At 56.3% G+C, this 55,897-nt stretch carries 54 protein-coding genes and 5 pseudogenes (2 of these 59 running past the window's edge); 31 read left to right on the top strand and 28 right to left on the bottom strand.

Annotation, left to right across the window (positions count from 1 at the left end):
* The 3 genes from LH86_RS15580 to LH86_RS15570 all read right to left on the bottom strand — a co-directional run.
* Window positions 1-907, bottom strand: the 5' portion of a protein-coding gene (locus LH86_RS15580) for a hypothetical protein (protein WP_039303097.1). 482 nt of this gene lie to the left of the window's left edge; only the first 907 of its 1,389 coding nucleotides appear in the window; its start codon is at window positions 905-907; the stop codon falls past the left edge of the window.
* Between the two features lie 105 nt (window positions 908-1,012).
* On the bottom strand, window positions 1,013-1,324 hold the full coding sequence (gene yqfB / locus LH86_RS15575; protein WP_039303094.1) for a N(4)-acetylcytidine aminohydrolase: 312 nt from the start codon (window positions 1,322-1,324) through the stop codon (window positions 1,013-1,015).
* Between the two features lie 39 nt (window positions 1,325-1,363).
* The gene (locus LH86_RS15570) at window positions 1,364-2,566 is read right to left on the bottom strand and encodes an NAD(P)/FAD-dependent oxidoreductase (RefSeq protein ID WP_039303090.1); all 1,203 of its coding nucleotides are present in this window, start codon (window positions 2,564-2,566) and stop codon (window positions 1,364-1,366) included.
* A 172-nt stretch (window positions 2,567-2,738) separates the two neighbouring features.
* On the opposite strand from LH86_RS15570, the gene LH86_RS15565 reads away from it, so the two are divergent.
* The 3 genes and pseudogenes from LH86_RS15565 to LH86_RS15555 all read left to right on the top strand — a co-directional run bounded on the left by LH86_RS15565 (window position 2,739) and on the right by LH86_RS15555 (window position 5,634).
* The gene (locus LH86_RS15565) at window positions 2,739-3,245 is read left to right on the top strand and encodes an RrF2 family transcriptional regulator (protein ID WP_039303088.1); all 507 of its coding nucleotides are present in this window, start codon (window positions 2,739-2,741) and stop codon (window positions 3,243-3,245) included.
* A 264-nt stretch (window positions 3,246-3,509) separates the two neighbouring features.
* A pseudogene (locus LH86_RS15560) lies at window positions 3,510-4,469 on the top strand (PLP-dependent cysteine synthase family protein); the annotation flags it as partial.
* A 22-nt stretch (window positions 4,470-4,491) separates the two neighbouring features.
* Entirely contained in the window at window positions 4,492-5,634 is a 1,143-nt protein-coding gene (locus LH86_RS15555) for a trans-sulfuration enzyme family protein (protein ID WP_039303082.1), read from the top strand.
* A 318-nt stretch (window positions 5,635-5,952) separates the two neighbouring features.
* Here LH86_RS15555 and LH86_RS15550 read toward each other — a convergent pair whose 3' ends face one another.
* On the bottom strand, window positions 5,953-6,609 hold the full coding sequence (locus LH86_RS15550) for a GntR family transcriptional regulator (RefSeq protein WP_039303079.1): 657 nt from the start codon (window positions 6,607-6,609) through the stop codon (window positions 5,953-5,955).
* A 184-nt stretch (window positions 6,610-6,793) separates the two neighbouring features.
* Here LH86_RS15550 and LH86_RS15545 point away from each other — a divergent pair, with 184 nt between their 5' ends.
* Genes LH86_RS15545 through LH86_RS15515 form a run of 7 tightly spaced genes read left to right on the top strand, consistent with a single transcriptional unit; the run spans window position 6,794 to window position 14,227 of the window.
* Complete coding sequence (locus LH86_RS15545; protein WP_039293428.1) at window positions 6,794-8,287, top strand: ABC transporter substrate-binding protein; 1,494 nt, start codon at window positions 6,794-6,796, stop codon at window positions 8,285-8,287.
* A complete protein-coding gene (locus tag LH86_RS15540; protein ID WP_039303076.1) occupies window positions 8,284-9,144 on the top strand; it encodes an ABC transporter permease in 861 nt (286 codons plus the stop codon). The genes LH86_RS15545 and LH86_RS15540 overlap by 4 nt, the downstream gene beginning before the upstream one ends.
* Window positions 9,144-10,058 carry an ABC transporter permease gene (locus LH86_RS15535; RefSeq protein WP_039303074.1) on the top strand — a complete coding sequence of 305 codons (915 nt, stop codon included), beginning with the start codon at window positions 9,144-9,146 and terminating at the stop codon, window positions 10,056-10,058. The genes LH86_RS15540 and LH86_RS15535 overlap by 1 nt, the downstream gene beginning before the upstream one ends.
* Entirely contained in the window at window positions 10,055-11,389 is a 1,335-nt protein-coding gene (locus tag LH86_RS15530; protein WP_039303071.1) for a M20 family metallopeptidase, read from the top strand. The genes LH86_RS15535 and LH86_RS15530 overlap by 4 nt, the downstream gene beginning before the upstream one ends.
* A 36-nt stretch (window positions 11,390-11,425) precedes the next feature.
* Entirely contained in the window at window positions 11,426-12,424 is a 999-nt protein-coding gene (locus tag LH86_RS15525; RefSeq protein ID WP_039303068.1) for a 1-aminocyclopropane-1-carboxylate deaminase/D-cysteine desulfhydrase, read from the top strand.
* A gap of 2 nt (window positions 12,425-12,426) precedes the next feature.
* A complete protein-coding gene (locus LH86_RS15520) occupies window positions 12,427-13,422 on the top strand; it encodes an ornithine cyclodeaminase family protein (RefSeq protein WP_039303064.1) in 996 nt (331 codons plus the stop codon).
* Entirely contained in the window at window positions 13,412-14,227 is an 816-nt protein-coding gene (locus LH86_RS15515) for a sulfurtransferase (protein ID WP_039303061.1), read from the top strand. Before LH86_RS15520 ends, LH86_RS15515 begins: the two co-directional genes overlap by 11 nt.
* Here the strand turns inward: LH86_RS15515 and LH86_RS15510 are convergent, their stop codons facing one another.
* A complete protein-coding gene (locus LH86_RS15510) occupies window positions 14,228-15,856 on the bottom strand; it encodes a dipeptide ABC transporter ATP-binding protein (protein WP_039303059.1) in 1,629 nt (542 codons plus the stop codon). It abuts the gene before it with no gap.
* Between the two features lie 151 nt (window positions 15,857-16,007).
* Here LH86_RS15510 and LH86_RS23040 point away from each other — a divergent pair.
* Window positions 16,008-16,454: pseudogene (locus LH86_RS23040) on the top strand (nickel/cobalt transporter); the annotation flags it as partial.
* 117 nt (window positions 16,455-16,571) lie between these two features.
* Window positions 16,572-16,991: pseudogene (locus tag LH86_RS23035) on the top strand (nickel/cobalt transporter); the annotation flags it as partial.
* An 11-nt stretch (window positions 16,992-17,002) separates the two neighbouring features.
* Here the strand turns inward: LH86_RS23035 and LH86_RS22170 are convergent.
* The 3 genes from LH86_RS22170 to lysM all read right to left on the bottom strand — a co-directional run bounded on the left by LH86_RS22170 (window position 17,003) and on the right by lysM (window position 18,565).
* Window positions 17,003-17,176, bottom strand: a complete 174-nt coding sequence (locus LH86_RS22170) for a GhoT/OrtT family toxin (protein WP_008461495.1) — start codon at window positions 17,174-17,176, stop codon at window positions 17,003-17,005.
* 82 nt (window positions 17,177-17,258) lie between these two features.
* Entirely contained in the window at window positions 17,259-17,987 is a 729-nt protein-coding gene (locus LH86_RS15500) for a YnfC family lipoprotein (RefSeq protein WP_039303056.1), read from the bottom strand.
* A 131-nt stretch (window positions 17,988-18,118) separates the two neighbouring features.
* Window positions 18,119-18,565, bottom strand: a complete 447-nt coding sequence (gene lysM, locus LH86_RS15495) for a peptidoglycan-binding protein LysM (RefSeq protein ID WP_008461492.1) — start codon at window positions 18,563-18,565, stop codon at window positions 18,119-18,121.
* A gap of 229 nt (window positions 18,566-18,794) precedes the next feature.
* On the opposite strand from lysM, the gene LH86_RS15490 reads away from it, so the two are divergent.
* On the top strand, window positions 18,795-19,160 hold the full coding sequence (locus tag LH86_RS15490) for a hypothetical protein (RefSeq protein WP_052045595.1): 366 nt from the start codon (window positions 18,795-18,797) through the stop codon (window positions 19,158-19,160).
* A 361-nt stretch (window positions 19,161-19,521) separates the two neighbouring features.
* Here LH86_RS15490 and LH86_RS22165 read toward each other — a convergent pair.
* Window positions 19,522-19,641 (bottom strand): annotated as a pseudogene (locus tag LH86_RS22165) (lysis system i-spanin subunit Rz); the annotation flags it as partial.
* A gap of 54 nt (window positions 19,642-19,695) precedes the next feature.
* Here LH86_RS22165 and LH86_RS15480 point away from each other — a divergent pair.
* Window positions 19,696-19,971: pseudogene (locus LH86_RS15480) on the top strand (site-specific integrase); the annotation flags it as partial.
* 28 nt (window positions 19,972-19,999) lie between these two features.
* Here LH86_RS15480 and patD read toward each other — a convergent pair.
* Window positions 20,000-21,424, bottom strand: a complete 1,425-nt coding sequence (patD, locus tag LH86_RS15475) for an aminobutyraldehyde dehydrogenase (RefSeq protein ID WP_039303054.1) — start codon at window positions 21,422-21,424, stop codon at window positions 20,000-20,002.
* Window positions 21,425-21,704: 280 nt separating this feature from the next.
* Between patD and LH86_RS15470 the strand changes: the two genes are divergently transcribed.
* Window positions 21,705-22,133 carry a TOBE domain-containing protein gene (locus LH86_RS15470; RefSeq protein ID WP_008461486.1) on the top strand — a complete coding sequence of 143 codons (429 nt, stop codon included), beginning with the start codon at window positions 21,705-21,707 and terminating at the stop codon, window positions 22,131-22,133.
* Between the two features lie 45 nt (window positions 22,134-22,178).
* On the opposite strand, the gene LH86_RS15465 is transcribed toward LH86_RS15470, so the two are convergent.
* Window positions 22,179-22,970, bottom strand: coding sequence for a polysaccharide lyase family 7 protein (locus LH86_RS15465; RefSeq protein WP_039303052.1), 792 nt, complete (start codon window positions 22,968-22,970; stop codon window positions 22,179-22,181).
* Between the two features lie 144 nt (window positions 22,971-23,114).
* Between LH86_RS15465 and LH86_RS15460 the strand changes: the two genes are divergently transcribed.
* The gene (locus LH86_RS15460; RefSeq protein WP_039303050.1) at window positions 23,115-23,987 is read left to right on the top strand and encodes an MBL fold metallo-hydrolase; all 873 of its coding nucleotides are present in this window, start codon (window positions 23,115-23,117) and stop codon (window positions 23,985-23,987) included.
* A 27-nt stretch (window positions 23,988-24,014) separates the two neighbouring features.
* On the opposite strand, the gene LH86_RS15455 is transcribed toward LH86_RS15460, so the two are convergent.
* The 12 genes from LH86_RS15455 to LH86_RS15400 form a co-directional block, all read right to left on the bottom strand.
* Window positions 24,015-24,545, bottom strand: a complete 531-nt coding sequence (locus LH86_RS15455; RefSeq protein WP_039303047.1) for a GNAT family N-acetyltransferase — start codon at window positions 24,543-24,545, stop codon at window positions 24,015-24,017.
* Window positions 24,532-25,959 carry a PLP-dependent aminotransferase family protein gene (locus tag LH86_RS15450; RefSeq protein ID WP_039303045.1) on the bottom strand — a complete coding sequence of 476 codons (1,428 nt, stop codon included), beginning with the start codon at window positions 25,957-25,959 and terminating at the stop codon, window positions 24,532-24,534. The genes LH86_RS15455 and LH86_RS15450 overlap by 14 nt, the downstream gene beginning before the upstream one ends.
* Before the next feature lie 131 nt (window positions 25,960-26,090).
* On the bottom strand, window positions 26,091-27,398 hold the full coding sequence (locus LH86_RS15445; RefSeq protein ID WP_166874469.1) for an ABC transporter substrate-binding protein: 1,308 nt from the start codon (window positions 27,396-27,398) through the stop codon (window positions 26,091-26,093).
* A gap of 7 nt (window positions 27,399-27,405) precedes the next feature.
* Window positions 27,406-28,479 (bottom strand): ABC transporter ATP-binding protein, encoded by a 1,074-nt coding sequence (locus LH86_RS15440; protein ID WP_039303042.1) that lies wholly within the window; start codon window positions 28,477-28,479, stop codon window positions 27,406-27,408.
* A gap of 5 nt (window positions 28,480-28,484) precedes the next feature.
* Window positions 28,485-29,309 carry a phosphodiesterase gene (locus LH86_RS15435; protein ID WP_039303040.1) on the bottom strand — a complete coding sequence of 275 codons (825 nt, stop codon included), beginning with the start codon at window positions 29,307-29,309 and terminating at the stop codon, window positions 28,485-28,487.
* An 11-nt stretch (window positions 29,310-29,320) separates the two neighbouring features.
* Window positions 29,321-30,208, bottom strand: coding sequence for a carbohydrate ABC transporter permease (locus LH86_RS15430; protein ID WP_039303037.1), 888 nt, complete (start codon window positions 30,206-30,208; stop codon window positions 29,321-29,323).
* Window positions 30,198-31,073 carry a carbohydrate ABC transporter permease gene (locus tag LH86_RS15425; protein ID WP_008461472.1) on the bottom strand — a complete coding sequence of 292 codons (876 nt, stop codon included), beginning with the start codon at window positions 31,071-31,073 and terminating at the stop codon, window positions 30,198-30,200. The genes LH86_RS15430 and LH86_RS15425 overlap by 11 nt, the downstream gene beginning before the upstream one ends.
* Window positions 31,074-31,255: 182 nt before the next feature.
* Complete coding sequence (locus LH86_RS15420; protein ID WP_052045593.1) at window positions 31,256-31,558, bottom strand: hypothetical protein; 303 nt, start codon at window positions 31,556-31,558, stop codon at window positions 31,256-31,258.
* Window positions 31,559-31,662: 104 nt separating this feature from the next.
* On the bottom strand, window positions 31,663-32,478 hold the full coding sequence (locus LH86_RS15415; RefSeq protein ID WP_039303034.1) for an ABC transporter permease: 816 nt from the start codon (window positions 32,476-32,478) through the stop codon (window positions 31,663-31,665).
* Window positions 32,475-33,308: an ABC transporter permease gene (locus LH86_RS15410; RefSeq protein WP_039303031.1), complete on the bottom strand. Its 834-nt coding sequence runs from the start codon at window positions 33,306-33,308 to the stop codon at window positions 32,475-32,477. Before LH86_RS15410 ends, LH86_RS15415 begins: the two co-directional genes overlap by 4 nt.
* A gap of 56 nt (window positions 33,309-33,364) precedes the next feature.
* Window positions 33,365-34,504: an extracellular solute-binding protein gene (locus LH86_RS15405; RefSeq protein WP_039303030.1), complete on the bottom strand. Its 1,140-nt coding sequence runs from the start codon at window positions 34,502-34,504 to the stop codon at window positions 33,365-33,367.
* Window positions 34,505-34,531: 27 nt separating this feature from the next.
* Window positions 34,532-35,557 (bottom strand): ABC transporter ATP-binding protein, encoded by a 1,026-nt coding sequence (locus LH86_RS15400; protein ID WP_039303026.1) that lies wholly within the window; start codon window positions 35,555-35,557, stop codon window positions 34,532-34,534.
* A gap of 162 nt (window positions 35,558-35,719) precedes the next feature.
* Here LH86_RS15400 and LH86_RS15395 point away from each other — a divergent pair, with 162 nt between their 5' ends.
* From LH86_RS15395 to LH86_RS15385, 3 genes are read left to right on the top strand one after another with little or no spacing between them, the layout of a single operon-like run.
* Complete coding sequence (locus LH86_RS15395) at window positions 35,720-36,490, top strand: MBL fold metallo-hydrolase (RefSeq protein WP_039303023.1); 771 nt, start codon at window positions 35,720-35,722, stop codon at window positions 36,488-36,490.
* Between the two features lie 8 nt (window positions 36,491-36,498).
* On the top strand, window positions 36,499-37,506 hold the full coding sequence (locus LH86_RS15390; RefSeq protein ID WP_197061714.1) for a LacI family DNA-binding transcriptional regulator: 1,008 nt from the start codon (window positions 36,499-36,501) through the stop codon (window positions 37,504-37,506).
* Between the two features lie 9 nt (window positions 37,507-37,515).
* Window positions 37,516-38,277, top strand: a complete 762-nt coding sequence (locus LH86_RS15385) for an inositol monophosphatase family protein (RefSeq protein ID WP_039303018.1) — start codon at window positions 37,516-37,518, stop codon at window positions 38,275-38,277.
* 39 nt (window positions 38,278-38,316) lie between these two features.
* Here LH86_RS15385 and LH86_RS15380 read toward each other — a convergent pair whose 3' ends face one another.
* Window positions 38,317-39,099, bottom strand: a complete 783-nt coding sequence (locus LH86_RS15380) for a chitosanase (RefSeq protein ID WP_039303016.1) — start codon at window positions 39,097-39,099, stop codon at window positions 38,317-38,319.
* Between the two features lie 156 nt (window positions 39,100-39,255).
* Between LH86_RS15380 and LH86_RS15375 the strand changes: the two genes are divergently transcribed.
* The 4 genes from LH86_RS15375 to LH86_RS15365 all read left to right on the top strand — a co-directional run bounded on the left by LH86_RS15375 (window position 39,256) and on the right by LH86_RS15365 (window position 42,240).
* Complete coding sequence (locus LH86_RS15375) at window positions 39,256-40,650, top strand: cytochrome ubiquinol oxidase subunit I (protein ID WP_039303013.1); 1,395 nt, start codon at window positions 39,256-39,258, stop codon at window positions 40,648-40,650.
* Window positions 40,650-41,663, top strand: coding sequence for a cytochrome d ubiquinol oxidase subunit II (gene cydB, locus LH86_RS15370; RefSeq protein ID WP_039303010.1), 1,014 nt, complete (start codon window positions 40,650-40,652; stop codon window positions 41,661-41,663). The genes LH86_RS15375 and cydB overlap by 1 nt, the downstream gene beginning before the upstream one ends.
* On the top strand, window positions 41,663-41,785 hold the full coding sequence (locus LH86_RS22160; RefSeq protein WP_071842839.1) for a DUF2474 domain-containing protein: 123 nt from the start codon (window positions 41,663-41,665) through the stop codon (window positions 41,783-41,785). The genes cydB and LH86_RS22160 overlap by 1 nt, the downstream gene beginning before the upstream one ends.
* A 167-nt stretch (window positions 41,786-41,952) precedes the next feature.
* Entirely contained in the window at window positions 41,953-42,240 is a 288-nt protein-coding gene (locus tag LH86_RS15365) for a hypothetical protein (RefSeq protein ID WP_039303009.1), read from the top strand.
* Between the two features lie 38 nt (window positions 42,241-42,278).
* Here the strand turns inward: LH86_RS15365 and LH86_RS15360 are convergent, their stop codons facing one another.
* The 3 genes from LH86_RS15360 to nrfB are packed head-to-tail and all read right to left on the bottom strand — an operon-like array spanning window position 42,279 to window position 47,799.
* A complete protein-coding gene (locus LH86_RS15360; RefSeq protein ID WP_039303006.1) occupies window positions 42,279-43,193 on the bottom strand; it encodes a DUF4434 domain-containing protein in 915 nt (304 codons plus the stop codon).
* Window positions 43,193-45,577, bottom strand: a complete 2,385-nt coding sequence (locus LH86_RS15355; RefSeq protein WP_039303003.1) for an NfrA family protein — start codon at window positions 45,575-45,577, stop codon at window positions 43,193-43,195. The genes LH86_RS15360 and LH86_RS15355 overlap by 1 nt, the downstream gene beginning before the upstream one ends.
* Complete coding sequence (gene nrfB / locus LH86_RS15350; protein WP_039303001.1) at window positions 45,574-47,799, bottom strand: cyclic di-3',5'-guanylate-activated glycosyltransferase NrfB; 2,226 nt, start codon at window positions 47,797-47,799, stop codon at window positions 45,574-45,576. The genes LH86_RS15355 and nrfB overlap by 4 nt, the downstream gene beginning before the upstream one ends.
* A gap of 319 nt (window positions 47,800-48,118) precedes the next feature.
* On the opposite strand from nrfB, the gene LH86_RS15345 reads away from it, so the two are divergent.
* Window positions 48,119-48,448 carry an SMR family transporter gene (locus tag LH86_RS15345; protein ID WP_008461433.1) on the top strand — a complete coding sequence of 110 codons (330 nt, stop codon included), beginning with the start codon at window positions 48,119-48,121 and terminating at the stop codon, window positions 48,446-48,448.
* Window positions 48,449-48,490: 42 nt separating this feature from the next.
* On the opposite strand, the gene LH86_RS15340 is transcribed toward LH86_RS15345, so the two are convergent.
* On the bottom strand, window positions 48,491-49,039 hold the full coding sequence (locus LH86_RS15340) for a helix-turn-helix domain-containing protein (RefSeq protein WP_039293271.1): 549 nt from the start codon (window positions 49,037-49,039) through the stop codon (window positions 48,491-48,493).
* Between the two features lie 106 nt (window positions 49,040-49,145).
* Between LH86_RS15340 and LH86_RS15335 the strand changes: the two genes are divergently transcribed.
* The 7 genes from LH86_RS15335 to LH86_RS15305 form a co-directional block, all read left to right on the top strand.
* Window positions 49,146-49,805: an AzlC family ABC transporter permease gene (locus LH86_RS15335; RefSeq protein ID WP_039306238.1), complete on the top strand. Its 660-nt coding sequence runs from the start codon at window positions 49,146-49,148 to the stop codon at window positions 49,803-49,805.
* Window positions 49,805-50,128 carry an AzlD domain-containing protein gene (locus LH86_RS15330; protein ID WP_039302996.1) on the top strand — a complete coding sequence of 108 codons (324 nt, stop codon included), beginning with the start codon at window positions 49,805-49,807 and terminating at the stop codon, window positions 50,126-50,128. The genes LH86_RS15335 and LH86_RS15330 overlap by 1 nt, the downstream gene beginning before the upstream one ends.
* A gap of 397 nt (window positions 50,129-50,525) precedes the next feature.
* Entirely contained in the window at window positions 50,526-50,765 is a 240-nt protein-coding gene (locus LH86_RS15325) for a DUF2554 family protein (protein WP_039302993.1), read from the top strand.
* A gap of 118 nt (window positions 50,766-50,883) precedes the next feature.
* Window positions 50,884-52,509, top strand: a complete 1,626-nt coding sequence (locus tag LH86_RS15320; protein ID WP_039302992.1) for a TIGR04028 family ABC transporter substrate-binding protein — start codon at window positions 50,884-50,886, stop codon at window positions 52,507-52,509.
* A 9-nt stretch (window positions 52,510-52,518) separates the two neighbouring features.
* Window positions 52,519-53,463, top strand: coding sequence for an ABC transporter permease (locus LH86_RS15315; protein ID WP_039302989.1), 945 nt, complete (start codon window positions 52,519-52,521; stop codon window positions 53,461-53,463).
* Entirely contained in the window at window positions 53,460-54,320 is an 861-nt protein-coding gene (locus LH86_RS15310) for an ABC transporter permease (RefSeq protein WP_039302987.1), read from the top strand. Before LH86_RS15315 ends, LH86_RS15310 begins: the two co-directional genes overlap by 4 nt.
* Window positions 54,317-55,897, top strand: the 5' portion of a protein-coding gene (locus LH86_RS15305) for a dipeptide ABC transporter ATP-binding protein (RefSeq protein ID WP_039302986.1). The gene runs 39 nt beyond the window's last position; only the first 1,581 of its 1,620 coding nucleotides appear in the window; the start codon lies at window positions 54,317-54,319; its stop codon lies beyond the right edge, outside the window. Before LH86_RS15310 ends, LH86_RS15305 begins: the two co-directional genes overlap by 4 nt.

The following is a 55,897-nucleotide window of genomic DNA, read 5'->3' as shown; positions in this document are numbered from 1 at the left end:
CCAGCCGGCTAAACGCCTGCATACCCTCGGCGGTTATCCCATCTTCCGGCTTTATCCTGTAATGGCTGTTTAGCTGGCTCCAGGCGTGGATAATCTGCTGGTTAAAATCATCTTTAGTTTTTAACAAATCACTGTACAGGTCAAAGAAGCCCAGGCAATAGATAAAGTTTTCTACGTGCGGATAGCGCTCGAGAATATGTGCCGTCAATTGCCGGGCCTGTTTTAGCCCTAAACTGTGGGTAGAAATATTTACACTGTTTTCAAGCAAACTCTCAGGGAAGCCATAAAAACTGTAGGAATTACCAATAATGACTGTTCTAACGTCTGGATTAGCCAGCGCGGCGTAATTCTGCGCCAGCAGATGGGTGTACTGAGTCGCTGCCGTGCTTAAGGGAATGAAATTATCAATCAGCAAATCGTAAAACGAAATGCAGCCGATGGCCTGAGGATGTTCAACGGCCAGGGACAGCTTTAATCCCTGCGGATCGTAGAGAATAAAAGGGGTAGCACTGGCGGTGATTTTGTCATGAAATGCACTGATTTCCTGCTGATTAGTCTCTTCATGGCTGAGGTAAAAGAGGTTATTGATGGCCGAATCTCTGAAGCGAGAGCCCAGCATTTGCAGCTTGTTCAGCTCGCCGAAATAAAAAATATCTATCCCGTTGCGCGCCAGCGCGCTCAGCCAGAAAAGATAGAGTGACAGGTAGAGTTGGTTGAGGTTTTGCTGTTTACCTTCCAGCCAGTCACCCAGGGCATTAATTAAATCGAGCGTGATATCGCTCTCATCCAGAAAGGCCTGGTTCGAGAAAAGGTAATCGGCGAGCTTCTGAGGAACCTGAGCCGACTGCTCAGGATTTTCTATGTTCCTCAGAAAATGCTGGAGCTGTTTTAAAAAGTGGTTTTGCATAATGTCTTGTTGTAATAGCGCAAGAGGTATCCCTGATACTACCAGCCGCCAGTACAGGCAAACGCACGATTATCCCCCTTCTCACCCGCTAATCTCGGCGAAGGCTCAGCTCACCAGCCGGAATGAAATTTCATACAGCGCATTCAGCCCAGGGTAGATTTCACCGATCACCTGTTTAAGCTCTGCCAGCGTCATGTTCTCCTGGCGGGCGTGTTCGTCGTCCAAATCGTCAAGCAGCACCGGCGTCACGCTGATGACGTCGATCGTGCAGAAATAGACGTCATCTTCGTAGCGGCCCACGCGCAAACGCTGGCCGGGCTGGAAATGGGATTCGCTGCTGTCGCGCAGAGTAATGGTTTTGAGCCCGGCGGTAATGTCGTGCTCAAAGCGGCGGAAAAACGTGATGTCGTTAGCCATGCTGCCTCCTGATAAACATTCGGCAGCATGATAAATCCCTTAGACGAACGGCGCTAACGGATCCGCCGTTTCAAAGGCGATTTTTCTGTCTGCTACCGGCGGGTAGATCAGTTCCTGGGTAATCGACAGCTTAATTTTCTTCGCGTCCTCGCGCACGTGCGTCACTTTTTGCTCCCAGCCTTCGGTAAACACCGCGCCCCAAGCGCCGAGATCGAGACAGGTTACATAGTTAATCTGGCGGTATGGCAGCGGCGCCACGTCCAGCAGGCTTGCCGCCACGTTATAGCCCACAAAACGGCCCAGCATGATGGCGTGCTGGCAGGTCATTAACGCGAGGTTACCCTGATCATCCGTTTCGGCACGCGCTACATCCCCCGTTGCAAAAATGGCTGGCTGCCCTTCCACCCGTAAAAATGCGTCCACATGCAGGCGGCCTTGTTTATCACGCGGGGCATTAATCTGCGCCGTTAGCGGGCTGGCCTGCACGCCTGCGGTAAGAATCACCGTGCTGGAGGCAATGCGTTCGCCGTCGGCCAGCACAATGCCGTTCGCATCAATTTCGCGGACGTCGGTATTCAGCCGCCACTCCACGCCCAGTTCTTCGCTGGCGGTGGCAATCACATCCCGCAGTTCGGGGCTGTAGCGGCCCCCGATTTTATCGCCCCGTTCTACCACGATAACGCGGGCATTGGTTTCTTGCCCCAGCACCGCACGTAATCTGCCCGGCAGTTCAGTCGCCATCTCAATGCCGGTAAAGCCGCCACCGCAGACAATAACCGTGTTGCGGGCTTCGCTTTCCGGCTGCTGCGCTAAGTCTGAAATGTGCTGCTCCAGGCGCAGGGCGCTCTCGAGCTGGTCGAGGTCAAAAGCATGCTCTGCCGCACCGTCGATCAGATCGCGTTTCAGGTTGCTGCCCGTTGCCAGGACGAGGCGGTCATACTGCCGCGGCGTGCTGTTGCCCTGCTCGTCACGGTACCAAACGCACTGATTGACGCTGTCGATACGCTGCGCCTCGCCTTTCACAAAAGTCACACCAGTAACGTCGAACAACGGCTGTAGCGGAGCGACCAGCGAAGCCACCTCGGTTTCGTAAAAACGTGGGCGAACGCGCAGTTCAGGCTGCGGGGCCAGCACGGCGATCTCAATGTCGTCACGGTTATGCATCGCCGTCAGTCTGGCCGCACTCAGGGCTGCCCACATACCGGCAAAGCCGGCGCCAAGGATCAGGATCTTCTGTTGCATGGTTCTACTCCGGTAAAGGCCCTCAGTGGCCAACGACTGCGACTATACTTGTCGCAGTTAACTACGACAAGATCTTTCGGAGTTTATTTTTAATCCCCTGTTTTAGGGGTTACAGATTGCATCGCGTGAGTAAAATCCCTACATTACCTGGATTAAATGAGTCGGAGGCAGTATGGCGTTTTACAGTTCGGGCGTGGAGTACGGCATTCATAGCCTGATATGCATGGTGGATGGCAAAGGTGAAGGCCGCGAAATGAACGTGCGCGAAATCGCCGAACTGCAGGGCGTGCCCTACGACTACCTCGGTAAAATTTTCACCAAACTTTCCAGGGCTGGGCTCGTCATCAGCAGCGAAGGTAAAGGAGGTGGGTTTATCCTTTCCCGTCCGCCAGACCAAATCAGCGTGCTGGACATTGTGGAAGCCATCGACGGTGAGAAAAGCATTTTCGACTGCAAAGAGATTCGCCAGCGGCTGGCCGTGTTTGAAGAAACGCCGCCTGAATGGGCCTGTGAGGGGATTTGCGGCGTACGCGCGGTAATGAACATTGCCCAGCAGCGGATGGAAGAGGCACTAGCCCAGCATACCGTGCTGGATCTGGCCCGCCGTATGTACCGTAAGGCGCCGGATGAATTTGTTATCGAGGTGCAGGACTGGATCCGCGACCGGCGGAGCAGCTAGCCTTTCGCTTAGTACAATTTCGCAGATTCATAGCCAGCCAGCGCATAAGTCGCTGGCTTTTTTGTTTAAAAACAGGCGCAAACCGGCAAAAGAGAGCTTGTTTAGCCATCCCCCATTCCGGACATCTGAACGGCTTTCCTTCCCTACCGCCAGAACAGCACATTATATTACTTTCCGATCTAAACCACGGGTTTATGTTCTTTAGAAGCGCCAATTCGCCGCCCTATCATTCCATACATGAACACTTTTCATGTTGAGAGAAAAATGATTGCCGATTCCGTCCTGGACCTGATAGGCCACACCCCGCTGCTGCGCCTCAATCACCTTGATACCGGCCACTGTGAGCTGCTGCTTAAGCTGGAAAACCAAAACCCTGGCGGCTCTATTAAAGACCGCGTTGCCCTGTCGATGATCGAACACGCCGAGCGCAGCGGTAAGCTGCAGCCGGGCGGCACGATTATTGAAGCCACGGCGGGCAACACCGGGCTGGGACTGGCGCTGATTGCCACGCAAAAAGGCTACCCGCTGATTCTGGTGGTGCCGGACAAAATGAGCCAGGAGAAGATTTTCCACCTGCGGGCGCTGGGCGTGGACGTGCGCCTGACTCGCTCGGACGTCACCAAAGGCCACCCGGAATATTACCAGGATTACGCCCTCAGGCTGGCAGCAGATATTCCGGGCAGCTATTACATCGATCAGTTTTCCAACCCCGCAAACCCGCTGGCCCATACCACTGGCACGGCCGCTGAGCTTTGGGAACAAACCGGGGGCCACATTGACGCCATCGTCGTAGGAGTCGGCTCCGGCGGCACGCTAGGCGGCCTGCAAAAGTTTTTCCGCCTGCATTCCCCGCAAACCGAGTTTGTGCTGGCCGATCCATGCGGATCCATTCTTGCCGACGTGGTGGAACACGGCAGATATGGCGAAGTCGGCAGCTGGCTGGTGGAAGGCATTGGAGAAGATTTTGTGCCGGGCCTTGCCAATTTTAAACAGGTCAAGCACGCCTACCGGATCAGCGACCGGGAAGCGTTTTCCACGGCCCGCGAATTGCTAACCCACGAAGGCGTCCTGGCGGGTTCTTCTACCGGCACCCTGCTTGCCGCCGCTTTGCGCTATTGCCAGGCACAAAGCACGCCAAAACGCGTGGTCACCTTCGCCTGCGACAGCGGCAACAAATACTTATCGAAAATGTTTAACGATCAATGGCTCAGCCAGCAAAACCTGGCGTAACTATTAAGGAAAATTCATGAATAAATTTGCAACCCAGAGCGTGCACAGCGGCACTTTTGAAGATGCACACGGCGCGGTGATGCCGCCGATTTATGCCACCTCGACTTTTGCTCAACCGGCACCGGGCCAGCATACGGGGTTTGAATACTCTCGCAGCGGCAACCCGACCCGCCAGGCGCTGGAAACGGCCATTGCCGAACTCGAAGGCGGTCAGCGGGGTTACGCGTTTGCTTCTGGCCTCGCGGCTATCTCAACTGTGCTAGAACTGTTGGACAGCGGCAGCCATATCATCGCCGTTGACGACGTGTACGGCGGCACCTGGCGGCTGATTGAAAACGTGCGCAAACGAAGCGCCGCACTTCAGGTAAGCTGGGTGAAGCCTGACGATCTCGACGGGCTCCAGGCGGCCATTCGGCCTGAAACACGCATGATTTGGGTGGAAACGCCCACCAACCCACTGCTAAAACTGGCAGACCTGGCGGCGATTGCCGATATCGCGAAACGCCATCGTCTGATAAGCGTGGCCGACAACACCTTCGCTTCACCTGCACTTCAGCGCCCGCTGGAATCCGGATTCGATATCGTGGTGCACTCGGCCACCAAGTACCTGAACGGCCACTCTGATGTTGTCGCCGGGCTGGCGGTGGTTGGCGGGAATGACGACCTGGCGCAGCAGCTTGGCTATTTGCAAAATGCGGTTGGCGGCGTGCTTGACCCGTTCAGCAGCTTCCTGACGCTGCGGGGCATTCGTACTCTGGCGCTGCGCATGGAACGCCACAGCAGCAACGCACTCCAGCTGGCAGAGTGGCTCCAGACGCATCCTGAAGTTGAAAAAGTCTATTTCCCGTGGCTGGAGACTCACCCGCAGTATCAGCTTGCGCGCCAGCAAATGTCGCAGCCTGGCGGCATGATTTCTATTGTGGTTCGCGGGAATGAAAAACGCGCCGAGGAAGTGATCCGCAAGCTGAAGCTGTTCACGCTCGCCGAAAGCCTGGGCGGCGTGGAAAGCCTGGTCAGCCAGCCATTCAGCATGACCCACGCTTCTATTCCGCTCGAGCAGCGGTTGAGTAACGGCATTGTGCCGCAGCTGATTCGTTTATCGGTCGGGATTGAAGACGCAGAAGATTTGCGGGCGGATCTCGCCCAGGCGCTGAGTTAGCTAATTATTTACTGAAATACGGCGATAAATATACTCTAAATAATTCGAGCAGCAGGACAAAAAGACTTTCGGGTCTTTTTAAACAGCGTTTACGCTGACCCCGGAGGGGCGAGGCTTGTCGAGTCACGCGGCAAGACCGGGAATCCTCAGGAGCATAGCTAACTATGTGACTGAGGTGAGCGGGTGCAGTCAACGCACCTGCGGCTTGAAGTATGACGGGTATATAAATAATGGCCTTTTGTTGGCTCTGACCACATCCAGAGTAAGACAAAAGGCCATTTATTTGCTATGCGTTAATAAATTAAAGATGTTTAGTCTTTAACCAAAGTACTGTCGGCGCAAAATATCTGCCCCATCGTCTATCGCTTTATGAATTGCCTTCACGCTGCGCTTTTCATCTTTTTCAGCCAATGCTTCCAGCAGATCGTCATAATTATGGTGCCCCTGCGTCATTTCTTCCGACTGCGGGTAGAGATAATTAAAGCATGGCCCAATGCGCACCCAAAGCTGCTCAATTAACACGGTGAGCGTTGGCATCTCTGCGTACTCAAACAGCTGGAAACGAAACTCCCGATTGGCCTGCAGCGCAGCCTCAACGCTGACATGCTTCGCTTCAAGAAACGCATTACAAAGCTGCTGCAGACGGGCGAGTTTTGTTTTATCCATATAACGTGCCGCCTGCTCTACCGCCATACCCTCCAGATTTTTACGGATGGTTGTAATTTCGTGGTAGCGCCCCAGAGAAATTTCAGGCACCAAAAAAGCCTGCGCCGGCGTCGCGTCCAGCGCGCCAGAAGAAACAAGACGCAAAAGCGCTTCACGCACCGGCGTAATGCTGGTGCCAAGCTGCTCTGCAATCTCTTTGGTCACTAATCTTGCGCCGGGTTTTAAGGTTCCCACGATCAACGCACTCTTTAACCTGCCCTCTACTTGCATGGTTAAACTCATTCTTTGCGCTTTTTCTAAGTCAAGCATGTTTATTTCCTATAGCAAAATAACTACTTTGTATTTGCAGTTTAATAACTGGCTTGTCATCAATGGAGTATATAGGATATATCATGTACTCTTACCACAAATTTATACCACCATGCGAATTAACCTGACGAAACATTCGATATCCGTCAATAATTTAGACGGTAACGTATAGGGATTGACTACAATGAAAGCATCTGGCCGTAAACTCGCAACTCTGGCTGTATTAATTAGCCTGGTAACCCCCTTTAGCTACGCAAGTGAATTAGTTATAGCCCAACCTGCTTCCGCCACCGCGATGGATCCCGGTTTTCTTAAAGAAGCCGCCACCCTGGTGGACAATATTTTCGATACGCTGGTCCTGCGTGATAAAAACATGCAGCTTCAACCGGGCCTTGCAACATCCTGGAAAGCGCTGGATGACACGACCTGGCAATTCGACTTACGCCCCGGCGTTACTTTCACCAACGGTGAACCTGTTAACGCCGCGGCTGTGAAATTCTCTATCGACCGTATTCTTGACCCGGCCAACCACGCTCCGACCATTTCTTACATCCGCACCATTAAGTCGGTAGAGGTCACAGGCGACTATCAAGTTCGCATTCACACCGACGGCCCTGACCCGCTGTTACCGACCCGTATGAGCCGTTATCCGACCTATATCGTGCCGCCTGCCTATGTAAGTAAAGTCGGTGCTGCGGAATTTGCACGAAAACCTATTGGTAGTGGAGCATATACATTAAAAGAATTTATACCAGATGAACGTGTCGTTATGCAGGCTAATCCACATTATTGGCGTGGAAAACCCACAATTGACCAGGTGACCTGGCGTCCAATCCCCGAAGCAACTGCCCGTATTACTGCCCTGTTAACAGGTGAAGTACAGCTGGTTGACAGCGTCCCTGCCGATCTTGTTTCGACGCTTAAAAACAAGCCAGGTATTCATCTCGAGCAGGTGAAAGGCGGCGGATTGACCATTTACCTCGGCCTGAAGAATGGTGAGAAACCTTTAAGTGATGCGCGGGTTCGCCAGGCGCTGTCGCTGGCGCTGAATCGTCAAGCCTATACCACCCAACTCCTGCACGGCTTTGGCACGCCAACCGGCACCATGGCTGGTGCGAAGGATTTTGGCTACCTCAATGTTCCGGCCCCTGAGCAGGACATCGCCAAAGCAAAAGCCTTACTTAAGGAAGCGGGTTACCCGGACGGCTTCACGCTGAAATTCCAGGCGCCGCGTCGCTATATCGCCAGCGCCGAAGTGGCCCAGGCGATTGTGCAGGACTTAGCGGCCATCGGCGTGAAGGCGCAGCTTGAAGTGCCTGAGTGGTCCGTCTATACCCAGCAGGTGGCTTCCGGTAAACAGGCAGAAATGTACATGCTGGCTTGGGGCTCAACCCAGACCCTGGATGCCGATGCCGCGCTGTACCCTATCCTGCACTCCGGCGAGCCGTACTCCACGGTCAGCAACCCTGAACTGGATAAGCTGCTGAACGCCAGCCGCTCAACGGTAGATGCGAAGAAGCGTGAAGTTATCCTGCAGGACATCCAGAAAGTTGTCGCCAAAGAGCAGCCGCTGATCCCGCTCTACCGCGAGGATTCTCTGTATGCCAACAGCGACAGCCTGAACTTTACCGGACGCGCCGACGCCCGTATCCCGCTGTATGATTTGAGGCTGAAATGATTTTTCCCGGACGCGCCCTGACCCGCCGCCCTAGACGCCTGATTTCAGGTGACGGGGCGCTGGGGGGCTTATTGCTTGGCATCGTGATCCTGCTGGCACTGGTGGCCCCTTGGCTGCCCTTGCCCGACCCGTTAACCAACAACCTGGCGGATACCTTCCTGCCGCCGGGCAGCGAAACGGCAAGCGGGATGCACTGGCTCGGTACCGATCAGCTCGGGCGCGATTTGCTGTCAAGGATCCTGGCGGGCACCCGCCTTTCCCTGATGGTGGTGTTACTGGCGGCGGCAATTGCCGCCGTTATCGGCACCCTGCTGGGCATGCTGGCAGGCTACGTTGGCGGCTGGCTCGATGCCGTTATCATGCGCCTGATGGACATCCAGCTGGCGGTGCCGTTTATTCTGCTGATTTTGCTGGTGATGGCGCTGTTCGGCACCTCACTGGAAAACATTATTCTGATCATGGGCGTGACCAGTTGGGCGATTTACGCCCGCGTGGCGCGCGCCAAAACGCTTGAACTGCGCGAGCTGGAATATATCGAAGCCGTCCGCGCCATGGGCTTTTCCACGCCGCGTATTCTGCTGCGGCATATTTTGCCTAACCTCGCCACGCCGCTGGTTGTGCTGCTGACGCTGGATATTCCAAGACTGATTGTGCTTGAAGCCTCCATTGGCTTTCTCGGGATGGGGATCCAGCCGCCAACGCCTACGCTCGGTAACCTGATTGGCGAGGGGCGTTCCTACATGCTGCTGGCGGAATGGCTGGTGCTGTGGCCGGGGCTGATTATTGCGGCGCTGGTCATCGGCTGTAACCTGCTCGGCGACAGCCTGCTGCGCAAAACCCACACGAGGCTCGACTGATGCTGCGCTACATTCTTTCCCGCTTCGCGCAGGCCGTGCTGGTGATGTTTGGCGTCTCGCTGCTGATTTTTTACAGCCTGCACCTGACCGGTGACCCGGCTGCGGTGATGATGCCGCCCGGCTCTTCCCAGCAAGAAATAGACAACTTCCGCCACGCAATGGGGTTTGACCGACCGCTGCTCTGGCAATACGGCCATTACCTGAACGGCCTGTTGCACGGCGATCTTGGCCTGTCCCTGCGCTATGACCAGCCGGTAACCGAGCTTATCGCCCAGCGCGTGCCTGCCACGCTACTGCTGGCCGTTTCTGCCCTGGCGTGGAGCACCGTAGTCGGCCTGCTGCTTGGCCTGGTGAGCGCGGTCTGGCGCAACAGCGTTTGGGACTTACTCGCCCGCCTGTTTGCCTTTAGCGGCCAGGCCGTGCCGGTATTCTGGCTGGGCCTGTTGATGATTATCTGGTTCAGCCTGCATCTGCGCTGGCTGCCCTCCAGCGGCTACGGCACCTTCAGCCATTTGATCATGCCCGCCATTAGCCTTGGGGCCTATTACATGAGCGCCATTGCGCGCCTGGTGAGAGCCAGCCTGATCGACGTGCTGGCTCAGGATTACATCCGCACGGCGCAGGCCAAGGGGCTGAGTTCGTGGCGCATTCTGATTCGCCACGGCCTGCGTAATGCGCTGATCCCGGTGGTCACCGTGCAGGGAATGTATTTTGCTTCCCTGCTGGGCGGCGCGCTGGTCACCGAAATTATTTTTGCCTGGCCCGGCATTGGTCGTCTTGCGGTGCAGGCCATTCAAAACCGTGACTTCCCGCTGGTGCAGGCGATTGTCCTGCTAGCCGCGCTGGTGTTTGTGGTGGTGAACCTAATCATTGATTTGCTGTACGTGGTACTGAACCCGAGGATCCGGCTATGAAATCTCTTGATGCAACGCTGGATCTCCTGCACCAGATGACGCCTTTCCGCAGCGTGGCGGGCAATATCGATCAGCAGCGCGACCTGGCGCAGTGGCTTGAGCGTTGGCTGGTTGAAGAAACTGACGCCGAAGTGCTGTATCCGGTCAGCCAGCAGCTTCAGGACGATGCTCCCCCGCTGGTGCATGTGCGCATTGATATCGGTTCACCGCGAACCCTTGTGCTCTACAACATGTACGACGTGATGCCCGCCGAAGAAGATGGCTGGGAAGTCGACCCGTTCGTGGGCGGCCTCAAACACTGGTCGGATAAAGGCGATGTGTTTATTTCTCGCGGCGCGGAAAACAACAAAGGCCCGCTGGCGGGCATGCTGATGGTGGTGCGCGACCTCTATCACTCTGGCCGCCTGCATACCAACATTGAGATCCTGCTGGAAGGCGAAGAAGAGATTGGCAGCGGCAACCTGCGCCGCTACCTCGCCCGGCAGCCTTGCCCGGTTGTCCCGGCAGAAGCGGTGCTTTTCCCTTCCCTGTGCGAATACGGCGGCGGTGCGCCGCGCATTTATCTGGGCTTCACCGGCCGCAGCGGTGGTCGTCTGGTGGTCAAAGGCGGCAGCTGGGGTGGCCCGAAAGCGGCGATCCACGCCAGCAATGCCGCATGGATTGATAACCCGGTCTGGCGGCTGGTGCAGGCATTAAGCACTCTTGCCCCGCCTCACGCCAACGGCGTGCTCGAAACGGGCGAGCTGGATGAAGAAGCCAGCTCAATACTGGACGACCTCGCGCGGGAATTTAACCTGGCGGACGAACTGACCTTCCGCCGCAGCGAAAAATACGCCATCAGCGGCGACAGTTTCAGCAATCTGGCATACCTGCTGGGCAGCGCGGTGCTTAGCGTGTCGGAGATAGCCAGCCTGCCGCGCGGCGCTCAGGGCGTGATCCCTCCAGAAGCCTTCGCTGACCTGGTGCTAAGAACACCGCCAGTCGTCGATGCCGAACGCCTGATGCAGCGCATGAAAGAGCAGCTTGCCAGCCCCGCACTTGCCGGAGCCGTGCTTGAGCCGGGGGACAGCTACCCCGGCTACCGCTTCAGCATTGATGACGCTGGCGTGCTTGAGCTGATGGCGAGCTATCACCAGCGGCAGGCAAAACCGCAAATCTGGCCCTGGGCGCCAGGCTGCGCCCCGGCCTACGCCTTCGCCCCTGTGGCTCCAGCCTTCCTGATCGGCGGCCTGGGCTACGGCGGCAATGCCCACGGCGTGAACGAATTCGTCACGCTCAGGGGCTTACAACGCTACCAACAATCGCTTAATGACTGGCTACTTGCCTTTTAAATACGGCCAGCACCCGGGAACCAGACAGGATAATGCATGAAAAACGTCAATGATTTTGAACGTGTTACGCTCGGATTCTTCCCCACGCCGTTGGAATCTTTACCCCGCCTGAGCGAAACGCTTGGCCTAAACGTAAAGATTAAGCGCGACGACTACAGCGGTTTTGGCGGCGGCGGCAACAAAGTCCGCAAACTGGAATACCTGATGGCCGAAGCCTGCCGCGAAGGAGTAAAAGTGGTGATAACCACCGGCGGCCACCAGTCTAACCACGCGCGGATGGTCGCCGCGGCCGCCCGTAAATTTGGCATGAAACCGGTGCTGGTTCTGCGCGGCGATGAGCCACAAACTTATCAGGGGAATCTCCTGCTGGACAAACTGTTTGGGGCGGAGCTGCAGTTCCTCGACCCGGAAGGCTATTTCACTCAAATCGAAGGCGCGATGCAGGCACATGCCGATGCAGCTACGGCACGCGGCGAAAAGCCGATGATCATTCCCCTGGGCGGAGCCACGGCGCTGGGAGCGCTGGGCTATGTTCGCGCCGTTGAAGAGATGGATGCCCAGCTTCGTGCCGCGGGTGAATCTGCCCCGGACGTCATTATCGCCCCCACTGGCTCCGGCGGCACGCTGGCCGGGCTGTATGTCGGGGCCCGTCGCTACTGGCCGAAAACGCAAATTATTGGCGTCAGCGTCAGCGCCAAAGCCGACTGGTTCCAGACCCGAATCTCCGCCATGGCCGACGACTGCGCTCGCCTGCTCGACTGGGATCAAACCTGGCAGCCGCAGGACATCCTGATCGAAGACGGTTTTGTTGGCAGCGCCTACGGCGTGCCTTCTGACGGTGGCATCGAGGCGATTTATCAGGTCGCGCAGCAGGAAGGCGTGCTGCTGGATCCGGTTTACACTGGTAAAGCGATGCACGGTTTAATCACCCTCGCGAAAGAAGGCCGTATTGCCGCCGGCAGCAGCGTGGTGTTCATGCACTGTGGGGGCTCACCGGCGCTTTACCCGTTCGCTCAAAAACTTCTGGAGCACTGATCATGCAGATAGTGAACCGTCAGCAGGTGGCCGACCTTGGGGGGAACGACCCGCTACAGGCTCTGCAGGATATCGAGGACACCGTACGACTGCTGAGGCGCGGCGAGGCAGCGATGCCCGCCGAAACCCACGTCAACCTCGAGACGCCGCTGGGGAAGGTTTACGCTCTCCCGGCCAGGGTCGGCGGACGGTTCAATGCGACGGGCGTAAAGTGGACGGCGCATCGCCCTCGCGCCAACGACGGCTATCCGCAGGCGATGGCCACCACGCTGGTTAATCGCGCGGACAACGGCTTGCCGATAGGCCTGGTGGAAAGCGGCAGCCTGACCGCGACGCGAACCGCCGCCGTGTCTGCCCTCGCCTTGAAGCTGGCGGCTCCCCGTCGCCCTTCACGTATTTTATTACTGGGCGCAGGCGTGCAGGCCCGCGCTCATCTCGAAATGCTGACCGCACATTTTCCCGACCTGGACATGGTCTACTGCTGGAACAAAACGCCGGAGCCTCTCGCCGATATGCTCAGCCATGCCGACGAACTCCCCTGGCCAGTCACCCAGTTTGAAACCCTAAGCGATGCGCTGCGCCAGCACTGGGACGCGCTGATTACCTGCACCAGCGCCAGCGAGCCGTTTTTGCGCCCTGGCATCTGGCGGGCCGGAACCCTGGTGTTGCAAATCGGCTATCACGAAGTGGCTTTTGAGACGATTGCCGCCGCAGACAAAGTGGTGGTCGATCTCTGGGGAGACTTCAAGCTGACCAGCGCTAAAAGCCTGTTTCAGATGTACCGCGCCGGGCTTTTCGATGAGCAAAACGTCTCCGCAGATTTAACGCATTTGCTGGTCGATGGCTGGCGTCCTGCGGAAACGGACAAGGTTTACTTTTCTTCTTTCGGCCTCAACGTGTTTGATATCGCCCTTGCCGCCCGCGTTCTAAGCGCTGCGGCCGAACAGGGCAAAGGCAGCAACCTGCCTTTTGGCTGGGAGACCGCCGATGCTGATTAACGCTCCCGATTTGCTAAAACGAATCGAGAACGGCGAGACTTTTGCGCTAATCGATGTCCGGGAACGAGAAGCCTGGCAAACAGGCTCCCTGCCCGGCGCGCTAAGCCTTAACGTCTACGACTATTTTGTGTCTGACTCTACCCCGAAAGGCTACGCTGCGATGGCTGGAGCGTTTGTTCATGCCTGGCAACAGCTTGCCATCGAGAACGGGGCTACGCCGGTGTTCTTCGAGCAAACCGTGGGGATGCGATCTCCGCGTGGCCTGTGGTTCTTGTGGTTTGCTTTGGGTGCAGAAGGACTGATTCTGGACGGCGGGGTAGAAGCCTGGGCAGATGCCGGAGGGAAAATAGCACCGGGGACAGGCCCTTCGGCGATTATTTCTGACGCCGAAGCCCCTGAATGTCAACCGGCCATGCCCCAGCTGGCCGCCACCCGCGCCGAAACGATTGACGCCGATCCGGCATCAATCCTACTTCTGGATGCCCGCAGGCCAACGGAATATGACGGCAGCTTTGTGCACGAATGCTGTGCGCGAGCGGGACGTATTCCGGGGTCAAAACTGTTGTTCTGGGAGGATGTAGTCGAGCATGGCCGTTTCAAATCTGCTGCAGAACTGGCGCGCCTCGCCGCCGAAGCCGGATTTACGCCGTCAAAAAGAGTAATAACCTGGTGCCACCGGGGGGCTCGCGCCGCCACGGTTCTGGTGGCGCTCAAACTTGCAGGTTACCAGGACGTAGCCGTTTACGTCGGCTCCTGGCACGAGTGGGCAAGCCACCGGGAATTACCGCTGGTCAGCGGGGAGTAATCACCCCGCCTTCCGCAGCTTCAGCGCCTGCTGAATATCCGGCGCGGCGGCAATCAGCTGCCGGGTATATTCATGCTGTGGCTTGTCCAGCACCTGTTTTGTGGCACCGGTCTCCACAATTTCACCGCGATAAAGCACCACCACTCTGTCGCACGCCTGACGCACGGCGCCAAGGTCGTGGCTGATAAACAGCACGGTCAGCCCCAGGCGGTCACGCAGATCGGCGAGCAAGGCGAGGATCTGCCCCCGCACGGAGAGATCGAGCGCTGAAACGGCTTCGTCGGCCACCAGCAGTTCGGGTTCAAGCGCCAGCGCGCGGGCAATGGCAATGCGCTGACGCTGCCCGCCGGAGAACGCCGACGGTAGACGATTTGCTGCCGAGGCATCCAGGCCAACCAGCTCCAGCAATTCGCGGACGCGGCTTTGAACTTCCCCCACCGGCCTCAATTTATGCACCCGCAGCGGTTCGGCAATTTGCTCACCCACCGGCATTTTGGGATCCAGACTGGCGTAGGGATCCTGGAAAATAATCTGCGCCCGACGGCGCATCCCCTGCTGCTGCTCACGGCTGGCGCGGCGAACGTCCAGACCATCAAAAATAATGGTGCCGCTGTCGGCCGGAATTAAGCCAATGGCCGCCCTGCCGAGCGTCGTTTTGCCCGAGCCGGACTCGCCGATTAGCCCGACGATCTCGCCTCGCTCAATTTCGAGACTGGTTGGCTTAAGCACGGTCTGGCGACTGGCCGGGAAAAACGGCAGCGCATGCGCCTGCGGATAGCTTTTGGTGAGCTGCGACAGCTGCACCAGCGGCGAACGGGTAATGTCTTTGCGCCGGGTGGGCTGGGGCTCCGGCTGAGAAGCGGCAATGAGCCGACGGGTGTAGTCGGCCTGCGGCGCGGTCAGCAGCGTTGGCACATCGCCCTGCTCAACAATGTTGCCCTGATACAGCACGCAGGCACGGTCTGCATAGCGGGCGACCACGCTTAAGTCGTGGGTAATAAACAGAATGCCCATCGCCATTTCCTGCTGCAGTTCCTGTAGCAAAGCAAGGATTTGAGCCTGAATAGTGACGTCCAGCGCGGTGGTGGGTTCGTCGGCAATCAGCAGCGCGGGTTTGCAGCTAATGGCGCTGGCAATCATCACGCGCTGACGCATGCCGCCGGAAAGCTGGTGAATATACTGTTTTGCCCGCTGCTCCGGGTTCACAATCCCGACCCTGTCCAGCAGCGCGACCGCCTCACGGTGTGCCTGCTTCCAGCTGAGTTTTTGGTGGCGAACCAGCACTTCCGCGATTTGTTCCCCCACTTTCAGCACCGGGTTCATGCTGCTCATCGGCTCCTGAAAAATCGTGGCGATTTGCTGCCCGCGAAGCTCGCGCGGATAAGCTTTTCCCTGTGCCGAAACAACCTGCCCGTCAAACGTCACGTCACCGCCCGTTTGCCGCACGGCACCCGGAAGTAGCCCCATCACAGCCAGAGAGGTTAAGGTTTTCCCTGAGCCTGATTCGCCTACCAGCGCAACAATCTCCCTGCGTGCAACGCTGAATGAAGCGTCCTTCACCAGAGGTTTGCCTTCCAGTGTACTGATGCAAAGCGAATTAACGGTTAACAGCGGATTTTGAACGGTCATACGGATTCCAGACGGGCGCTAACAGCGTGATTTTTGAGACTATAATATCTGCCCCGGTGCGACAAGATGATTTGCTGATAGCTTATTCATTTGGCCTTACTCTCCGGCGTTATTTATACTTTCGTCATACTGACCTGATGTGATTGCCGCCATGACAACCCAAACTCTTCCCCGCCGCTGGGCGCTGCCCGCAGGCCTTGTGGCCTTGCTGCTAAGCGCGCTGGCGCTGGTGTTTATCAGCCATCACTGGAGCGCCTTTATTCAATGGTGCCTGAGTATGCAGATCAGCCTGCATCGCTACCTGGTCTTCTACTTACTGCAAATCAACAACCATCAGTACAGCGGCGGCGTCTGGCTGCTGGTCGGCAGCTTCTTTTACGGCGTACTTCACGCCATTGGTCCTGGGCACGGCAAATTTATCGTCACAACCTATCTCAGCACCAACCAGGAAACGCCTCTCGCCGGACGAGTAGTGCCGTTTCTCGGCAGCCTGATGCAGGGCGTGATCGCCATCGTATTTGTCTTTGTGCTGGCGATTGCGCTTAATTTGTCCAGTGGGGATCTCAGCGAAAGCCGCTGGTATGTAGAGAAAATAAGCGCGGTGCTGATTGGTTGTTTCGGGATTTTTATTGTGCTGAAAGCGCTGCGACAGCAAGCGCCGCTCAGGATGAAATCCTTCACGCCGATAAGCAGTGATGCACCAACGCTGAATCATCATTCACACGATGATCGGTGCGGCTGCGGGCACAACCACGGCGTTGGCTATGATGGCCGGCACGGAAACTGGCTCACGCACCTGGGCGTCATTCTGGCGATTGGCGCTCGCCCCTGCAGCGGGGCCATCATGATTTTGGTGTTTTCAAATGCGCTAGGGTTTATTAGCTGGGGAATAGCCGCGGTGATGACCATGGCGTTCGGCACCGCCCTGTCGATTCTCGGGCTGTCCGTGCTGGTCACCCGCACCCGCGACTCTGTGGGCAAACTCTGGCTTTCACGCACGCCCGCTCAGGTTCGCATTATCGCTACCGGGCTGAAAGTGATTGGTGGCTTGCTGATCGTGCTTTTTGCCGTGGTGCTGTTTATCACCACGATTCCCGTTAGCGCCAACGGCGACTTTATCGCGGCGGGCTGTTAACGCAGAACGGGTTAGAACAGGGAGAACAGCAGCGCGACCGGGAAACTCATCGGCCAGGTGGCGCCAATCAGCACCGAGCAAAGGAGCTTAATGCGTTTGGAGTCTTTGGCGAGCAGCCAGGTGATCCCGGCGCAGATTAACGCCATTACGGCGTAAAAAACCAGCATGTGTTGATAAAGCGTCATACAAGACATTACTACTTGTTAAAAATTTTTGCAGAATATGCTCTTTTTTATGACGCAGATCAAGTTTAGAAACTTTATTTACTCAGTAATAGCTGACTTCCGTCGTCACCTGCTGCCGCTGAGTTTGCTGCGTTTTTCCGATGCCGGTCACCAGCGTGATGTCGCAGGCGATGGGCGATAAGTGTTCGTCGTAACGGCAGTGGCTTTCTGCCGTCAGAAACGGCGTTCTCATCGTTTCAGTCACCAGTTTGTAGTCAAACGGGCGGCGCTCCGCGTCCTCGTAGATGACTTTGGTTTGCGAAGCTACTTTGTCATTCAGGTAAAAATCGACCTGACGAGGGAGACCGTTAGCGTCGTATTCATGATGAGCGATACGCTGCCCGCCCGGCATGAAAAAAATATCCTTCAGCAGCCCGCCAGGCCAGTAGGCATATTTCACTTCCCCCAACTCATCTTTCCTCTTTTTCACCAGACATTTTTCATCGAGCCTGAGGAATAACGGTTTGCCGTTTTGAGTCCCCAGCAGCGAGTTACCTTCGCGGTGAAGCTGCAGCACCATTTTTTGCGCCGAGTCTCTTATATCGAGGCTGGAAACGCATCCATCGCGGTCCACGCTCAGCCGGTTTTCATAATTTATTTCGCCAGAAGGATGCTTCATCACGGTATGCATTTCGCGCACGTTGCCAGCCGGCGCATTGAAATCAAACATCGTCGCCAGGTTGGCGATAACCGGATTTCTTGCCGTCTGAGCATAAGAGAAAGAACAGAAAAGGAGCGGAATAGCCAGCAGTGCGGCTCTTGTTAACGTCATATATCATCCTTGAAAGCAGGCCAACACCTCGTCGGCAAATAGCAGAAAATAAACAGATTAATTCTGAGGTTTAACGTGACACTTTACGCGATCCACCAAACAAAACCCACCGAAGTGGGTTTTTAGGGCACTTACAGCTTAGGAATAATCAGTACTTGTCCGGGGTAAATTTTATCCGGGTGGCTTAGCATCGGTTTATTCGCTTCAAAGATGGTGTTGTACTTGTTGGCATCGCCATAGACATGTTTAGAAATGGCGCTCAGCGTGTCACCCGATTTCACCGTATAGTAAGTGGCTTCCTGCGCAGCATCCGTCGCCTGAATATTATTTTCAACGCTGCTGATACCGGCCACGTTACCCACCGCGACCTGAATTTTTTCTTTCAGCGCTTGGGTCAGCCCATCTCCGCCGGAGATCACCGCTTTGCCGTTTTCTACCGTGACATTCACTTTGTCAGCGCCAGGAATGCCGCTGTTTTTCAAATGTTCCTCAAGTTTGCTGCCCTGCTCGCCTTCGTTCCCCTTCAGCGAGTCCCAAAGTTTGGCGCCCGCGTCTTTGACAAAATCAAATAATCCCATGGTCTTTTCTCCGTTTACTGGTCCCTGTAAGCCTGGCAAAAGAAGCAAAAACCGCCAGCTCGGTGTTTATCATCATGCACGGGGTATTTTTTATGATGTGAGATGAAGCAAGCTAAAAGCAGGTTGCTTAACCGAATGGTGTTAACCAGGAGATGGCCTTTGTGATGGCAATTGATTTTTTTATAAAACCTAATGATATTGATAAGGTTGAATAAAAAGGTTAACCCATATGTTCTCATTCTTGAAAACACTTGGCCGGATGTTTGACAGTCAGGATGCAGGCAAAAGTCAAAAGAAATACTCTGACCAGGAGCTTATTCAGTGGGCTACCGGCTGTATGCTGGAAGGTCTCCCTGATGATTTCTATCAAGCCAGGCTTCTATGTGTTCGTTTCCCCAGCCCAGGGAAGCCAGACTGTTGGATAGTAAGCATAAACCACGATGTAATGTTAACTGCTGAATCAGACTATGAGCGCTTCCATCCTGCTGATGATCTATACCCAACGCAGTGCGTTGAAATGCTCCTTGATGGTAAAGAGTGGCAAGAGGCCACTATGATTTTTAACAAGGAAAAAACTTCATTCAAATGGATTTGACATTATCACAGGCACTCAGTGAGTGGCTGCCGTTATGCCTCGAACCGTTGTTTTTATCACATGCAAAATCACTGGAACCGACAAAATGATTCGGAACGCAATCAGCATGTTAATAGTGATTTCATAGATAATGTCTACGGTCATATAGTCGATGAAAGGCGTATACATTAGGATCCTGAACACAACAAGATATAAGCCGACCAAAAAAATGTAAGCGAGGACACTCTTCAGGATAAATACCATCAGCGGCTTTAGTCCTAATTTTTTTTGCCAATAGAAGGCGTCTTTCATCGTACGAAAATAATTCAACATCCTTGATTTCCACTCACTAAACCTCATGGAAACATTTTAACGAATTAATTCACTTGAGACACTGTGTTTGGATGTACTCCTGCAACCCTGCTATTTGCTTGCTGCTGGTTTCGATTTTCTCCCTGAGACGCAAATAATTCCGTTCAGCGGCGGCAGTAAGTCCGGGGCTTGTGCGTCTCTGCTCTTCGTACATAATCACGATAGCGCTAATTGTTTTTTTGATTTGCGGTCACCCTGCTACAGCGATTCGCAGCGAAGAGTAATTTGTCACCGCAAAGCTTATGAGTCACGCCATACATTTGCATGCTGGGCGTTGAGTGCTGGAGCGAACCCGAGCTTTATTGCCAGTCAGATGGGACATACAAATGCGCAGATGGTTTTTAATGTCTACGGAAAATGGATGACAGAGAAAAACGGCGATCAGATTGCTATCCTCAATAGTAATTTTGACTTCTCTGCCCCTTCACTGCCCCATAAGAAAGTGGTTGAAACACAATAATATTGTATTACAACCACTTAAAACCTAATCAGTGCTTAATCATCACATGCCGAACAGCGGTGTAATCCTCCAGCCCGTACAGCGACATATCTTTGCCATAGCCGGACAGTTTTTGCCCGCCGTGCGGCATCTCGCTCACCAGCATAAAGTGCGTATTTACCCAGGTGCAGCCGTACTGCAGCCGGGCACTCAGGCGATGCGCCCGGCCGACATCCTGCGTCCATACCGAGGATGCCAGGCCATAGCTGGAGTCATTGGCCCACGCTAATACCTGCTGCTCATCGTCAAACTTAGTAACGCTGACGACCGGGCCGAACACCTCTTTTTGCACAATGGCATCGTCCTGCTTCGCCCCGGCCAGTAGCGTAGGCTGATAATAATAACCGTCGCCTGCTACCTTGTTACCGCCCGTCACTACTTTGATATGCGGCAGCGCTTTGGCTTCTTCTACGGCTTTGCTGACTCGCTCAAGATGTGCCTCTGAACTCAGCGGCCCCAGCTCGGTGCTTTCGTCCTCAGGCGGGCCATATTTGAGACTGGCCACGGCTTCTCCAAGCTGCTCAACCAGCCTGTCGTAAATGCCGTTTTGGGCGTAGATCCGGCAGGCGGCGGTGCAGTCCTGCCCGGCGTTGTAATAGCCAAAGGTTCGCACGCCTTCGACCACCGCCTGTAAATCCGCATCGTCGAACACGATAACCGGCGCTTTGCCGCCCAATTCCATATGCGTGCGCTTAATCGTCGGGGCGGTATGGCTAATAATGTGTTCCCCGGTGGCAATAGAGCCCGTAAGCGACACCATGCGCACTTTTTCATGCCCGGTCAGCGCATCGCCGACGGTTTGCCCGCGCCCAAACAGCACGTTAATCACGCCCGCCGGGAAGATATCCTTCGCCAGTTTGGCTAGCTTAAACGCGGTCAACGGCGTAATTTCGGACGGTTTGATCACCACGCAGTTCCCGGCGGCCAGCGCCGGAGCCAGTTTCCAGGCCGCCATCATCAGCGGATAGTTCCAGGGAGCAATAGACGCCACCACGCCGACCGGATCGCGGCGGATCATCGAGGTGTGCCCGCTCAGATATTCTCCGGCAGCCAGGCCGCTGAGGCAGCGGCTCGCCCCGGCAAAGAAGCGAAAGACATCCACCACCGCCGGGATCTCATCGTTAAGCACGCAGTGGAAAGGTTTGCCACAGTTCTGCGACTCAAGGCGGGCAAAGTCATTCCCGTGTTGTTCTATGGCATCGGCCAGCGCCAGAAGATGTTCGGCACGTTCTTTCGGCGTCGTTTGTCCCCATGTGGCAAACGCTTTATCCGCCGCCAGAACCGCATCGTTGACTTGCTGAACCGTGGCTTCCGCCACCTCCAGCAGCACCTGCCCCGTGGCCGGGTTGTAGACAGGCTGCTTCTCTCCAAGGCCATCCACAAGCTGGCCGTTAATCAATAACTGACTTTGCATCCCCATCTCCTTTCCCGTTCTGATAATCATGGCCCCAGCGGCGTTCTGGCTTAAAAGGACTGAAGTAAAAAGCATAGCGCTGGCTTGACGGCGGCAGCGGTGCCGGACGGTGATTTTCACCAGGTTGTGATGAACAGCGCAGTAAGCCTGCCCCGCGTTCCCCTTTGGTATAACAGGGCGCGAAGCAAATGAGGTATCTATAGAAAATTAATATGAAAAGAAGGCGGGATACCCCTATGCTTTAGGCAGTCTTTTTCTTAGTTCACCGCCAGGAGGCACCATGAGTATTTCCGCCCGCAATCAGTTAACCGGTACCATCAGCAACGTCACGGCCGGCGCAGTTAATGACGAAATAGAATTAACCCTGAACGGCGGCGGCAAGCTGGTCGCCGTGGTGACCCGCAGCAGCAAGGAAGCGTTAGGCCTGGTTAACGGCAAAGAAGCTCTGGCTCTGATCAAAGCCCCGTGGGTGGTGCTGGCCAGTGAAGACTGCGGCTATCACTTCTCCGCCCGAAACCAGTTTCCCGGCGCGGTAAAAGCGATTGCAGAAGGCGCAGTGAATACCACCGTGCATATTCAGACCGACGCGGGTTTTGCATTAACCGCCGTGGTGACTAACGAAGCGGCTGATGAAATGGCGCTTAAGGTGGGGTCTCGCCTGCTGGCGCTGGTGAAAGCCTCATCCGTGCTGATTGCGGTGAAAAAATAACGCGTTAACGTCCGGCAGCTATTCAGGCTGCCGGTTTTCACTCGCTTACTTGTAGCGTACGTCAAGCTTGCTGTAGGCCACCACCGCTTCTGAACCGTCCCTGTTTTTGTCCTGGTTGTAGTTGCCCGCCTTGAAGTACAGCTGGATCCCTTCCCAACTCTGCTTCGGATAGTCAAAGGTTTGGCTGGCCTTTTTGCCTCCGGCGCTGGCCTCCACCGTCACCTTCATGCCGCTCGCCGTGCCTTTGGCTTTGATGCTGTAATCAATCTTATCTTTCAGCCCGACGCCCGAAAGCAGCGTGGTGCGCTTTTCCGGGTCACCGTAGTTTTCTTTCACGCCCGCCACTATCGCGCCGTCTTCCCAGCGCAGTTTCAACATCTCTGAGCCGCCGGGCTTGTCGCCGTGAATTTGAGCAAAAATAATCGAGCGCGTGGACGGATTTTTAACGATATACACCGACCCGCGCTGCTCATTGTCAAACTCGCTGCCGTTCACAAAATTGTGCGTGGCTCTTAGCTCGACGCGCGGAAATTCACTGTGCGGCGTGGAACCAAAACCGGACGGAGCCTTAAACAACATCGCCCCCGCTGGAATGGCAGAATCACAGCTTTTGTCCCCACCGCAGTTGCTGTAGAAATAGCGATTATGCAGATCTGGGGTGATCTTCACCTCATTCGGTTTTTCGCTGCTGTCGAAGGACTGCAGCAAATAGTCCTTTGTCAGCACCGGGTAGTTTTCCCCCGGCGCATTCTGGCCGCTCTCGGCCCATGCGCTGCCGCTCAGCGCCGCCAAAAACAGGCTGACCGGCAGCCCGTAACTTACTGTTTTACGCTTCATCTTTAACCCCAATGCAAAATGTAAACCCGCCCAGGCAGCTAACCATTAATCAGCGTAGATGCTTTACTTAAAATCTGTTGCGGCGACATGTCAGTAGTAACAATGGGTTTCCGGTAATTAACTTGATGCATAAAGGGAACAGTGATGATCAAAAAACTGCTCGTTTCAGTCCTGTTTGCGGCCAGCTACTCCGCCTTCGCGCTGGCGGATAACGCAGGCGCAGCGTTTAAAACGTTTCCGCTCGGCAAGCTTGAGTTAACCGCGCTGCACGATAAAAACAACGCCCTGCCCAACGATGGCAAAGTGATTGGCGTTGACGTGGGAGAAAAAGCGGTCGCGGATGTGCTGTCTGCGGCAGGTGCGCCGACGGACAAAATTAAGCTCAGCGTCGATGCCCTGCTGGTGAAAGACGGCAGCAAAGTCATTCTGCTGGATACCGGGCTTGGCCCCAATGCGCAGGGCCAGCTGATTGCGAGCCTCGCAAAGGCAGGTTATAAGCCAGACCAAATCACCGATGTGCTGATCACCCACGTTCACGGCGATCATGTTGGCGGGCTGCTGACGGCGGACGGCAAGCAGGCGTTCCCTCACGCCACGGTGAAAATCTCCGCCCCGGATTGGGCATGGCTGCAAACGCTGCCGAAGATGAAGGCGCTGGCTGAGGCCATCCGGCCGCAGGTGAAAACCTTTAAGCCTGGCGACCAGGTGCTGCCGGGAATCACCTCTGTACCGCTACCAGGCCATACGCCGGGGCACGTTGGCTACCAGATTGTTTCCGGCAAGCAACGAATTCTGGACATCGGCGACTCGGCGCACAGCTCGATTGTTTCGCTCACGAAGCCCGAATGGGCGATTGCCTATGATAACGACCGTAAGCAAGGGATCGCCAACCGCAAAGCGCTGCTGGCAAAACTGGCCGCCGATCGTGAGCTGATTTTTGCTCCACACTTCCCGTTCCCGGGCGTCGGCCATATTGTGGTGAAGGGCGACCATTACGTTTTCCAGCCGACAGAATAACTGTGACAGAAGCCGGTTCGCCGGCTTTTAAATTTCCGGCCTGTGGAGCTGATACCAGATATGCCGCAGCAGCGGATGCTGCGCCGGCACCATGGGGTGATCAAACTCACCGCTTCGGCGCATGCCTAATTTTTCCATCACCCGCTGGGACGGCAAATTTGGTAGTGCGGTAAAAGCCACGATGTTGTCCAGATCGTATTCGTCGAAACCAATGCGCAGCGCTTCACTCGCGGCCTCAGGCGCATACCCTTTGCCCCAAAACGCTTTTCGAAGCCGCCAGCCGATCTCGACACACGGGCCAAACGGCAGCGAGTAGCCTGGCCGGTTCAGGCCAACGAACCCGGCCAGCTCTCCGCTGTGGCGTTCTTCCACCGCCCAGAAACCAAAGCCGTTTTCCGCCATACGCTGGCGGAATGTCTCCAGATAATTCCGGCTTTCTTCCGGTGTCAGCGGCTGCAAGAAATAACGCATCACGTCCGGGTCGGCGTTCATTTCGGCAAACGGAACTAAGTCCTCCTCTCGCCACGCTCTCAGTAGCAATCTTTCAGTCTTGTACATGGTGTTCCTCAATCAATTCCTTGATTAAACGTGACAACGTCACTGCTGCCTGACGCTCCCTGTCGCCCCAGGCCCATGAGGCGTTGAAGCGGAAATAGTTATCCCAGGCCCTGCCAGTGGTGAACATTTTCCCCGGCGCGATGCTTATCTTATGCGCCAATGCCCGCTCGTTAAGCACGCTGGCGTCCTGCCCCTCCGGCAGCTCAATCCACAGGAAATAGCCGCTTTCGCTGCGGTGGATTTTGACTTCTGGCGGGAGAAGCTCACTCAGTGTCTGCCAGGCCTGCTGTTTTCGCTCGGCCAGCATCCTGCGCAGTTTTCGCAGGTGCGTGTCGTAGCGGCGAGTAGCCAGAAAATCGACCAGGGCCAGCTGCATCGGCGAACTGGTGGACAGCGTGCTCATCAACTGCAGCTGCTGAATGCGGCGGGCGTGCTTCCCGGCGGCGACCCAGCCGATGCGAAATCCGGCCACCAGGCATTTTGAAAACGAGGAGCAATGTAGAGTCATATCGTGGGCATCATATGCCCGGGCAGGTAGAGGCCTTTCACGCCCGTAATAAAGCTCGCTGTACACGTCATCCTCAATCAGCGTGACGTTATGCGCCTGCAATAGTTGCACCAGCTGTGCTTTTTTCTCCGGCGACAGCGTCACGCCCAGCGGGTTCTGGCTGTTGGTCATTAACCAGCAGGCTTTAACCGGGTATTCCGTCAGAGCCTGCGCCAGGGCATCGAGATCGATCCCGCTCACCGGGTCGGTGGCGACCGAGAGCGCTTTCAGCCTCAGACGCTCCAGCGCCTGTAGCGCGCCGTAGAAGCAAGGGTTCTCGACAATCACCCAATCACCCGGCTCGGTAACTGCCTGTAGGCTTAGATTGAGCGCCTCAAGTGCGCCTGCGGTAATCACGATTTCATCCGGTGAAACGTGCATCCCCTGCTGGGCGTAACGCTGGGCAATGGCGTGGCGCAGCGCTTCGTTGCCGGGCGGGAGACTTTCAATCACGCTGATGGCGGTCGCCGTTTTGCTGACCGCCGCCATTGAACGGTGGAGCTCCTGGAGTGGAAACAGGCGCGGGTCCGGGAACGCAGAGCCAAACGGCACCACGGAGGCATCCGTGCTCGCCTGCAGCACATCAAAAATATAGGTATTGATATCGACGGTTTCCGCCCGGGTCACCTGTACCGCAGGCGGCGCAGTGCGAGCCACGGGTCTGGGTGCAACGTAGTAGCCGGACTGCGGTCTCGCCACAATCGCTCCCTGGCTTTCAAGCATCTGATAGGCGTGGCCGACGGTCATAAAGCTCATGCCGCTATGGCCGACCTGCTCGCGCAGCGACGGCAAACGATCTCCCGGCTGCCAGACGCCGAGGGCTATCTGGTCGAGGATCTGCTGTGCCAGCTGCTGGTACTTTTTCATGCGTTGCTCCCTGTCTATATCACAGCGCTAAAAATACGCTGTTTTACACAACTGTTATAGTCAGAAAGTGATTTTTTAACACGAATATAACGGGCGGCAGAACCGCCCGTGGGGATAAAACTAAGAGGATTTTACTTCACATCGGCCAGCGCGGTTTTCTCAACGTAAGGCTTCATCAGGCTGTCCGCCGTTTGCTGGGCGGATTTCGCTGCCGCTTCCGGGGTCACTTTCTGATCGTTCACCACGGCCGCCAGCTGGTTTTCCATCGCCTGACGAACAGCAACCGTTTCATAAGTCGAATACCAGGGATGAGCATATTTCAGCTGATCCAGCGCGATTTGCGCCCGCGGATCTTTCTGCAGGTATTCTTTCATTTCCGGCGTGTCGTAAGAGGCTTTTAGCGGGGAGAAGTACCCGGTGAAGCGGCTCCACGCGCCGTTAACCTGCGGGCTAACCAGATAGGTCAGGAACTGATAAGCCGCCTTTTTCTGCGCGTCGGAAATGCCCTTGAAGCTCACCAGGCTCGCGCCGCCGATAGGCACCGCCCGCTGCTCTTTGGCGGGCATCATCGCCACTTCCATATCAAAATCTTTGCTGTTTTCGCGCATAAAGCCCAGCGCCCCGGTGCTCAGCATCGCCATGCCCAGTTTACCGCTGAAGAACGCGGCGCTGATCTGCTTGGAGTTAAGCACGCCGGACGGCATCACTTTGTCGCGGTAAACCATGTTCTGCCAGAAGCGCAGCGCGCCAATGGTAGTTGGCGAGTCGTAATACACTTCGCCCGGGTAGTTTTCGTTGAAGTAGTTGCCGCCGTTAGCGCGCACCAGCGAGGAGAAGATCCAGCCGCCGTAATCGTCGTTGGTGGATGGAAGCATGATGCCCCACTGCCCTTTGCTGGCGTCGGTCAGCTTCTTCGCATCGGCCAGCATTTCGGCCCAGGTCTGCGGCGGCTGCTTGATGCCCGCCTGGTCAAACATCGTTTTGTTGTAGTACAGGATTGGCGTGGAGTTATGGAACGGAATCGCGTAAGTCACGCCCATCACCTGGGCATTCTTGTGCATTGCCGGCCAGAAGTCGTTCATCAGGAAGTCGCCCGCCTTGCGGTTGCCGTATTTAAACAGCTCGTCCATCGGCAGGATTTCGTCTTTTAGTGCAAGATCGGTGGTGAAGTTGGCCGACATAATGACCAGCGCCGGTGGCTGCCCGGCTTTCTGTGCGGATTCCGCTTTAATTTTGGTGGTGTCGTAGCTGCCGGTAAAAATACCGCGGACTTCGACGTCCTGCTGCGAATCGTTAAACGCCTTGATGACGCGGGTCATCTCCATGGTCAGCTTGCCGTCGACCGGGGCCGGGAACATAAAATCAATTTTCTCTTTTGCCAGCGCTGCGCCGCTCACGGCCAGCGAACAGCAAACGGCAAGCGCCCGCCATTTATGCATCAGGGGGTTAAACATGGTCAATCTCCTGGTGTAAGTTGTGGTGAAGGTCTGTGTGGAAAAGGTGTATATCCGATGAAGAAAAACCGAGGGTAAGCGTATCGCCTTTTTCTGGTACCTCGCCGCGGTGGCGGCGGATGTAGCGTAACGTGCCCAGGGGGGTGCTGACATGGAGCAGATAATCTGCGCCCATCAGTTCTCGTTGCAGCACCGTCGCCGGTAGCGTCAGGTGCTCGTCCTCTGGCCTGTCTGTGAGGTGTTCCGGGCGAATCCCGAACCAGACGCTGTTCTCCTTCTCCGCCGCAGGCGGCAGAGGCAAATTCAGCGTGGCGGGCAAAACGCGGCCGTTTTCACAAGGCAGAGAAACCAAATTCATGGCCGGGGAACCAATAAAACCGGCGACAAACAGGTTGGCTGGATGAGCATAAAGGTGCTCCGGCTCACCCACCTGCTGCACCACGCCGCCGTTCATCACCACTATGCGATCAGCCATCGACATGGCTTCCGTTTGATCGTGGGTGACGTAGATGGTGGTGGTTTTCAGCTGATGATGCAGCGCCATGATGCTGTCGCGCACCTCGGTACGCAGGCGCGCATCCAGGTTGGAGAGCGGTTCATCCATCAAGAAAAGACGCGGATTGCGCACAATGGCTCTCGCCATCGCCACGCGCTGGCGCTGCCCGCCGGACAGTTTGGCCGGTTTACGATCGAGCATTTCGCCCAGCTGCAGCATCGAGGCCACCTGCTCCAGGCGTGGCTGCCAGCTGGCTTTGTCTTCTTTGCGGATCTTCATGCCAAAGATGATGTTGTCCCGTACCGTCAGGTGCGGAAACAGCGCATAGTTCTGGAAGATCATCGCGAAGTTGCGCTCACGCGGCGACATCGCCGTAATGTTCTCCCCGCCGAGCCAAATCTCGCCGCCGCTAACCTCTTCCAGCCCCGCCAGCATCCGCAGCAGCGTACTTTTACCGCAGCCTGACGGCCCGACCAGCACCACAAACTCGCCTTCGTCGATGCTGAGCGACAGCGCGTTCAGCGCCGCTTTGCCTTCAAACTGTTTGCTAACCTGATTCAGTCTTAACATAGCGATTAGCACTCATCCGTCGGGCAACTGATCGCCGCGTCATACAGCCACGGGCCAGCATAATGCGCCAGCGAATGCTGATAGCTTACCCACTGGTCGCCCACCTGGCGGTGCATCAGGCAGGACGGCGGCGACAGATCGTAATACGGGCGGCTGTCCTCAAAGTGGTATGGCACCTGGTGAACCGTACCGGGAATAGTGGCTATCGTGGCCTGGCGGTATTGGGTCATCGTCAGGCTGTGGTTGTGGCCACAGAAAATACGCACCAGCGACGGGAATCGGGTCACTAAATCCAGCAGCAGGTGGCCGTTTTCGCAGGCAATTTTGTCCATTTGCGCGTTGCCCAGCGGCAGCGGAGGATGGTGCATAAAGACGGCTGTCGGCTTGTCGCCGCTCCCGGTTAACTGCGCCTCAAGCCAGGCTACGGTATTGTCGGTCAGCCAGCCTTTGGAGTGCCCGGCGAGGCTGGAGTCGATAAACAGCAGCCGGGTAGCGAAGTCGTCCACCGCATAGCGGATGTTTTCCGGGTCGTCCCCCAATTGCGGGCAAAGCGGACGCAGGTATTCCAGAAAATGTGCCTTATCGTCGTGGTTGCCGGGGATCAAATACAGCGGCGACTTGATGGTACCGAGCACCTGGCGCGCGACCTCGTACTCCGAAGGGCGACCGCAGTTGACGATATCCCCGCTGACGATGACCGCGTCCGGGCGCTCACGCAGCGCGTTCAGCTGCGAGGCCACGTCGGCATTGCCCGCGTTAATGTCGATAAAGCCGTACAGTTTCTGGTTCTGACCGCGGAAATGGGTGTCGGAAATATGGGCCAATAACATCACTCAACTCCTTACTTGATACCTGAAAAACCAAAACTTCGCAGAAACTGCTTCTGGAAGGCGATAAAGGCGAGCATCAGCGGCAGGCAAACCATAATGGTCCCGGCGCTGATCGTGCCCCACTGGCCGCCGGATTCGGCGCCCATAGCAAACGAAACGAGTCCGACCGTTAGCACCTGTTTGTCCGGGTCGTTGAGCATCATTAGCGGCCACAGGTACTCGTTCCAGTGGTAGGTAATGCTCACGGTGGCAAAAGCCAGCACCGAGGGCCAGCACATCGGCAGCAGCACGCGGTAAAGCACCTGCCACCAGCGGCAGCCCTCCATCAGCGCGGCCTCCTCCAGTTCTTTGGGGATGGCGAGGAACGCCTGGCGCATCAGGAACACGCCGAACGCCGAGGTGAAATACGGCATCATCACGCCGGTCAGCGTATTGAGCAGCCCCAGCGTTTTGAGCGTCATCATGTTCGGCACCATCATTACGACGGGCATGATCATCAGCTGCACCAGAAACAGCAGGAACAGCGTTTGCTTGCCGCGAAATTCATGACAGGCAAAAACGTACCCGGCGGTGGTGATGGTGATGAGCTGCACGAAGAAAGTGCCGAAGCTGAAAATCAGCGTATTGGCGTAAAGACTTAGCCAGTCGGCGCTCTGCCACGCATCCCGGAAGTTATCCAGCGTGAGCGGAAAACGCGGCAATATTGAAGCCATGCCTTCCCCGAAGGTGCTGGCGCTAAAGGCTGATGAAAGCATCCAGATAAACGGGCTAACCCACAGCAGGGCCAGGCAGCACATCAGCACGGTGAGCGTCACGCCCTTTGATTTTCGCAGGCGCAGCCACAGCGGCTGCGGCACGCTACGCGCGTTGACAACGGACCCAGAAAACTCAACGCTCATGGTGTGCGCCCCTTTCCAACAGCTTGAGGTTAACGAACGAGAAGACAAACAGCCCGGCCAGCGTCAGGAAGGTGGCGGCGGAAGCTTTGCCTAAATCATGGGTGTCCCAGGCGAGGCTCTGGATGTAGTACAGCAGCACGGTGGTGGCGTTATCCGGCCCGCCACGCGTCATCACCGCCACGTGGTCGATCTGCGTTATGGAGTAAATCAGCGCGGTGGTTACCACAAAGCTCAGCGTCGGACGCAGCAGCGGTAAAGTGACTTTGAAGAACACCTGCGTGGAGGTCGCCCCTTCCATGATCGCCGCTTCGCGCGCCGAGGCTGGCAGGCTTTGTAATCCGGCGAGGAAAAACAGCATGTAGTAACCGGCGAACTTCCAGACGCCGATCAGCGCCAGGGCATACAGCGCGCTGTTGCTGCGCCCGAGCCAGTTGTTATTCATCGGCCCGAACAATTTCGCCAGGTAATAATCCAGCATGCCCATACCCGGCATAAAGATGAACAGCCACAGCGCCGCCGCGCTGACCATCGGAATGATCATCGGGAAGAAAAATGCCGTCCGCAGCCAGCGGTTAACGCGGTGGTTTTCCCACAGCGCAACCGCCAGCAGCAGCGCGAGCGCCACGCCGGGGATCACGGTCAGCACGATATAGAACAGATTATTCACCAACGACTTCCAGAAAACCGCGTCGGCAAAAAGGCGAACATAGTTACCAGCGCCCACATACGCGCCGGCCTCGCCCGCCAGACGCGTATCAAACAGGCTGTCGTACACCGAACGGATCAGCGGGAACCAGGTAAAGAGCAGTAAAAAGATCAAAGATGGCGTAAGGATCAGCCACGGAAGCCAGGGACGTTTTGCCATTGTCTGCAAACCTGTCAGGGGTCAGAAGTCAGTCAGTATGGGAGGGGTTTATGGCAGAAACGTGACGGGGAAATGGCAGTTTTGCGCCAGATAAAACAGGCAGCATCCCCGCGAAGGGATAACTGCCTGTCGTTCAAAGAGATTGTCTTTGCAGGGATATATTCTTTAACCGTGCAAAAATGCTACTGCATCTGTTCCAGACTGGCCTTTTTCGTTTTGCGGTTATAAAGACACAGCTCTTTGCCCGGCACAGGCTGGCTGTTCTTAAATTTGTAGTTGCCTGAAATCACCACCGCCGAGTAACCGACCTCGTCGCTGAAGTCAGTCCGCTTCCCTTCGATCTTTTTCTCCTGCAGGGCACTGATGGCAAGACAGCTTTTTTGCACGTCTTTATCCAACTGCTGCCAGGCCGCTTCCGAGGAAGCCAGGCTGCTAAAGGTCGTCAGTAATACCGGGATTGCGGCAAGAGCATATCGCTTCTTCATGAACACCTCGAAAACAAACGGATAACGGGGTTTCACCCCCCTCAGGCGAATAATCTAAAACATTATCCGCCCGGAATTATCTGTATTGTAGCCAATGCCCGGTATCACTTGCCCAGCTTCGACAGCATCTCCGGGCGCATAAACTTATGGATGACCAGCATAAACAGCAGCGATGGCACCAGCAAAATCAGCGCGGTAATGGACGACACCTGGTAATTCCCGGACATGCTGGCGTTGTAAAGCAGCAGCGGCAGCGTGGTTATATCCGGCGCGCCGACGAAAAAGGTACCGGTAAACTCATCCAGCGATTCAAGGAACACGAAGATCCCGGCCGCCATGATCCCCGGTAAAGCCTGCGGCAGCACGATATGCCAGAAGGTAAACAGCGGCCCTGCCCCTAAATTGCGCGATGCCCGCGCCAGCAGTGGATCAATCGCCGAAAATGCAGCCACGCAAATCCACACTGAATACATCAGGCCATGCACGCTGTGCACCAGCACTACGCCAGCCACCGTGCCATTCAGCCCCCACTGATAGAACAGCCGCGCGATGTTCATATATACCGTCAGGTTCGGAAACGCCTGCGGGATCAAAAACAGCAGCATAAATATCACCCGGAACGGCATCGCCCGGCGGGAAAGCGCGTACCCTGCAGGAACGGAAATCAGCAGGCAAACCAGCACCGACAGCACGGCAATAAACACGCTGGTCAGCAGCGAGCCGGACACATTGCTGTACGGGCTAAACACCTGATACCAGTACTTTAATCCCCACTGGCTCGGCAAGATATGCGGATAAAACCAGCTTTCCGCCACCGTCCAGACCAGCAGGTTCAGCAGCGGGCCAAACATTGCAAACAGCATAAAGGCCAGCAGCAGCCCCTGCAGCGGCAGGCCAAATCGGCCTTTCATCAGGCTCATGCTTCCCCTCCTTTCTGGCGCAGGCTGTGGCGCAGATAAAACCAGGACAACGCGCCGCAAATCAGCAGCGAGATCACGCCCAGCGCGTTAGCCACCGAATAATCGCTATAGGAGTTCACGCGGAATGCCATGTCCACGGTAATCATCGTTGGCGTCCCGGTGCCAATCATCAGCGGCACGGACAGCACGGACATCATGGTCACTGTGGAAAGCACCAGCGCGACACCAATAGCCGGTAACACCTGCGGCAAAATAATGTCGAACAGAATGCGAACGCGTGAAGCCCCCAGGTTTCTGGCCGCCAGAACCTGCGAAGGCTCCAGCGCCGCCATCGCCCCGCAAATCAGCAAGGTGGCAAACGCCAGCTGTTTCCAGACAAAGGTAATGATGATCCCTTTCCAGCCGAGCCAGGAAATCGTGTCCAGCGGCTGTACCAGATCGCTGGCGACCAGCAGGTTATTCATCAGGCCGTTTTTGGCGAGAAACGTGCGCATCATCTGCGCGGCAACGATAAACGGAATAAACAGCGGCAGGCGATAAAGCATGCCCAGCAGCCGAACAACGGGGCGGCAGGCAGAAAGCGTTATCACCGCCGAGATCGTAATCGACAACACGGCAAGCAGCGCAACCGACACCAGCACGATAAACACCGTGAACAGGATATCGTTTGAATACAGCGTCAGGACTTTGGCAAAGTGCTGTAACGTCAGCGCCCCGGCATCAGAAGTAAAGGCGGCCACCAGAGAAAAGCCCAGCGGGTACAGAAAAAGCACCACAATCATCAGCGCGGCGGGGATCACCAGCAGCAGATAGTTTAGCGAAACGCGCATAGTAAACCTTTGAGCTTGAGCGTGGCGCCCGGCCTGAACCGGGCGCCGGGACAGGATTAGTTAGACACCTGGCTTTCGTACCCTTCTTTGATGTCGTCAAAGTAAGGCGCGATCGGGAAGCTTTTGCCGAAGTCGGCGAGCGCTTTCGGGGAAATCTCGGCAAACAGTTTGCTCCAGGTTGCGTCGTCCAGCTTCGGTTTGACGTATTTCGCGTCAATGCCCGGATACCAGTTGAACTGCTTCACGATCCCGTCGGCCTGCACTTCCGGGCTGGTTGCCAGCGCAATAAACTCACGCGCCAGTTCAGGCTGTGCAGCTTTAGCCGGCGTGACGTAATACATCGGCTGCCCCGGCATGCCCGGTGAAAGCAAGGCAAGCTTGATGGACGGCGGCAGTTTGCCCTGATCTTTCCAGGTGTAGAACATATCCACCCAGACCGGTCCCATGGCTATTTCCCCTCGGGTCAGCATGTCTAAGGTTCCGGCGTTGCCCGGCGTAAAAGTCACGTTCTTATTAAACGCTTTCAGCTTCTCGAACGCCTGCGACCAGTTTTTCTCTACGCCTTTATCGTAAGGTAAGGCGGACAAACGCTGGGCGTCGGTGCCGTAGGCGTAGATCCAGCCGACAACAAAACTGACGCCGGACATGCCGTTTTTAATGCCATTGTAGCCAAACGCCTGCGGGTGTTTCGCCGCCCACTCAACCAGCTCGTCGTAAGAGGCCGGTGGTGCCTTCATGGTTTCGCTGTTCCAGGCGATGGCCGTCTGGCTCAGGAACATCGGCATCACATAGCCGTCCACGTTCACGCCCAGCGCATTTTTGGCGTTATCTGCGGTGACCATGCTGCCCGTTTTAATTTGCTGGCGGTATTTTTCCAGCAGCCCTTTTTCCACCAGTTCGCCGCCCGCTTTCTGGTGCACCACAGCCACGTCGATATCCCAGGTTTTCGCCCCGCTCTGCTGCTGAGCACTCAGTTTTTCAATGATTTTATTCGAGCCTGCGTCCCCCGGCCCGGTGCCGACGACGCGCACTTTCACCCCTGGATGCGCGGCCTCAAACTTTGGCCCCAGCCAGGTTTTGACATAATCCACCATATTCTGGTCACCTGCGGTGGCCACGTTTAAAACGGTTTCCGCCTGTACGCCATAACTTAAAAACAGCGCCGTGACGGCGGCAAGCCTGGTTTTAGTAAACATAATTACCCCTCAGAGAAATAGAATGGTTCAAGCCGTGTGGGACGAACTAAAAATATGCAGGGCTGACTCAGGCACATGCAGCCTGACTTTTGTATTCAGCGGCAAATTATCAACAGAATCGGCATGGAAAAGACGCTGCCGACAGCGAATGGCATAGCGGTAGTTGTGGCCAATAAAAGCATTCTGCTCAACCACCCCTTCAAGCGTTAATCCACTCTCCGGGAAAGCTTTATTTAATGATGAAAGCGCGGCATCCGAACTTCTGAAATAGATTTCCTGGTCGCCACTGTTATTTAGCGAGGCCAGGCCCAACGCCTGTATTTCTTCCGCCGTAATACGGTTATCGGCGCCCATAAAATCAGCCACAAACGGCGTGGCGGGCTTTTGGTAAATCTCTTCCGGGGTTCCAGTTTGCTCGATTTGCCCGTTATTCAGCACTACAATGCGGTCGGCCATCACCAGCGCTTCCTGCTGGTCGTGGGTGACAATCACCGAGGTAAAACCCAGTTTTTTCTGTAGCTGCTTGATTTCATGGCGCACGTTCAGCCGGACTTTGGCGTCCAGGTTCGACAGCGGTTCATCCAGCACCAGCACGTCTGGCTCAATGGCCAGCGCGCGCGCCAGGGCCACGCGCTGCCGCTGCCCGCCGGAAAGCTCAGTGATTTTCGCCCCGGCCAGGCCGTTCAGGTTCACCATTTGCAAGAGTTCAAGCACTCTCGCCTGAATAGCATCCCGCCGCCACTTGCGGAGCTTCAGGCCATACCCAATATTTTGTTCCACCGTCAAATGCGGCCACAGCGCATAGCTTTGAAATACCATGGTGATATTTCGCTGTTCCGGTGGACTTTGGGTGATGTTATTTCCGGCCACAACAATGTGGCCCTGCTTTACCGGAATAAACCCACACAAAGCGTTTAATAACGTTGTTTTCCCGCAACCAGACGGGCCAAGCAATGCAATCATCTCGCCTTTCTTCACGGCAAGATTAATTTCTTTTAGCACCACCTTTTCGCCGTAACTAATTTGCAGGTGCGCCATTTCCAGGTAGCTCATAACGGTGTCCGGGATATCTGTTTATGTCTTTTTTTGCTCTGAATGAACACGTGTTCATTTCGCTGTAAAAAAAATGAAACGCCGCTCAGAGATGATGTGAGCCTACTGTGGCGTGTCTTTGTGACACTTTAATTAACCGCGATAAATTTTTAGCGAGGGGCAATGAAAATCGACGTGCTTGGCTGCGGCAGCGCTTTCTCCCGCTGGCAAAATACTTCCGCGCTGCGGATTGTTGATGACGAAAACCGGCAATGGCTTATCGACTGCGGCCCTACCGTGCCCCGCGCGCTGTGGCAGCGCGGCGGCGGTATCAACGACATCGACGTACTGTTTTTCACCCACGTACATCCCGACCACTGCACCGGGTTAACGGCGCTGCTCAATCACTGGAAGAGTTTTGCTCGCCAAAAGCCGCTGGTGATCTACAGCCAGCCGGAACAGCGAGAGGTGTTGATGCAGCTGGCGTCGCTCGCCAACTGGCCAGAACCTTCTCTCTGTTTCCCTATCGAATGGCGCGACAGCGAAGCGGATTTCCACTGGCATCACTGGCGGGTTCGTACCGCCCCCACCCGCCATGAAATGCCGAATCTGGCGCTGCGCGTGGATATTCGGGAATATGCCTTGTTCTATAGTGGCGACGGGCGGCCAACCGAAGCTTCCATCGCACTGATGGCCGGCGTGGACCTGGCGTTTCAGGAGTGCGCCTCGCTGTCTGAGCTGGCGGAGGACGCGTCCCACGGTGATTTCCCCGGCTGCCTGAAGCTGTTTACGTCCCTGGGGCTGCCGTCGCTGGGGTTGTACCATTGTAACGATGCCATTTTGCCCGCGCTGAAGCTGGCCTGCCGTCCTCACGCCGGGCTGTTCGTCAGCCAGGACGGGCTGCAGTACGACTTCCACCAGCAGCGGTTTTACACTGAGGATTATTTGCCTTGAGTTCGTCGATACATAAACAAAGCGTGACCGCCGAAGACGTGGCCCGCCGGGCGGGCGTTTCACGCGCTGTGGTTTCTCGCGCACTGAGCAATAACGGCAGTATTTCCCCTGCCACGCGGGAACGTGTGCTGCAGGTAGCCGAAGAGCTGGGTTATCAGGTCAATTTTCTTGCTCAGGGGCTTAATCGCCGACGCAGCCATCTGATTGGCGTCATCGTGTCTCGCATCAACGATCCGTTTCGCAGCAGTTTGCTTGATGGCCTGCTCAGTGAAATTCAGCGCAACGGCTTCCAGGCTCTGGTCACGGAGATCCGCTCTGAGCAGGAGCTGGCGGAAACGCTACGCCATTTCACTCAGTTTCGCGTCTCCGGCGTCATCGTCACCTCCGGCAAACCGCCCGAAGCGCTGGTGAACGAATGCGTGCAGCAGCATATCCCGGTGGTCGGCATCAACCGCCAGCCCGACATTCCCGGCGTGGATTACGTCTGCTCGGATAACGCCGCCGGGGCGGTGCTGGCCGCCGAACAGCTGCTCAACAGCGGGTGCAAACATTTTGGCTGGCTCAACAATCACTCTTCTACCTGGGCTGGCAGAATGCGCGGCGAGGCGTTCCGCCAGGCGCTAACCGACAGTGGCGTAAGCGTTGAGCCAAACCTTGTGTCGCTGCTTTGTGCAGAGGAAGGCTATGAAGGCGGCTGGCAGGCGGCAGAAGCTGTCACGCAGATACCCGACGGTATTTTCTGCGCCAACGCGCAGCTGGCCTGTGGCTTTCTCGACGGAATGCGCCAGCGCGGCAAATATGCTCCGCAGGATTTTCAGCTGATCGGCTTCGACAACACGCCACAAACGGCGCAGTACAGCTACCGGCTCACCACCCTTAACCAGGACGTGGCGGAAATCTCCCGGCTGGCGCTGGCTCACCTGCTGGAGCGCGCCCGCACGCCTTCACAGCCTTCACGCACCAGTTGGGTGAAGGTCAACATGATTCACCGACACACGTCGATTTCCCTTACTTAAGAGCAAAACATGACCGAACAACAGCTACAGGCGTTAAGCACGTTAATCCGCGAAGCGGGCGCCCGCGCCCAGGCACTGCGCGATGCAGGCTTAAAAGTTGAGAAAAAAGGCCGTCAGGATTTTGTCTCCCAGGCGGACGTCCTGGTTGAGAAAGAGATCAAAACCTGGCTGAAAGAACATTGCCCGCAGGACGGCTTTCTGGGGGAAGAAAGCGGCCTGGAGGAAGGCGAACGTGGCATCTGGGTGCTCGATCCGGTTGACGGCACCACTAACTTTATTCTTGGCATGGACTATTGGTGCGTCTCCCTCGCGTACGTCAGGCAAAACGTGATTGAGCTGGGGATTATCTATGCCCCAGACCGCGACGAGTTCTTTTTTGCCCGGCACGGTGCAGGCGCATTCCTGAACGGCAAACCACTCAAGCTTCACGATCCTTCCCCGGAAAGCGTAGTCATCGGCCTGGGTCGCTCGAGCCGGGCACCGGTTCCACTTTATGCGCGTACCATAGAGGGTGTTCTGAACGACGGTATGGAATACCGCCGTTTTGGCGCAGGCGCGCTGATGCTGGCGCACGTTGCCGCGGGCCAGGTTCACGCCTACTACGAGGAGCATATGAACAGCTGGGACGCGCTGGCCGGGCTGCTGCTGATCACCGAGTCTGGCGGCAGCAGTACTGCGTTTCTCGCCAACGGAGGCCTGTTGAAGGGTAATCTGGTACTGGCCGGCTGCACCAGCGTGCAGGAAAGGTTAATGGCGCTGCTGGAAGCCTGAAAGACAAAACCCGCGGCCTACTTCGCGGGTTCCCTCCCCTTAGCGATCGATCACAAAGTCTTCGTCATTGGTTCGCCAGCGCAGCGGTGGCGACAGGCTGTCATTCCCTTCCCTGAGAAAACGACGCTGTTCCAGCTCGACTCGCGATGTATCCTCATGGGCTTTTTCTTCCCGCATAATAGTCACCCGGGCATCTAAAAACGCGTTCAGCCAGGCCTGCTCGCTGCCACCCTGTGCGGGTGTTTCAGCGACTTTTTTTGCCGCCGCGCGAATGCCACCGAACGCCTCTCGCTGGTTACCCGGCCCATGCATCACCAGCGCATCATAATAGATAAACTGCCCGAGCGTGCTCAGCCCATCTTCTTTTGCTTGTTTGACGGCAGGCTCTAGATACTGCTCCGTCAGGATTTCATCCTGTGCTTTCCTGAAAGCAGGATCGCTGGCGGCACTTTTCCAGGCGCTTACAAAATCAGGATCAAGTCCAGTATGGGCGCTGCTTTTTTCTTCCGCGAGCGTTTTCAAGGCAGGCTGATACTTCGCAAGCGGATTAGCCGCCCGCTTTGAAGTGTAACGCTCCACAACGTCGAGCATATCGCCATTGGCGGAAGTGAAACCGATCAGACCGGCGGTATAGCCGCGATCGTCGTCGATATCTTCTATGTAGGCATACTGTTTTCGCCAGTCCAGCGAGGAATTTTCCGCGCTGGACACCAGCTGCATGGCGATCTCCCTTTTGGCTGGAGACAGCAGATCCACGGCAAAAGCCTGAGACACCAGGCAGAACCCAATCAGTAAAAATACGCCAGATTTTGCTGACAGCATCTTGTTCCCCTGAAAGATCGTTCACGATGTAGACCGGCGAGTTTCAGATTGGTTCTCAGTAAAACTGTTATCCCTTTTTCGTGTCTCTCTGTTTCTACATCCCAGACGTGGCGCGGCCTACAATCGAGCCGAATAATTTGCTATGCGGAGTTCTGCATGTTCGGTTTAGACGCTTTTCATCTGGCGAGGATTCAGTTTGCTTTCACTGTCTCCTTCCACATTATTTTCCCGGCCATCACTATCGGGCTTGCCAGCTACCTCGCGGTACTTGAGGGGCTCTGGCTTAAGTCTAAAAATCCGGTTTACCGCTCGCTGTACCACTTCTGGTCGAAGATTTTTGCCGTTAACTTTGGCATGGGGGTGGTCTCCGGGCTGGTGATGGCCTACCAGTTCGGCACCAACTGGAGCGGGTTTTCCCAGTTTGCCGGCAGCATAACCGGCCCGCTGCTGACCTACGAAGTGCTGACCGCCTTCTTCCTTGAAGCCGGTTTTCTTGGCGTGATGCTGTTCGGCTGGAACCGCGTTGGCCCCGGCCTGCACTTCTTCGCCACCTGCATGGTGGCTCTCGGGACCATTATTTCTACTTTCTGGATCCTCGCCTCAAACAGCTGGATGCAAACCCCGCAGGGCTTTGAGATCCACAACGGGCAGGTCGTACCGGTAGACTGGCTGGCGGTGGTCTTTAACCCCTCATTCCCTTATCGCCTGCTGCATATGTCGGTCGCGGCGTTCCTCAGCAGCGCCTTTTTCGTGGGAGCCTCTGCCGCCTGGCACCTGCTGCGCGGCAATGACACGCCAGCCATTCGCACCATGTTTTCAATGGCCCTGTGGATGGCGGTGATTGTCGCCCCCCTTCAGGCAATGATCGGCGACATGCACGGCCTGAACACGCTCAAGCATCAGCCGGCTAAAATCGCCGCCATTGAAGGGCATTGGGAAAACCGTCCCGGCGAGCCAACGCCGCTGCTGCTGTTCGGTCTGCCGGATATGGATCAGGAACGCACCCGCTTTGGTCTGGAAATCCCGGCGCTCGGCAGCCTGATCCTCACCCACAGTCTGGAAAAACAGGTGCCTGCCCTGAAAGAGTTCCCGAAAGAGGACCGCCCTAACTCGCCGATTGTCTTTTGGTCGTTCCGCGTTATGGCCGGCTTAGGCATGCTGATGATCCTGCTCGGCATCGCCAGCCTGTGGCTTCGCTACCGAGACCGGCTGTTTAAGAGCCGCCCGTTCCTGCGCTTTGCGCTGTGGATGGGGCCATCGGGGCTGATTGCCATTCTCGCCGGGTGGATTACGACGGAGGTAGGCCGTCAACCGTGGGTGGTTTATGGCCTGCTGCGCACCAAAGATGCCGTGTCTGCCCACGGCACGCTGCAAATGAGCCTCAGCCTGGCCGCTTTCTTTGTGGTGTACATGTCGGTGTTTGGCGTCGGCTACGGCTACATGATCAGGCTCATCAAAAAAGGCCCGCAGCCGTTCGATGGCCATCCGGCACAAGGTACCCCGTCCCGCCCGCTCTCTGCGGTCGCTGAATCACTCGAGGAGACACGCTAATGGGCATCGATTTATCCGTTATTTGGTTTGTGATTATCGTTTTTGCCACCCTGATGTATATCGTGATGGACGGTTTTGATTTGGGGATTGGCATTCTGTTCCCGTTTATTCGCGTGGCCGAAGACCGGGATGTGATGGTCAACAGCGTAGCTCCCGTCTGGGACGGGAATGAAACCTGGCTGGTGCTGGGCGGTGCCGCCCTGTTTGGCGCCTTCCCGCTGGCGTATGCGGTTATCGTCGATGCCCTGACTATCCCACTCACGCTGATGCTGGTGGGGCTGATTTTTCGCGGTGTCGCCTTCGAGTTCCGCTTTAAGGCCACGCCAGCGCACCGCCCCTTCTGGGACAAAGCCTTCCTGGGGGGATCTATTCTGGCAACTTTTTGCCAGGGTATCGCCGTCGGAGCCGTTATCTCAGGCTTTTCAGTCAGCGGGCGGCATTTTTCCGGCAGCCAGCTTGACTGGTTGACGCCGTTCAACCTGTTCTGCGGCCTGGGCCTGGTCATAGCCTACGCTTTACTGGGTGCCACCTGGCTGGTGATGAAAAGCGAAGATCCGCTGCAAAGAAGAATGCGGAGCCTGACCCCGGCATTGCTGCTGGCGCTGTTAGCCGTGATAGCGGTGATTAGTCTCTGGACACCACTTCGCCATGCGAATATTGCAGAGCGCTGGTTCTCCCTGCCAAATCTGCTGTTCCTGCTGCCGGTCCCGCTGCTTGTGGTGCTGTTCAGCCTGTGGCTTTGGCGGAGTGTTCGGTCGGCAAGCAGCCTGCACGCCACGCCATTCGTGCTAACGCTAGGGCTGGTTTTCCTGGGCTTTAGCGGGCTGGGCATCAGCATCTGGCCAAATATAATTCCACCGGATATCACGCTGTGGCAGGCTGCAGCGCCACCGCAAAGCCAGGGCTTTATGCTGGTTGGCGCGCTGTTTATTATTCCGATCATTCTGGTCTACACCTTCTGGAGCTATTACGTGTTCCGCGGGAAGGTGCAGCCTGGAGAGGGCTACCACTGATGAAAGAGACTGCTAAACGTGTCCTGTGGATGGTTATTCTATGGAGCGCCAGCGTATTTACGCTGGCCGCGGTGGGAATGGGATTTCGCCTGCTGATGACCGCAGCAGGCTTTAAATCTTAATATTCTGAACTATATTATACGGAAAGGAAATGTTGTTCTTTCCGCGAAAACAAGCTGCACACCGATGGATGTAAAATTGATTTTATTTGAAACTGTGCTAATTCTTTAATGCGTTAATGAGGAAAAACAGTTAACCATTTCAATGAAACATTCAGAGGATGACAAAGATGAAATATATGCTACCCGCTTTGGCTTTAACGCTGTTAGTTTCATCACCTGTTTTTGCGGCAAAACAAATTACTCACGAAGAATCATCTGGTTATACAAAAGTTGGCGACCTTTCCCTGGAGCAAGATGGCACCCCGACCGTCGGGCATAAGGATTTATCCAAAGAGGTAAATCAAAAATGTGAAGCGTCCAACGTGAAGCCTGCTGACTGCTTTTATGTGATTGTCGCCGCCACCGGCGATGAGTCTAATCATAAAAATATTAACATCGAAGTATTCAAAAAATAAAATCCAGACGGCCCTAAATACAGGGCCGTCATTCATTTTTATTTCACTTCTGTTTTCACACTGGCCTGCGGCACATTACGATATTGTAATATTCCTCTGGCAACATCTAAATAACGCAACGAGAAATACACTCTGTCCTGCCCCGCTGCGGGTTTGATCGACATTAAGCGCTGCTGCTCAGCGGTTGAAACAGGCTCTGCGCTAAAGTGAGCGCTATTTTTATCCTGACGGAAGAGTTCGATAACCTCACCGCTGCTTTGCGTTTGCCGGTACAGCTCCCGCGCAGCGGGCGTTAACACGCCCGTCCCGGCCCCGTCCTGCACCCAGATTTTCACCCCACTGTGGCTCAAGGTGGTCACCCATTTTTGGTAGCCATCCGGCGACATATTGCCGGCAAAGAAGCTGCTGACGGCCACCGGTTTATCGGCCACCGAAGCGAGAGACTCATGGGTTTTTGTCAGCCACGCCAGTGCGGCCTGCTGCATATCCGGGCTTCGCCAGCGGCGGTCGTCCAGCTCGCTGCTGATATACCAGCCCGCAATGTTTTCAGCCCCAAGCACCTGCGTCCAGCGAGTGGCAACCGCCACATCCCGTGCGCGCAGCAGGTTAAAGTAACTTTCCAGCGCAGTGAGCGGTTGATTTTGCCGTTCGAAGAATTTATCGTCCGCGGCCAGGCCCAGCACCAGCTTCAACCCGCTGTTTTTTACCAGGCGAGCCTTCCCTTCCAGCCAGTTTTGCGGTTCCCCGCCGGCGAAGGCGTCTCCATAGCGGCTCCACTGAAAGACCAGAGTATCAATGCCCTGTTGCTTCAACTGCGCCAGCATCGTGGCCCATTGCCGATCGGTCATCGACATATCACGCAGTTGGGGCTGATACATTACCGCGTTAATGGCAAAGGCAGACGCCGGGCAAAACAGCACGGCCGCCAGCGTTAATGCCGGAGTAAATTTCATTACCAACGCACTCCTATGGTAAGGAACAGACTGTTTTTGGAATCTATATCGCGGTTGCGGCCATCGAATACTCGCTGGTATTCCAGCCCTACGCTAGCCTTGTGAGGATAAGCATCATAGTGCGTTTCACCAAACCAGGTGTTATAGCGAACGCCAATCCCACCGAGCCTGTTATCAGCACTCACTGAATGCCGCGTCTGGTTGTTGTACTGCACATGCCAGTAGGGTTCTATTGTGCTCCGTCCAGAGACCTTGTGGTGCCAGCTTTGGCGGTAATCGGCCGTGTACAGCTGATAGTCGTATTTCACGAAATGCGCCGCGTCCAGATATAGATTCTGTGCAAACCAGCCTTTACCCAGCGGGTGCCAGTCATCACTGTACTCCCCACCGTTCAGGAACGAAGCGCTGGCGCGCAGCATCATATCCGTCCGGGCATCGTTCGCCTTATCGAGAGGAAGCTGCTGCTCCACCGCAAGGTAAATAACCTGCTCGCGCAATGGCTTCCAGCGAACCCCCATCCCTACCATCGGCTGGTAGATAGGCGCGATATTGCTGTGCCCAGCGCTGCCGCCAAACAGCCGGGTGTAAACCGAAAGCTGATCGCCATCCAGAATTTGATTCTGACCAATGCGGTACTCAGCTTCTGCCTGGCCATAGCTGCGGTTGCTTTTATCGCGTGAGACACCGCTGCCCGCGCCCGCTTCATTTTTAGAGGCAGAGGTCAGGCCCAGCGAACTGTCAAAGGAGAACGTCCAGCGTCGCTGGCTATCTTCGTGCACGCGGCGGAAAGCGAAGCGCTCTTTTTGCTGTGCGTCGGTTAAGCCTTTGGACGGGGTCAGCGTGTTGTCGATATCATCCACAACGCGCTCGCTGTAGCGTTTGGTTTGCGGCTTGTCATCCAGCCGCTGGTTGATATAAACCATCTGTCGTAGGATTTCCGGCGAGTCAGGCATGGTTTGTAACGCCTGCTCCAGCTCGCTGCGTGCGCCGGGCATATCTCCCGCTTTAAACAGCGCAAAACCGCGCGTGGCGTGATCCTGATCCGGAGGGGTTTCAAAATTCAGCTCCGGCATGGCTCGCTGCCAGGCTACCTGCCGCCAGTAGTCAAGCGCGGCGCTGTCTTTCGCCAGCCACGCACTACGCGCTGCGGCACGAATATCTTCATCGCTAAGCGTTTTAACCGGCACGCTCCGCAGGCTGCTTTGCGCCAGCGCGTAGTCTTCTACGGCAAACGCCAGATAAGCTACCTGCCGTGCATAGTAAGGATTAGCATCGCGGGATTGAGCCTGCTGGGCGGCATACAGCGCCATTCCCGGCGCGGTCTGCTGATAGCATTCCGCGAGATGCGACCAGCTCTGCGCGTCGTACTGCGGCGACATGTCGCCCAGGATAGTGATGACTTTATCGCACTGGTCTTTAAGCACGCGGGCCTGCGCCATACGAATTTCAGCGGCGGAAAGTGGTTTTGGCTTCACGACCGGCAGCGTGGCCGCCGGTAGCTTCAATCCGCCCCAGGTCACCATCAGATAGCGCCAGTTATGTTTTTCACTGTCCGTATCAAAGGCGGGTTTGTGGCTGGCCAGGTAATTTTCCAGTTCGGGGTGTTTCTTGCGCTCCGCCAGGGACTGCGCGTACGCCAGCTGCATGCCCGGCGTGTTCATGACGCCCTGTTGCTGGAGATCCAGAATACGGCGGTCGCGCCCAAGATGAAGCAGGATGGCAAACCACTGCTGATACTGCTCCTCGCTCAGCGTTGCCAGCCTGTCCTGGAGGGCAAAACCGCGATCGGCTGTTTGCCATTCCTGCAGATAAATAGCGCGCTGAGTCAGGTTGTTAATGAGCGTGTGCCCAGCAGGCGAGGTGCGAAACGCATCGTCATTAAACTGCTGCAGCGCGATGTCCAGCGCCCCAAGCTTAACGGCAAAGTTACCCACTTCGGCGCGACACGCCACGGAAGGAGAAGCGTTGCATTCATCGTTAAATGCCAGCAGTTGCTCGCGAGTTGTCACATTTTTAGCTGGACGAGGAATAGCGTCCCGCGCCTGACGGACTTGCGCATTGTCGGGCGTTTTGCGCAGTTGCTCATTCAGCAGCGCGATTGCTTTATCGTCATGGTGAAAATGGCGATACGCTTCGGCAAGCCAGAGCGTCAGTCGGACGCTATCCGGGGCCAGCTCGCGGGCGTGCTGAAAACTGCTGATGGCACGCTGCTCATCGTTGGCTTTCAGCGCTTTTTGCGCACGTTCAATGTGTGGATACACCTTGAAGTAGCGGTAATCGCTTAACCCCAGATCCTCTTTCGAACCTTCAGTGGCCGCCAGGGAATACCCGGCGATCATCAGGCCACAAGTTAAAATGGCTAACGGTTTAAGGCTGAACTTCATGCTATTTCTCCTGCAAGGCTGGAGATTTGCAGGCTGCTTAACCCGGCTTTATGCATCAGCCCACTCAAAGAAGGCTGGAGTATTTTCTGCTGTTCCAGCGCGTGATCGACCGCGTGTTGGTCGACAACTTGTTCCTGCACCAGGAAATCACCAAACTGCATTTCGCTGCGTTCATAGCGCAGCAGTACCGCTTTCAGTACCGCCTCATCCAGGTGACTTTCCGTAATCAGCACTTCGGCAAACAAAATTTGCCCGGAGACATACTCCTGCCAGATAGCCTCGGCCTGCTCCGGACTTAGCATTTCCGCATTGACTGCTCTGGTGAGCAGTTCCGACGGGTCGTTCTCAGACTGGAGATACCACCGCCGTAGCCCCACCACAACTTCACCGCGCGGCACGATAATGTAGCTCACTGGACGCTGAACTTTGCGCCCCAGCGCAGCAAGAGAAACGGGGTCAATGGCGCTTTCGCTGGCAAAAATCAGCGTTCCCTGCTCCTCACGTAGCGGTAGCACCGCGTAGTGCAGCGCCACATTTGCCGACACCGATTTAACCAACTTCTCATCTAAACGACGGCTGTCGATGATTTCCATCGGCACGCTTGCCTGTTCTGCAAGAGCACGCGCTAGCTGTTGGGCCGTAATCACCCCGCGGTTAACGAGGCTGCCCCCGAGTTTGAGGCCAGGTACTCTGTTTTGCAGCGCATCCATCAGCTGCTCTTCGCTAATAACGCCCTGGCTGACCAGAATTTCACCCAGCGGACGCAGCGCACGGTTGCGGGTATTGACGGTCGGGAAGTCATGGGTTGTTTTATCCCAGGCCACGCGCCTCGGGTCACCATGCTGAATCACCTGACGAATCGCACGCCAGTTGGCCATAAAGTTGATCAAGTTGCCCCAGAACAGGCGTGGAATGGACATCAGTCCCTGCCCTAAGCCGTAGTAACCGGTGACGAAAATAATTCGCTGTAAAATTCGGTTGGCCATCAGGAAAAAGTTTATCCACAACAGGGTGCTGAGCCATGCGCCGCCGACAAAGATCGACAGGAACTGCCAGGCGCCTTCAACGCTGCGCTGATAAATTAACAGCGCCACCAGCTGCAGCATCACCAGCATGGCGGCAAAGCTCAGAAAGTTAGCCACGGCGCCTTTCCTGTCGCGCCACAGGAAGTAGTTAAGTACCCAATTGTTACTCCAGCGATGCGTCTTAAATCCCTGAAAAACAATACCAATAATCCAGCGGGATTTTTGACGCACCGCCGTCGTGTACGTATCCGGGAAATATTCACGCACGCAGATCACTTTTGCGGTGCGTTTACGCTGGCCGAACGGCCTTGCGGAACGATCGGTGTCATCCACCACCGGGAAACGACAGAATATTTCCTCCATGCCTTTTTGCCGCAGGCGGAAACCGATGTCATAGTCTTCGGTCAGACTTTGCACATCAAAGGCGATACCGTCACCATCAGCAAGCAGCGCCAGCACCGCGCGGCGACTGAAGCAGGTGCCAACGCCAGCGCTTGGCACCTGGCCTGCCAGCGCCTCACGCACCGGGACATCTTTACCGTGCAGCTCGGAGAACTCGTCGAGATAGCTCAGGCTGGTGAAATGGGTCCAGCTGCGCTCAAAGGGGTAAACCGGAATCTGAATTAAATCTTTACGGTCAACGAGATAATTGAACAGCCGCAGTTCCATCGGGGAAATAACATCTTCTGCATCATGCAGAATAAACCCTGAAAAGGAGAACCGGGCGTTACGCTCAAACTGCAAAATCGCATCAAGGATGTTATTCAGACAGTCGGCTTTACTGGTGGGGCCTGGGCGGGCGCAAACCACTTTGTGAACGTTAGGGAAACGGGCACACACCTCATCGACGTCGCGCTGCGTGTCAGGGTCGTTGGGGTATGTACCGACGAAAATATGGTAGTTTTCGTAGTCGAGCGTGCTTGCCGCAAGGCTCGCCATATTGCCAATGACGCCGGTTTCATTCCAGGCCGGTACCATAATGGCAAGCGGCTTTTCCTGTGGTTCATACAGCTGCTTATAGCCTAAATGGTTATGCCGACGATAAACGGTACAGGCGCGCCAAAGGCGGCGGACCCAGAATACAATATCAATAAACAGATCGTCGATTCCGCTGATAAGCATCAGAATCGCCAACCCAATCGCTATGACCTTCAACCCATACAGATAAGTAGAAAAATAGTCTACTAACCAGTCCATGCCTCACCCCAGAGGTTATTTATCGTTAACGACATCTCCCGACATCACAGGCATAAAGTTATGCCTTAGAATGTTACCGGTATCATAAGTGACAGGAATATTCATATAAAGAACAATATCTCGCTATTTTCTTTCCTCAACATTAAAGAATCCACCTATTAACCGAAAAGTCAGCGAAATACTCTTTAATTAACAAATTAAACAGTTCATAAACATTCATCAGGATGAATACGCCTTTTTACTTATCCGTCTTTCGAAAAATACGGCACCAGGTCAAAATAACGCTCCGCAACCGCCGTCTCTCACTGGATACACCGACATGACCTACAGCTGGCTTATTCTCGCAATCGTTGCCGAAGTGATTGCTACCACCGCGTTAAAACTTTCCGATGGTTTCAGCCGCCTGTGGCCAAGCGTCGTCACGATTCTTTTTTATGCTGTCGCATTTTACGCGCTATCTATTACCATGCGCACTATCCCAACCGGGATCATTTATGCCATCTGGTCCGGCGCCGGCATCGTGCTGATTGGCATGATTGGCTGGCTTTTCCTCGGGCAGAAACTCGACTGGCCTGCACTGGCAGGGATGGCGCTGATTATACTTGGTGTGCTGGTTATTAACCTCTTTTCTAAATCCGTTGCTCATTAACCAACTCCTTCCGGGCTGTCTTATCACGGCGGCCCGGGTCTGTTAGTTTTGCTCGGCCACCATAATGGCCATCGTGTCCGGCTCCAGCGCCCGGAAAATATGCGGCTGATCTGCCGGGTAGCAAATATAGTCCCCGACGCCCAGCTCTGCGGCAGATTCCGTCAGGCCGACCAGCGCCCGCCCCTGCGTCACAATCATATGTTCCACCGAACCCGGCGGATGCGGCTCTGACAGCCTTGGCGTGCCGGGCTGCGCTTCGACCAGATAGATATCCCGACGCACGCCTGGAGGACAGGTTGCCAGCAAAATAGCGACATAATTAGCCTGTTCGGCGGCAATGCGGCTGCCTTCTCCCCGGCGAATAATCTGCGTTCTGGCACTCTGCGGCTCCAGCAGCGTGGCGAACGGGATATTCAACGCCACGCACAGCGCCCAAAGCGTCTCCAGGCTAGGATTGCCGTTCCCGGCCTCCAGCTGTGAAAGCGTGGATTTCGCAATCCCGGCTCTGCGGGCCACTTCCGCCAGCGACAGACCCGCACGGCCGCGTTCCCGCACCAGGCTTTTGGCGATAGTGTCTATTGGCTGGGTCATAAAACTCCCCTACTGTTCGATAAAATGAACGATTCGTTCGCTTGATATGGTAGCAGATTGCGGTCATTATAATGGCGATTTCGTTCGATATGGAAAACATTCAATGATGCGCGAACACCTCCGCACCCTGCCCGGAGACACCAAAAAAGCGATTTTCCTGGTCTGCCTTGCCGTCGGCGTCGTGGGCGTGTCCTACGGCTCCCTTGCGATGGCCTACGGCTTCCCGCTCTGGCTGCCGGTTCTGGCCTCTTTCGTCGTGCTGGCGGGGGCATCCGAATTTATGTTTATCGGCATTATCGCCAGCGGCGGTAATCCTTTTGCCGCCGCGATGGCCGGCCTGCTGGTCAACGCCAGGCATATTCCGTTTGGCGTCGCCGTGCGGGAACTGGTGGGCACGCGCCTGCTAAGCCTGCTGGGCTGCCATATCATGAACGACGAGAGCGTCGTGTTCGGGCTTTCCCAGGCCACGCCTGAAAAACGCAAAGCCGCCTACTGGCTCTGCGGGGCTGGCGTCGCACTCTTCTGGCCCGCAGGTACGCTGCTCGGCGCAGGCGTTGGCAGCCTGCTTCCCTCCCCGGAGGTTATCGGCCTGGACGCTGTTTTCCCGGCTATCCTGTTGGCGCTGGTGATCCCGGCGTTTAAAAGCCGTACCACCCTGGTTCGCGCCTCGACCGGAGCCGCCATTTCACTTGCCGCTACGCCTTTCGCCCCCGTTGGCCTGCCGGTGCTGCTTTCAATGCTGGGCCTGCTGGCGAGGAAAAAATAATGACCAATACATTTACCGTGCTTGCCGGACTGGCTGTACTGTCCGCGGGAACCTGGCTGATGCGCTTTAGCGGCGCAAAGCTAGGCAGCAAGCTGGCGCTTTCCGAACGCTCACAAAAGCTGCTTAATGACGGGGCAACGACGCTGCTGTTTTCCGTGGCGCTGGCAACCACCTTTTTTGAAGGCGCTCATTTCGCCGGATACGCCAGGTTTGCAGGCGTTGCCGTGGCCGTATTCCTTGCCTGGCGCAAAGTGCCACTGATTTTTGTCATTATCGCTGCGGCTCTGGTGACCGCGCTCCTTCGCCTCGCCGGTATTCACTGATGGGCTGCCGCTTTTGCGCGGCCCTTCGCATATTCAGCCTTAACCACAGCGCAACAAAACGCCTTCCTTGCCCGTTTTTACCTTGCTGACAAACCTTTAAATCACTTTTGATTCGCCGAATAGTTTCGCACTGGGATTATCGCTAGAGTAGCCAGGTTCCGTGCTGACAAAGCCCCTCACCCCGGCCCTCTCCCCTGAGGGGAGAGGGGGAAATCAGGAAACAGTGCCCTCATTTCGCACAGGGAGGGGGAAACCAGGAAACAGTGCCCTCATTTCGCACAGGATAGGAAAGACAAACTGCGAAAGTTTTTATCCCCTCTCCCCTTTGGGGAGAGGGTTAGGGTGAGGGGTACAAACAACAATGGCTCAAGAAAAAACATTTACAAGGCGTGGCAAGATGGCAATAAAACAACCGCTCAACATTATCCTGTTATTAATTGTTACCGCACTCTTCTCCGGCCAGACCATGGCTGAACGCCACGGGCATGAATACTTCGTGGTGAAAGATATGGACATTCAGCTTAGCCACCAGGCAGACAGCGACGAACTGCGCCAGGCGGCAGAAGATTCCGCTGATGATTTTCGCGAACACCATCATGCGGTCACCCACAGACGGCCAGCCACCTATTTGCGTTAAGTTGATTTTCAACAATCGTTAGTAAATTTTCTTCGTTCTCATCCTTTATTGCCTGAGTTGTTATGAGTTTCAAGGCGCTGCGTGCGCCGCTAACAATCAGACAATAAAGGACAACACCATGCCATCATCGCCTCGCCAGAACACGATCGCTCGCGGTCTGGCATTAGCAGCAGCCTTTGCTGCTTTCAGCACCAGCGCCGCCCCGGTAAAAGGCGGGGAATTGGTCTACCTGGAACAACAGGCTCACACCAACCTTTATCCTCCGGCCGGGGGCTTTTACCCGAACGGCGGCATCCTGAATCAAATCACCGACAAACTGACCTGGCAAAACCCCAAAACGCTGGAAGTAGAACCGTGGATTGCCGAATCCTGGACCAGCAATGCCGACAAAACCGAATACACCTTCAAGCTGCGCCCTGGCGTGACTTTCTCCGACGGCACCCCGCTGGACGCCAATGCCGTGGCCAAAAACTTTGATACCTACGGCCTCGGCAACAAAGCCCTGCGCCTGCCGGTATCTGAGGTGATCAACAACTACGATCATAGTGAGGTTGTTGACCCGCTGACCGTGAAGTTCTTCTTCAAAAAACCGTCACCGGGCTTTTTACAGGGCACGGCAACCATCGGCTCCGGCCTGGTTTCCCTGAAAACGCTGGCGCGCACCTTTGACGAGCTGGGCGATGCCCGCAATATCATCGGTTCCGGCCCGTTCGTGGTACAAAACGAAACCCTGGGCCGTGAAGTCGACTTGGTGGCACGCAAGGACTACCAGTGGGGGCCGAAAAACAGCCCGCAGCAGGGGCCAGCCAACCTCGACGGCATTAAGATTCTGGTGACGCCGGAAGACAGCGTGCGCATCGGCGCGCTGCTGGCAGGCCAGGCGGACTTTATTCGCCAGGTACAGGCCTATGACGAGAAACAAGCCACCGATCAGAAATTCCCCATTTACGCTGCCCCAACCCGGGGCGTGAACGACGGCATAGCGCTGCGCCCGGATAACCCGCTGGTCGCCGACGTCAAAGTTCGCCAGGCGCTGCTGCACGGTACCAACGCTCAGCAGGTTGTCGACACCCTGTTCTCCGCTAACTACCCGGTTGCCACCTCGGTGATCGCCAGCACCGCGGCGGGCTATGTTGACCTGCGCGACAAGCTGAAATACGACCCGGCGCTGGCCAACAAGCTGCTCGATGAAGCTGGCTGGCAAAAAGGCAGCAACGGCATTCGCCAGAAAGACGGCAAGCCCCTGGCGCTGACCATTTACGAATCCCTGCCGCAGCCGCAGAACAAAGAAGTCCTGCAGCTGGTTGCCCAGCAGTGGAAGCAAATCGGCGTGGGCCTGAGCGTGCGCGCCGGGGATGCCGGAAGCCGGGTGCTGGACACCAACGATCCGCAGAAAACCGGGGTGAACGTCATCGAAGTGGGCCGCGCCGACCCGGACGTGATCAAAAGCCAGTTCCACCCGGCCAACCGCGATGCCCTGCTGCAAAAAGGCGGCCTCAGCGCCACCTCGCAGTTTACCGACGACAAGCTGAACGCCCTGCTGGTAGGCATCTCTTCCGAAGTGGATCCACAGAAGCGCCTGGCGCTGGCGGGCGATGCCCAGCGCTATCTTATCGACCAGGCCTACGTCATTCCGATCTTTGAAGAGCCGCAGGTTTTTGCCGGTGCGCCGTGGCTGAAAGGCGTGGCGTTTGAAGCAGTTGGACGCCCGTCGTTCTACGCCGCCTGGCTTGAAAAACACTAAGGGGCAACCATGACACGTTATCTGGCAGGGCGCGTAGCCCAGGCGTTGCTGGTACTGTGGGCGGCCTATAGCGTGTCGTTCATTCTTCTGCAGCTGTTGCCGGGCGATGCTGTCTTGATCAAATTCCAGAACCCGGATCTCGGCCTTAGCGCCGAACAAATTCAGGAGATGCGAGTGATCTACGGCGAAAGCACCCCGCTCTGGCAGCAATATTTGACGACGCTCGGCCATATGCTGCGCGGTGAGTTTGGTTACTCCATCGAGGCTGGCGTTTCCGTCAGCCAGCTGATTGCCGCCAACCTGCCTTCGACGCTGCGCCTGGCCGGGTTGGGGTTTGCCGCCGCTATTATTCTCGCCGTGGGCATTTCAGCGGCCTCCACGCTGGCCCCGCTTCGCTGGCTGAGAACGCTCTTTGCCAACCTTCCGGCGCTGTTCATCGCCGTCCCGACGTTTTGGCTCGGCATTGCGCTCATCCAGCTGTTTTCCTTCCAGTGGCGGCTGATTCCGGTGATCAATCCCGGTTTCTGGCAGGGGCTGATTTTGCCGGTCGCCACGCTGGCGGTGCCCATTAGCGCCCCGCTGGCCCAGTTGCTGATGCGAAATATCGACCAGGTGCTGACGCAGCCGTACGTCGCCGTTGCCAGAGCAAAAGGCGGCAGCCGCGCTGGGGTACTGTGGCGGCACGTGGCCCGCAATGCCCTGCTGCCGGTGCTGACCGTGGCCGGTTTGCTGCTGGGCGAGCTGATTGCCGGGGCGCTGATCACCGAAACCGTCTTTGGCCTCAACGGGCTGGGCCAGCTGACCCAGCGGGCGGTGAATAATCAGGACGTCGCCGTGCTGCAGGCGGTGGTGATGATCTCCGCCCTGAGCTTCGTGGTCATTAATCTGCTGGTGGATGTGCTTTATCCCCTGCTCGATCCGCGCCTTAAATCTATTCGGGGAGTCACCGCATGACGACTGTTGATATTAATACTCCGCTGCCGCGCCGGGCGGTAAGCCGCTTTTCGGGCCTGCGCGCTAATATTCAGCCCGGCCTTTGGCTGGCCTGGCTAACGCTGATTATTGTCGCGCTTTGGGCGCTGTTCCCGGCGCTGTTTACGCAGTGGAACCCAACCGAAGGTATACCGGGCGCGCAGCGTCTTGCGCCTCAGGCCGGGCACTGGCTGGGCACCGATCAGCTTGGCCGCGATCTCTACGCGCGAATCGTCTGGGGCGCATCGCATTCGCTTTCCGGCGCGCTGGTCGCCGTGGCGCTCGGGCTGGTGGTTGGCACCGCACTGGGTGTCCTGGCCGGGGCAACCGGCGGTAAAACGGAACACGCGCTCATGCGCGGCGTGGATGTCCTGCTGGCTATCCCCGGTCTGCTGCTGTCGCTCAGCGTGATTATTTTGCTTGGATTCGGCACCGTAAACGCCGCCATCGCGGTGGGCGTGACGTCTATTGCAAACTTCACTCGCCTGGCCCGCGCAGAAGTGGTTCGCATTCGCCACAGCGATTACGTCGAGGCCGCGGTCGGCAGCGGCGGTACCTTCCTGCAGGTACTTTGGCGCCATATTTTGCCGAACGCTTTGACCTCCGTTTTCGCCTTCGCCGCACTGCAGTTCGGCTCCGCCATTCTGGCGCTGTCTACGCTGAGTTTTCTGGGTTACGGCACGCCACCGCCGACGCCGGAATGGGGTCTGCTGATTGCCGAAGGCCGGAACTACCTCGCCACGGCCTGGTGGCTTTCCACCTTTCCCGGCGTGGCTGTCGTCGCCGTCGTGCTTGCCGTGAATCGTCTTAGCCACCATTTTGCCCGGAGATCGTCATGAGTACGCCGCTACTAAAAATCACTGACCTGAGCATCGCCTGGCGCCAGCGCGGCGGTAACAAACGCGTGGTGCACAACGCCTCCTTCAGCCTGAACGCCGGAGAGGTGCTGGCGATTGTGGGCGAATCCGGCTCCGGGAAAACCACCCTCGCCCAGTCGATTATTGGGCTGCTGGGCGACAACGGCGTGATTGAATCCGGTGAAATTCAGCTCAACGGGGAAGCCATCAGCCGCTGGTCTGAACGCCAGCTCGACGCCCTGCGCGGGGCCAGCATCAGCCTGATCCCACAGGATCCGGGCAGTTCCCTGAATCCGGTAAAAACCATCGGCGAACAGGTGGCCGAGGTGCTAAAACTCCACACACGGCTGCCTAAAGCCGAGCGGGAAAGCCAGGTTGTGGCCCTGCTTGAAAAAGTGGGCCTGAGCCACCCGGCGCAGCGCGCGGGGCAATATCCGCACCAGCTTTCCGGCGGGATGAAACAGCGGGTGCTGATCGCCATGGCTATCGCCCTGAAACCCGCGCTGATTATCGCCGATGAGCCGACCAGCGCGCTGGACGTTACGGTGCAGAAACGCATTCTTGATTTGCTGGATACCCTGCGCCGCGAGTCCGGTACGGCGGTGCTGTTCGTGACGCACGATCTGGCGCTGGCCGCCCAGCGTTCCGACCGTATTCTGGTATTCCGCGACGGGCGTATTCAGGAGGCTGGCCCCACGGCTGACGTGGTGAAGCAGCCTAAAAATCCCTATACCCGTCAGCTGTTTGCCGATGCGCCGGGGCTGTCGCGCACGCTGCGGGCCTGGCCTTTACGCCCCCCCCAAACGGCGGCCATCGAAATCCGCAACCTGAGCCAGCACTTCTCCCTGGGGAAAGGCAGTGACCAGACTCTTCGGGCGCTCGATAACGTGTCATTTACCGTGGCCAAAGGCACCACCCACGCGCTGGTTGGCGAGTCCGGTTCCGGTAAATCCACGCTGGCGCGCATTCTGCTCGGTTTCCAGAAGCCGGACAGCGGGCAAGTGCTGATCGACGGCATCGACAGCACCGATCTCAGCCCGGAAGCTCGCCGCCAGCTCCGGCAGAAAATTCAGCTGGTGTATCAGAATCCTTTCGCGTCCCTCGACCCAGGCCAGACGCTCTTTCGCATCATCGAGGAGCCGCTGCTTAACTTCGGCAAGCTGTCGAAGGCCGAGCGGCGCGCCAAAGTAGAAGCGATTACCGAGCGCGTGGCGCTCCCGCTGGAGGCATTAACCCGCAAACCTCGCGAGCTTTCCGGCGGGCAGCGTCAGCGCGTAGCTATAGCCCGCGCGCTCATTCTTGAACCGCAAATTTTGGTGCTGGATGAGGCCACTTCGGCGCTGGATGTCACGGTGCAGGCACAAATTTTGCGCCTGCTCGACGACCTGCAGCAGCAGCTCGGCCTGACTTACCTGTTTATCTCCCACGACCTCGCTACCGTGCGCCAGCTGGCACACAGCGTTTCGGTCCTGCGCGCCGGAGAACTGGTGGATAACGGCCCGATTGCCGACGTATTTAACGCCCCGGCCAGCGATTACACCTGGCAGTTGCTGAACGCT

This window comes from Cedecea neteri (assembly GCF_000758325.1).
Lineage (GTDB): Bacteria > Pseudomonadota > Gammaproteobacteria > Enterobacterales > Enterobacteriaceae > Cedecea > Cedecea neteri_B.
Note: the sequence above shows the minus strand (reverse complement) of the source record. Positions and strands in the feature narration are given on the sequence as shown.

Bases quoted from the DNA above. Each gene is read 5' to 3' on its own strand.
- yqfB (WP_039303094.1), bottom strand. From the start codon at position 1,324: ATGGCTAACGACATCACGTTTTTCCGCCGCTTTGAGCACGACATTACC.
- LH86_RS15570 (WP_039303090.1), bottom strand. From the start codon at position 2,566: ATGCAACAGAAGATCCTGATCCTTGGCGCCGGCTTTGCCGGTATGTGG.
- LH86_RS15565 (WP_039303088.1), top strand. From the start codon at position 2,739: ATGGCGTTTTACAGTTCGGGCGTGGAGTACGGCATTCATAGCCTGATA.
- LH86_RS15555 (WP_039303082.1), top strand. From the start codon at position 4,492: ATGAATAAATTTGCAACCCAGAGCGTGCACAGCGGCACTTTTGAAGAT.
- LH86_RS15550 (WP_039303079.1), bottom strand. From the start codon at position 6,609: ATGCTTGACTTAGAAAAAGCGCAAAGAATGAGTTTAACCATGCAAGTA.
- LH86_RS15545 (WP_039293428.1), top strand. From the start codon at position 6,794: ATGAAAGCATCTGGCCGTAAACTCGCAACTCTGGCTGTATTAATTAGC.
- LH86_RS15540 (WP_039303076.1), top strand. From the start codon at position 8,284: ATGATTTTTCCCGGACGCGCCCTGACCCGCCGCCCTAGACGCCTGATT.
- LH86_RS15535 (WP_039303074.1), top strand. From the start codon at position 9,144: ATGCTGCGCTACATTCTTTCCCGCTTCGCGCAGGCCGTGCTGGTGATG.
- LH86_RS15530 (WP_039303071.1), top strand. From the start codon at position 10,055: ATGAAATCTCTTGATGCAACGCTGGATCTCCTGCACCAGATGACGCCT.
- LH86_RS15525 (WP_039303068.1), top strand. From the start codon at position 11,426: ATGAAAAACGTCAATGATTTTGAACGTGTTACGCTCGGATTCTTCCCC.
- LH86_RS15520 (WP_039303064.1), top strand. From the start codon at position 12,427: ATGCAGATAGTGAACCGTCAGCAGGTGGCCGACCTTGGGGGGAACGAC.
- LH86_RS15515 (WP_039303061.1), top strand. From the start codon at position 13,412: ATGCTGATTAACGCTCCCGATTTGCTAAAACGAATCGAGAACGGCGAG.
- LH86_RS15510 (WP_039303059.1), bottom strand. From the start codon at position 15,856: ATGACCGTTCAAAATCCGCTGTTAACCGTTAATTCGCTTTGCATCAGT.
- LH86_RS22170 (WP_008461495.1), bottom strand. From the start codon at position 17,176: ATGACGCTTTATCAACACATGCTGGTTTTTTACGCCGTAATGGCGTTA.
- LH86_RS15500 (WP_039303056.1), bottom strand. From the start codon at position 17,987: ATGACGTTAACAAGAGCCGCACTGCTGGCTATTCCGCTCCTTTTCTGT.
- lysM (WP_008461492.1), bottom strand. From the start codon at position 18,565: ATGGGATTATTTGATTTTGTCAAAGACGCGGGCGCCAAACTTTGGGAC.
- LH86_RS15490 (WP_052045595.1), top strand. From the start codon at position 18,795: ATGTTCTCATTCTTGAAAACACTTGGCCGGATGTTTGACAGTCAGGAT.
- patD (WP_039303054.1), bottom strand. From the start codon at position 21,424: ATGCAAAGTCAGTTATTGATTAACGGCCAGCTTGTGGATGGCCTTGGA.
- LH86_RS15470 (WP_008461486.1), top strand. From the start codon at position 21,705: ATGAGTATTTCCGCCCGCAATCAGTTAACCGGTACCATCAGCAACGTC.
- LH86_RS15465 (WP_039303052.1), bottom strand. From the start codon at position 22,970: ATGAAGCGTAAAACAGTAAGTTACGGGCTGCCGGTCAGCCTGTTTTTG.
- LH86_RS15460 (WP_039303050.1), top strand. From the start codon at position 23,115: ATGATCAAAAAACTGCTCGTTTCAGTCCTGTTTGCGGCCAGCTACTCC.
- LH86_RS15455 (WP_039303047.1), bottom strand. From the start codon at position 24,545: ATGTACAAGACTGAAAGATTGCTACTGAGAGCGTGGCGAGAGGAGGAC.
- LH86_RS15450 (WP_039303045.1), bottom strand. From the start codon at position 25,959: ATGAAAAAGTACCAGCAGCTGGCACAGCAGATCCTCGACCAGATAGCC.
- LH86_RS15445 (WP_166874469.1), bottom strand. From the start codon at position 27,398: ATGCATAAATGGCGGGCGCTTGCCGTTTGCTGTTCGCTGGCCGTGAGC.
- LH86_RS15440 (WP_039303042.1), bottom strand. From the start codon at position 28,479: ATGTTAAGACTGAATCAGGTTAGCAAACAGTTTGAAGGCAAAGCGGCG.
- LH86_RS15435 (WP_039303040.1), bottom strand. From the start codon at position 29,309: ATGTTATTGGCCCATATTTCCGACACCCATTTCCGCGGTCAGAACCAG.
- LH86_RS15430 (WP_039303037.1), bottom strand. From the start codon at position 30,208: ATGAGCGTTGAGTTTTCTGGGTCCGTTGTCAACGCGCGTAGCGTGCCG.
- LH86_RS15425 (WP_008461472.1), bottom strand. From the start codon at position 31,073: ATGGCAAAACGTCCCTGGCTTCCGTGGCTGATCCTTACGCCATCTTTG.
- LH86_RS15420 (WP_052045593.1), bottom strand. From the start codon at position 31,558: ATGAAGAAGCGATATGCTCTTGCCGCAATCCCGGTATTACTGACGACC.
- LH86_RS15415 (WP_039303034.1), bottom strand. From the start codon at position 32,478: ATGAGCCTGATGAAAGGCCGATTTGGCCTGCCGCTGCAGGGGCTGCTG.
- LH86_RS15410 (WP_039303031.1), bottom strand. From the start codon at position 33,308: ATGCGCGTTTCGCTAAACTATCTGCTGCTGGTGATCCCCGCCGCGCTG.
- LH86_RS15405 (WP_039303030.1), bottom strand. From the start codon at position 34,504: ATGTTTACTAAAACCAGGCTTGCCGCCGTCACGGCGCTGTTTTTAAGT.
- LH86_RS15400 (WP_039303026.1), bottom strand. From the start codon at position 35,557: ATGAGCTACCTGGAAATGGCGCACCTGCAAATTAGTTACGGCGAAAAG.
- LH86_RS15395 (WP_039303023.1), top strand. From the start codon at position 35,720: ATGAAAATCGACGTGCTTGGCTGCGGCAGCGCTTTCTCCCGCTGGCAA.
- LH86_RS15385 (WP_039303018.1), top strand. From the start codon at position 37,516: ATGACCGAACAACAGCTACAGGCGTTAAGCACGTTAATCCGCGAAGCG.
- LH86_RS15380 (WP_039303016.1), bottom strand. From the start codon at position 39,099: ATGCTGTCAGCAAAATCTGGCGTATTTTTACTGATTGGGTTCTGCCTG.
- LH86_RS15375 (WP_039303013.1), top strand. From the start codon at position 39,256: ATGTTCGGTTTAGACGCTTTTCATCTGGCGAGGATTCAGTTTGCTTTC.
- cydB (WP_039303010.1), top strand. From the start codon at position 40,650: ATGGGCATCGATTTATCCGTTATTTGGTTTGTGATTATCGTTTTTGCC.
- LH86_RS22160 (WP_071842839.1), top strand. From the start codon at position 41,663: ATGAAAGAGACTGCTAAACGTGTCCTGTGGATGGTTATTCTATGGAGC.
- LH86_RS15365 (WP_039303009.1), top strand. From the start codon at position 41,953: ATGAAATATATGCTACCCGCTTTGGCTTTAACGCTGTTAGTTTCATCA.
- LH86_RS15360 (WP_039303006.1), bottom strand. From the start codon at position 43,193: ATGAAATTTACTCCGGCATTAACGCTGGCGGCCGTGCTGTTTTGCCCG.
- LH86_RS15355 (WP_039303003.1), bottom strand. From the start codon at position 45,577: ATGAAGTTCAGCCTTAAACCGTTAGCCATTTTAACTTGTGGCCTGATG.
- nrfB (WP_039303001.1), bottom strand. From the start codon at position 47,799: ATGGACTGGTTAGTAGACTATTTTTCTACTTATCTGTATGGGTTGAAG.
- LH86_RS15345 (WP_008461433.1), top strand. From the start codon at position 48,119: ATGACCTACAGCTGGCTTATTCTCGCAATCGTTGCCGAAGTGATTGCT.
- LH86_RS15340 (WP_039293271.1), bottom strand. From the start codon at position 49,039: ATGACCCAGCCAATAGACACTATCGCCAAAAGCCTGGTGCGGGAACGC.
- LH86_RS15335 (WP_039306238.1), top strand. From the start codon at position 49,146: ATGCGCGAACACCTCCGCACCCTGCCCGGAGACACCAAAAAAGCGATT.
- LH86_RS15330 (WP_039302996.1), top strand. From the start codon at position 49,805: ATGACCAATACATTTACCGTGCTTGCCGGACTGGCTGTACTGTCCGCG.
- LH86_RS15325 (WP_039302993.1), top strand. From the start codon at position 50,526: ATGGCAATAAAACAACCGCTCAACATTATCCTGTTATTAATTGTTACC.
- LH86_RS15320 (WP_039302992.1), top strand. From the start codon at position 50,884: ATGCCATCATCGCCTCGCCAGAACACGATCGCTCGCGGTCTGGCATTA.
- LH86_RS15315 (WP_039302989.1), top strand. From the start codon at position 52,519: ATGACACGTTATCTGGCAGGGCGCGTAGCCCAGGCGTTGCTGGTACTG.
- LH86_RS15310 (WP_039302987.1), top strand. From the start codon at position 53,460: ATGACGACTGTTGATATTAATACTCCGCTGCCGCGCCGGGCGGTAAGC.